Genomic DNA, 56,604 nt, shown 5'->3' with positions numbered 1-56,604 from the left:
TGGTCTGTGGCAACAATGCCGCTGGCCAGCATGATCCGGCCAATGGCCTCTATTGGGGATTCCGGCTCGGCGATCTGGAAGTCCTGAAGACAGCCAAGAACAATACCTCCGACATTGGTCCGGGCAACTTCCAGTTGCTGGACTTCGGCTCAGGCGGCAGTACGGTGCGGGAGTCGCTGGCAGGAGGCGGGACAGTTTGCCCGAACATCGGCGAGAACGTCGCAACAAAGCCGGGCAACACGGTGGGGCCCTCGGTGCAAGGTCTCAATACCCGGTTCGGCGATTACCAGGGGGCCGGCCTTTCCGAGAGCAGCTATCCGCCGGATCTGGTGGTGGACTACAACCAACTCGGAAACGGCAAGGGCGCCCTGGAGCCGAACCTGGATACCGACGTAGTGAATTACCTGGGCAGTGGAGGTGGCCAGGTGAGCAGCGATGCCAACGGCAACCTTACCAGCACCGGTGGAGCTTCCCTGTTCGATTACAACGACTGGCGGACTCGCACGGCGTCCTGTGTCGATAATCCCTCGGCTTCGGGGTGCCGCAGCAACGGAGTGTTCGAACGCCGCATGCTGAAGATCGTCATTGGCAGATGCTCTGGTACCGATGGCGGTACTGCGTCGGTACCGGTGCTGGGTTTCGGCTGCTTCTTCGTACTGCAGCCGATGGATCAGCAAGGCGGCAGCGCCTGGCTGCTCGGCCAGTTCGTTCGCGAATGCGAGGGCGACGACCTGCCCGGCCCAACCCCCGCCACCGAATTCGGCCCGCAGATCATCCAGCTGTACAAAACCTATATTGACGACAGCCGCACGCCGAGCACCGACTCGTAGGGGGCCGCCATGGGACATCATGCCTACAACGGGAAGTGCGGCCAGAACGGTGCAGCGATGGTGGAGTTCGCCATCGCCTTGCCGCTGCTGCTGTTGCTGCTGTTCGCCGTTGCCGAGTTCGGTCGCATGCTGTTGCAGTACAACAGCCTGCTGCAGGCCAATCGCGATGCTGTGCGCTATGTCGCCGCCAACGCCTACAACCACACCCTGGGGCGGGTCGATGTCACTGCTGCCCTGCGCACAGAGACCCAGAACCTGGTGGTCTACGGCTCGCCTGTGGTGCGCACGGGGATGCAGCCGCTGGTACCGGGGCTGAGTACCGCCAACGTACAGGTCACCGCCGTGGCCGGCACCACCGACCACGTTCAGGTGAGCATCAGCTACACCTTCCAACCCGTGATCGGCAACGGATTGCCAGCTCTTGTCGGGCGCGCAATCAGGCTGGATTTCCCGCTGGTGGCCACCACTGTAATGAGGGCGCTGTGATGAACATCGGGCGGATGCGCGGGACCTACACGGTTGAGTTCGCCCTTGTCGGGCTGCTGCTGTTTTTCGTGTTGTTTTCAGTATTGGAAATGGGGCGGCTGTTTTTCACCATCAATGCCCTGAACGAAACCGTGCGACGCGGGGCCCGTCTGGCCGCGGTATGCGATATCAGCGATCCGGTAGTTCTGCGTCGCGCCATCTTCAATGCGGCAACCGATAGCGGCGCCAGCAGTCTGATCAATGACCTGGAGGTGGCTGACCTCAGCCTTGTCTACCTGGACCAGAACGGTGCCATTGTCGCCAGTCCCAATGATCTCGCCGGCGCCAATGGCTTCCGCGCCATCCGCTATGTCGAGTTGCGCCTGCAGAGCTTCACCTTCGACTTCCTGATCCCCGGATTCGGCGGAAGCTTTACGCTCCCGGTGTTCAGGTCGACCATGCCGCGCGAAAGCCTTGGCCGTCATGCCGAGGTCGGCGTCGCTCCGGGGATAACGCCATGCTGAAGACCAGAGAAACCACACCTGCCCAGGGCAATGGGACATCGGGCCAGCGCTTGCTCATCAGTAGCCGCGACGCTGCTGCATTGCGCCACTTGCAGGGTTACTGCCAACGCCTCACCGGATTGTTGGTCAGCACCCGGCTGGTCACCAACGGTCACACCGATCCGCTCTATGGTCTGGAACAGAAACCTGACCTTTTGCTGCTGCGGGTCAGCCACCTGTGGCGTGAGGAACTGGCGGCGCTGCTCCAGCGTCCGGCCCATGAGCGTCCACCCTTGCTGGTCTGCGGTCCGCTGGAGGAGCGTGAGGGCATACGTCTGGCGATGCAGGCGGGCGCCCGCGACTTTCTCCCTGAGCCTGTCACCGAGGAAGACCTGCGTGCAGCCCTTGGCCGTCTGGTTCAAGAGTCCAGTGCGAGTGCCACGGGCGGCGGCCAGGTGGTGGCGGTGATCAACGCCAAGGGCGGCTCCGGTGCCACACTGCTGGCTTGCAACCTGGCACAGCAACTCAGTAGTCGCGGCGCGGGCACCTTGCTGCTTGACCTCGACCTGCAATTCGGCAGCGCCGCGCATTACCTGGATGTTCACCCCGGCCACAGCCACATGGACGTGCTACAGCAGGTCGAGGAGCTGGACGGCATGGCATTGCGCGGTTTCTGTAGTCACTTCAGCCCGACCTTACACGTTCTTGGCGGCCGCTCCGACGAGCTCTGCCTGACGCAGGACGTGCATTTGGAGCAGCTGGAGGCATTGCTGCGCCTGTCCCGCAACACCTACGACTGGGTGGTAGTGGACTTGCCACGGCAGATCGATCACCTCACGGGTGTCACTTTGGAGCAGGCCGACCGGGTGCTGATCGTGGTGCAGCAGAGCCTCAGTCATCTCAAGGATGCCACCCGCCTGGTGCGCATCCTGCGAGACGACCTTGGTCTGCAGGGCAATCGTCTGCAGGTGGTAGTCAACCGCTACAACAAGGCTTCACCGGTGACGCTCAAAGACATTGCTGAAACCTTGCGTTGTTCGGACGTACAGAAGCTGCCCAACGATTACGCGGTGGTCAGCGAAAGCCAGAACACCGGTGTGCCGCTGGCGATGCATTCACCGCGGGCGCCGGTGACATTGGCGCTGCGAGCCTTGTGCGAAGACCTGGCAGGCGCAGAGGGTGCCAGCCAGGGGCTGTTGAAACGTACCTTCGGCCGACTGTTTGGGGGGTAGATCATGTTCAGCGATTTCCGCAACAGGCTGCGCCAGCCCGCAGCCAAAAAGTCCAGCGCCAACCAGCCCCAGGGAGGCGAGGAGGACGAACAGGGCACCAACCTGATGGCCTGGGAGGTCTGTGCGCCGGACCAGCCCTATGAAACTCGCACTCACCTGAGTTCAGTGGAAGCCGACTGGCGTGAACGCATCTACCAGCAGTTGCTCAAGGTCATGGATCTTTCACTACTGGACGCTCTGGAGCCAGCCGAGGCAGCGCGACAGATCCGTGAAATTTGCTCGCGCCTGCTGGACGAGCACCAGGCACCGGTGAGTTCGGGCTGCCGTCAATTGATCATCAAGCAGATCACCGATGAAGTGCTCGGCCTTGGGCCCCTGGAGCCATTGCTGGCGGATCACAGCGTGTCCGACATCCTGGTGAATGGCCACGGCGCGGTGTACGTCGAGCGCCACGGCAAGCTGCAACGCACTGACGTGCATTTTCGTGACGACCAGCATCTGCTGAATATCATCGATCGCATCGTCTCCAGTCTGGGGCGGCGTATCGACGAATCGTCGCCTTTGGTGGATGCACGCCTGAAGGACGGCTCGCGGGTCAACGCCATCATCCCGCCGCTGGCCATCGACGGGCCGAGCTTGTCGATCCGCCGCTTCGCTGTGGATCTGCTGAACACTGAAAGCCTCGTCCAGATGGGCACGCTGACGCCGGCCATCGCGCTGGTACTGAAAGCCATCGTGCGCGGTCGGCTCAACGTGCTGGTTTCCGGCGGTACCGGCACCGGTAAGACCACCATGCTCAACGTACTGTCCAGCTTCATCCCGCAAAACGAACGCATCGTTACGATCGAAGACTCGGCTGAGTTGCAACTGCAGCAGCCGCACGTGGTACGCCTGGAGACGAGACCGGCGAACATCGAAGGGCGCGGAGAAGTGAGCCAGCGTGAACTGGTGCGTAACAGCCTGCGCATGCGTCCGGACCGAATCGTCATCGGCGAAGTCCGCGGCGCTGAGGCTATGGACATGCTGACGGCGATGAATACCGGGCACGACGGTTCGCTCACAACGATCCACGCCAACACGGCGCGTGACGCCCTTGGTCGTATCGAGAACATGGTGTCCATGACTGGCGCCACCTTTCCAATAAAGGCGCTGCGACAGCAAATCGCCTCGGCGATTGACGTCGTCATCCAACTGGAGCGCCAGGAAGACGGCAAGCGCCGGTTGGTCAGCGTGCAGGAAATCAATGGCATGGAGGGCGAGATCATCACCATGACCGAGATATTCGGTTTCGACCGTCGAGGCATCGGTGAGCATGGCGAGGTGCTCGGTGACTTTCGCCCCAGCGGCATGGTGCCGAATTTCCGCGATGTGCTGGCCAAGCGGGGCATCGAGTTGCCGCTGAACCTATTCCGCCCGGAATGGATGGAGGTATAGGACCATGCACCAGATACCTGCCGAGTTCATTCTTGCCTTCCTTGGAATGGTTTTCGTCGCCGCGTTCCTGCTCAGCCAGGGACTAGTGGTGCCGGTCTTTGGCGAAGCGAGCAAAGTACGTCGTCGGATACGTGCACGCCTCGACATTCTTGAGCACGCGAGTAACGTGCCGAACATGCAGACGGTGCTTCGCCAGAAGTACCTCAAGCGTCTTTCGCCCATGGAGGCGAAGTTGGAGCAAATGCCGCTGATGGAGCGGCTGGCACAGATGATTGAGCAGTCCGGGCATGAATACCCGGCCTACCGGGTAGCGTGGATTTGCCTGAGCGTCGCGCTGGCCGTGGGCGCTGGCGCCTGGTTTCTATTCAAGCTCTGGTGGCTCGCGTCGGTTTTTGGCGCGCTGGCGTTCTGTCTGCCGCTGCTGAAGATCGCCAGGGATCGCAACTCCCGCTTCGCAGCCTTCGAAGACGGCCTGCCCGATGCGCTCGATGCCATGTGCCGCGCGCTGCGTGCGGGGCACCCGTTCAATGAAACCCTGCGTTTGGTGGCGGAAGAGCACAAGGGCCCGGTGGCCGAGGAGTTTGGCCTGACCTTCGCCGACATGAACTACGGCAATGATGTGCGCCGGGCCATGCTGGGCCTGCTGGAGAGAATGCCGAGCATGACAGTGATGATGCTGGTGACCTCCGTGCTGATCCACCGCGAGTCCGGCGGCAATCTTACCGAGGTGCTAGAGCGCTTGAGCCGCCTGATTAGGGGGCGCTTCCGTTTCCAGCGCAAGGTCAAGACGTTGTCGGCGGAGGGGCGGATCTCAGCGTGGGTGCTGGTGGCAGTACCCTTTGTACTGGCGGCGGGGATCATGCTCACAACGCCGCAGTACATGCCGGTTCTGCTTAATGACCCCTTGGGACAGAAGATGATCATTTATGCCTTCGTCGCCATGATCGTGGGCATTTTCTGGATTCGCCGGATCATCCGGATCCAGGTCTGATGGGGCTGTCGGCGAGGAGGCGTAAACCATGGACTACCTACTCGGATTGATCAATGGCTTGGTGGGCAACCCTCAAGTGGCGCGACTGGTATTCCTGGCTGCAGTGGCACTCAGTGCGACGTTAGCCATGGTCACTTTTGGCATTCTCTTGATAGGCCTGCAAAGCCCGCTGCATCGGCGACTTGCGCTAATCAAGCGCGGTCATGGCGGAGTCGCTGCGGGGCAGCGTCCGGTGAGCAACTTGCAACTGATGCTGGAACAGGTCGGACGTCATCTAGGCACGGGTGAGGAGCGTAAGGCCTCCGCAACCCGCCAGTTGCTGACCCATGCCGGCTATCGGTCGGCATCGGCTGTGCAGGTTTACTGGGCCGTGCGCTTACTCTTGCCATTATTGATGTTGGCGCTGGCTGTCATAGCGATGCCGATGCTGCCCAAGCTCTCGTTAAGCCTTGTATTACTGGTGGTGGTTTCCGCAGCGGCATTGGGCTGGCTGGCGCCGGCGATTGTGGTGGAGAATCGCAAGGACGCTCGTATAGGCCGGTTGCGCGCTGCCTTTCCCGATGCCCTGGACCTGATGGTGGTTTGCGTGGAATCGGGCCTGGCGCTGCCCCAGGCCATTGAGCGGGTGGCCGATGAGATGGCAGTGAGTCAATCGGAGCTGGCCGAAGAATTGGCGCTGGTCAACGCCGAGATTCGTGCAGGTATTCCGAGTGCCCAGGCACTTAAGCACCTGGCTGATCGTACTGGGTTGGATGATGTTCACGGTCTGGTGAGTCTGTTGTCGCAGAGCATCCGTTTCGGTACGAGTGTGGCCGATACCCTGCGTATCTACGCCGACGAGTTTCGCGACCGGCGTACCCAGGCAGCCGAGGAGCGGGCCGCCAAAATCGGGACCAAATTGGTCTTCCCGCTAATCTTCTGTTTGTGGCCTAGTTTCTTCCTGGTGGCCATAGGCCCCGCAGTGATTGGGGTTCTCAGAGCCTTCGGGATGCAATGACATGAACAGAACCAGTCTGCTGCTGGCCGTGCTGGCCGTACTCTCGGGATGCCAGAACATGGGGCCGGAGAAGGTCAGTGGAATCCAGTCCGTCTACCGGGGCGACAACTCCGTGCTCTACCAGGTGCAGAACCAGGTGGATTCGCCGGACGTTGCCATGCGCATGGCAGCCCGGTCTTACCAAGCCGGTGACCTGGATCAGGCACTGTTCCAGTACTTGCGCGCCTTCGAGCTGGACCCGAGCCGCTACGAGGCGCTGGTTTGGGTCGGGCGCATCCATAGGGAGCGGGGCAATGGCCAGTTGGCCGAGATGGCGTTCGCCGATGTACTGGAGAAGGACCCGAACAATGCCGGCGCGCTGGCGGAAACCGGGCTGTTGCAGCTGTCTGCTCGTCATCACGAGGAAGCCCAGGAGCTCCTTCTGCGTGCTGTAGCGCAGGACCAGGAACGCCAGGGCAGCAATGGCAAGGTGGGTCTTTCGGACGTGGCCAAGCTCAAGGTCGACAGCAAATCACCGGTGCGTGTTTACAACGGCCTGGGGGTGCTGGCCGATCTGCGCGAGGACTTCGCCGTGGCGGAAGGTTTCTACCGCCTGGCCATGCGCATCGAGCCGCGCTCACCCATGGTGCAGAACAGCCTTGGCTACTCCTACTACCTGGCCGGGCATTGGGATCAGGCCGAGCGGGCCTACAAGCAGGGCATCAGCTACGAGCCGGCCTACCATCCGTTATGGCGCAACTATGGTTTGTTGCTGGCGAGGGCGGGGCGTTACGAGGAAGCGATATCGGCCTTCGAGCAAGTGGAGAAGCGTGCCGAGGCGAGCAACGACGTCGGCTACATCTGTCTGGTCGAGGGCAAGCTGGATGAGGCGGAGCAGTTCTTCCGCAGCGCTATCGATCAGTCGCCGGCGCACTACGAAACGGCTTGGGACAATCTCAACAGGGTCCAGCAGGTTCGCCGCCTGCGCGGGATGAGTGGCGGCACATCGGTAGGGGAGCCGGTGGCAGTGATTCCGGGAGCGGAGGTGCGTCCGGTCGCGTTGCCATAGACCGGAACAAGATGGAAAGGGGCAGGCCTTGGGCCTGCCCCTTTTGCATTACTTGTTGACCGCGTCGGTCAGGGCTTTGGCCGGAACGAACTTGACCACTTTCTTCGCAGCGATCTCGATGGTCTTGCCGGTCTGCGGGTTGCGGCCGGTACGGGCGGGACGGTCGCCTACCTTCAGCTTGCCGATCCCCGGCAGGGTGATCTCATCGCTGTTCTCCAGGGAATCGCTGACGATCTCGCTGAGCTGTTCCAGCATGGCGCGTACGGCGGCCTTGGTGGTGTCGGTGGCTTCTGCGATGTCAGAGATCAGCTGGTCTTTGGTGAGTGCCATGGTGTTGCTCCATTCAATAAGTGTCTGGCTTGTGGCCTTGCCGGTCGCGCCGGCCCTGATGAGACCAGCGGAGCGACTGGAAGTGCGGCATGGGGTGTAGATGCGAACCGCGACCGCTGGGGAAGCTAGCACAAAAGAATTGCCGAGCCTGTGCGTAAACCCCGTCTTTGCGTCGATTTGACGCAACCTGTCGTCGGTCATGGCAGCCGACGACAGGACGTCACCGGATGTACAGAGCCGGCGTCTACGCATCTCGAAGTCCGCAGCAGCGCTTGTGGGCCCTGAATTCCCTTGAACGACTACGCTTGGCCTAGAGATGCCAAGCGCTAAGGAGAGCCGCCATGCTACGTGCCTTCGCCGATCTGGGTTTCCGTTGGAAAGTCGCTTTGCCTATCCTGGTGCTGGCGCTGCTCATGGTGCTGGTGGGCGGCCTCGGTATGCAGGGAATCGGCCAGGCTGCCGACTCCAGCAAGCAACTGACCAACCGTTACCTGCCTGCCATCAGCCTGCTGCTCAACGCCGACCGTGACCTCTACCAGGCTTTCATCGCCGAGCGCAGCCTGCTGGATGAAGCCGCCGGCGAGCACGTACAGGCACTCAAGGCCGCCCATGCGGAGAATCTGCAACAGGCTTACGACCGGGTGCACAAGTACGCAGCGATGGATGCGGACGTCGAGGCCCAGCAACTGGTGGCGCAATTCGACCGGGGTTTTTCCCAGTGGAAAGCGACCTCTCAGCAGGTGGTCAACCTGTCGGCCCAGGACCCGGCTGCGGCCAGCGCCCTCAGTTTTGGTGACAGTGAGCGCCAGTTCGAGGCCATGCGCGATGCCATCGACAAGCTTGGCGAACTGGAGGACAACGCCGCCAATGCCGAAGGGCAGACGGCCATCGCGCTGGGGGATGCCCGTACCTGGCAACAGGGGCTGGCTATCGCCATCGGCCTAGCCCTGTGCGTGGTGCTGGTCGTCGGCTTCCCGGTATTGGTGACCCGGCCGCTGCACCACCTGCTGGAGCGCATTGAGCAGATCGCCGACGGCGACGGTGACCTGCGGGTGCGACTGGATGTGTTGTCGAGGGACGAACTGGGCAAGCTCAGCCATGCCTTCAACCGTTTCCTCGACAAGCTTCAACCGCTGATCCGTGAGGTGAGCCGGGTAACCGGAGAAGTCGCCGATTCCGCGCGCAGTCTTGCCGGGCTCGCGGCGGCCAACGACCGCCTGATCAGCAGCGAGCATGCTGCCGTGGATCAGGTCAGCACCGCCGCCACCGAAATGAGCGCGGCTGTTCACGAAGTGGCGCGCAATGCCCAGAACGCGGCGGACGCGGCGCGATTCGCCGAGGAACAGTCCCGCGAAGGGGCGCAAGTGGTTGGCGCGACTGTCGCCGTCATCCGCCAGTTGGCCGTGGACGTGGAAAACGCCTCTACCACCATCGGCACCCTGGAGCAGGAAACCGCCAACATCGGTGCCGTGCTCGCGGTGATCAAGGGCATCGCCGACCAGACCAACCTGCTTGCGCTGAACGCCGCCATCGAAGCCGCGCGGGCCGGCGAGCAGGGCAGGGGATTCGCCGTGGTCGCGGACGAGGTACGCGCCCTGGCGGCCCGGACCCAGGATTCCACCAAGGACATCCAGCTGATGATCGAGCGTCTGCAGACGGGCGTGCAGGAAGCGGTCAAGGCCATGCGCACGGGCAGCCTGAAAGCGCGGGACAGCGTGGAGCGCGCGGCGGGTGTCGACCAGGCCCTGACCGACACGGGCGACTCGGTGCAGCGGATCAACGACATGGCGGCGCAGATCGCCACCGCCTGCGAAGAACAGAGCAGCGTTACCGAGGAAATCGCGCGCAATATCAGCGATATTCGCGATCTCTCCAACGAGGCGGCGCAGACGTCGGAACAGAGCACCCAGGCCAGCCAGCACCTTTCCCAGCTTTCCAGCGGCTTGGCCCAGTTGGTGGGGCGCTTCCGGGTCTGATTCGCAAGTGCTTGTAAGGAAACCGGTTTTACCGGTTGTAAGTTGGCGAAGAGCCGGTACAATGGCGCGGCTCGCCGATCTGGCGAGCTGCGTGATGGTGGCCCTGCCGGTCCCCCCGCAACGATCAGCCGTGAACCCGGTCAGGCCCGGAAGGGAGCAGCCGCAGCGGTGAAATCGTGTGCCGGGGTGTGGCTGGTGGGGTCACCTCCAATTCCTAAGTCTTTAATTCTAAAAGACTTTTATCGCCAAAAATCGAAGTGTGGAACAGCGTCGTGGTACACCTGATTGGTGCGCCGCGCGAAGCATCGTATCCGTTCGCCCTACATTCGGTTTAATCCCCTGGCTTTTATCCCCCCTCCGGCGGACATCTGACGTAGTGCCGTTCCTCATGACAGCATCGGCGTCTGTCGAATACCCGGCTGACCTAAACTCATGTATGGCCTGCTCGAATGGGGGGCAGTCGATATGAGCATTTCAAGAACGTTCGTGGCGCTACTTGCGGTTTTGCTTTACTCGGGAGCGACATACGGCTTGGGCTGCAACCACACATTCGATCTTGAAATGAGGACACGCATGTGTGCCTTGGAGCTTGAGAACGAGTGGAGGGCAAAGCTAAAGCCCGATGATTCGTGTGCGAGGCTGATGGCTGAAGCCAGAAGGTTTGTCTCCAACTTTGAACGAGGGGAAATACAGATCAATGAGGGTTGTACGGCAGAGGCGTTGATGAAGGCCGCGGAGAACGCGACTGCGACGATCGCCAAGGCTCGAGAAAAGGGCTGGACAACGCTTGAGGGCTATTTGAATTACTAGGGCGGGAATCATTTTTCAGTGGCGCATTCTCACTGGTAGTGCGCCAGAATCTCATCGATCTCCCCTGATTCCTTCATCTGCACCAGCGTGCGCAGGATGCGTTGCGCCGGAACTGCGGGGTCGTTTCGGATCAGGCAGCCCACGGGTTCTTCTTCCAGGATGCCGACGCTCACCAACTGGTCTGTGTCCGGAAGGTCGCGATTGAACCTGCTCAGGGCCAACTCATTGCTCACCGCGTATTTGTAGCGGCCGGCCAGCAGCTTCTGCAGGACCAGTTCCTGGTTGCGTGCTTCGTCGCGCAGCAGGGAGCCGCGATCGAACAGGGCTTGCAGGCGTGGATAGGTATAGCCCAGCACGGTGCCGACACTTTCGCCCGAGATGGCGTCAGGGCTGGCCAGGGGTTCGCTTCCCTGGCGCGAGACGATCAGGTCGCGCTGATAAAGGAGGGGCACGCTCCACAGGAATTCGGTGCTGTTGGTGATCCACTTCGGGCTGACGTAGCAGCGTACGTCGATTTCTCCCTGTTTCACGGCCAGCTCCACGCGGTTGCGCGGGAGGACCTGGATCTGTACGGGGATGTCGAGGTGTTGCGCCAGGCGGTTGATCAGGTCGTGAAGGATGCCGCCGATCAGATGGTTGTTCTTGAACTCTGCCAGCGGCATGGCCCAGCTATCCACCGCCGAGAAGCGCAGGACGGCCGGCGCAGCGGTGCCGAGGGAGCTCCAGCAGAGCAATAGGGCGAGGACAAATGAGCGCATCAGGCTCCCTCGTCTGGATGGACGGTGGCCCACAATGCCTGTTGTCGGGCGGATTGAACAGGGCGCCGTTCGCATCGGATGCAATTTGCGCATCGCTCCGCTAGCATTAGCTCCTTCTGCTCTCCAGACGCGATGGTTTTCAATGAGTTATCAGGTCCTTGCACGCAAATGGCGTCCGCGCTCGTTCCGCGAAATGGTCGGCCAGACCCATGTGCTGAAGGCTTTGATCAACGCCCTGGACAACCAGCGCCTGCACCACGCTTACCTGTTTACCGGCACTCGTGGCGTGGGCAAGACCACCATCGCGCGCATCCTGGCCAAATGCCTGAACTGCGAGACCGGCATCAGCTCCACCCCCTGCGGCCAGTGTTCGGTGTGCCGGGAGATCGATGAGGGGCGTTTCGTCGACCTGATCGAAGTGGACGCCGCCAGCCGCACGAAGGTGGAAGACACCCGCGAACTGCTCGATAACGTGCAGTACGCGCCCAGCCGCGGTCGTTACAAGGTCTACCTGATCGACGAAGTGCACATGCTCTCCACGCACTCGTTCAACGCCCTGCTGAAGACCCTTGAAGAGCCGCCACCCCACGTCAAGTTCCTGCTGGCCACCACTGATCCGCAGAAGCTGCCCGTCACCATTCTTTCGCGCTGCCTGCAGTTCTCCCTGAAGAACATGCCGCCGGAGCGTGTGGTCGAGCATCTGACCCACGTGCTCGGAGCCGAAAACGTGCCCTTCGAGGCCGATGCGCTCTGGTTGCTGGGCCGTGCCGCCGATGGTTCGATGCGTGATGCCATGAGCCTCACCGACCAGGCCATCGCCTTCGGGGAAGGCAAAGTGCTGGCCGCCGATGTACGCGCCATGCTCGGCACCCTCGATCATGGCCAGGTCTACGGCGTGCTCCACGCGCTGCTGCAGGGTGACGCCCGCGCGCTGCTGGAGGCCGTACGCCACTTGGCCGAGCAAGGGCCGGACTGGAACGGCGTGCTCTCCGAAATGCTCAATGTGTTGCACCGCGTGGCGATTGCCCAGGTGCTGCCGGACGCCGTCGACAACGGTCAGGGTGATCGCGACCGCGTACTGGCTCTGGCACAGGCCCTGCCAGGTGAAGATGTCCAGTTCTACTACCAGATGGGGCTGATCGGTCGACGCGACCTGCCGTTGGCCCCGGACCCCCGCAGCGGCTTCGAGATGGTGCTGCTGCGCATGTTGGCGTTCCGCCCGGCAGATGCCGATGGTGCGCCGCGGGTCCAGCTAAAGGACCCGGGGATCAGCCAGGCCACGGTTGATCCCCAGAAGAACCCAGTGGCCGGAGCCGCCTCGTCGGCTTCGGTTGCCATTGCTGCGCCGCAACCTGCTCCCATACAGGTACCCACCCCGATGGTTGCGCCTGCACCCGTAGTCATCCAGCCTGTCGCGGCTCCGGCTCCGGCTCCGGCTCCGGCTCCGGCTCCGGCTCCGGCTCCGGTCGTTGAAGCGCCTGCGCCCGTTCCGGTGGTCGAAGTGCCAGCGGTGGCCGCAGTCGAGGAAGTCGCCGCTCCCGTACCTGTGGTCGAGGCCACTCCCGAACCGGTTGCAGAACTCGTGGCGGAAGAGCCTGTTGCCGTGGTCGAAACACCCGCTGAGGTAGTCGACCTGCCTTGGGATGAGCCTTCGGTTCCGGTTGCCGCTGCACCAGCAATCGAGCCCCCGGCTGCTCCCGAACCGGAGCCTGTGGTCGAGTCCGTGCCGGTTGTTGAGGAGCCCGTGGTCCAGCCAGCGGCCGAGCCGCAAGTTGCCGAAGCCACAGACGACTCCGACGACGAGCCGCCGCCCAGCGACTACGACGACTATTACGAGGGCGATGCCGACAGCATTGCCTATATGGACGACATCGGACCGGCAGATGAGCCCGCCGCTGTCGCCGAGGTCCTGCCGGCCGCGCAACCTGCCACCGGGCTGGCTGCCGAATGGCTGGACCTGTTCCCGCGCCTCGGGCTCTCGGGCATGACCGGCAACATCGGCGCCAACTGCACCCTGGTGGCGGTGGAGGACGATGTCTGGCGCCTGCACCTGGACCCGGCACAGAGCGCGCTGTTCAATGCGAACCAGCAGCGCCGCCTGAACGATGCGCTGAACCAGTACCACGGCCGATCTCTGAAACTCGAAGTTGAAGTGCGTCGTCCTGAGCAGGAAACCCCTGCGCAGGCTGCCGCACGCAAGCGCGCCGCTCGTCAGCGGCAGGCCGAAGAGGCCATTGCCAGCGATCCGCTGGTGCTGAAAATGATCGAACTGTTCGGCGCCCAAGTGCGCGCCGACACCATTGAACCCCTTGACCGCTGAGGACAATCATCATGATGAAGGGTGGCATGGCAGGCCTGATGAAACAGGCCCAACAGATGCAGGAAAAGATGCAGAAGATGCAGGAAGAGCTGGCCAATGCCGAGGTTACCGGCCAGTCCGGCGCCGGCCTGGTGACAGTGGTGATGACCGGTCGTCATGACGTCAAACGCGTCTCCCTGGATGACAGCCTGATGCAGGAAGACAAGGAAATCCTGGAAGACCTGATCGCGGCTGCGGTAAACGACGCCGTGCGCAAGATCGAGCAGAACAACCAGGAAAAAATGGCCGGCATGACCGCCGGGATGCAGCTTCCGCCCGGTTTCAAAATGCCTTTCTAAACAGGGCATCAGGCGAGTCACTGTGCTGGTGCAGTGGCTCCGCCGGTTATTCCTGACTTCGCGAGGGTAGGTTCAGCCCATCGAGCGAATCATTTGTGGGCTGAAGCCCACTCTACCGATCCCTACACAGTCCTTTCGCCTCGAGACGCCCATGAGCTTCAGCCCGCTGATCCGCCAATTGATCGATGCTCTGCGCATTCTGCCCGGTGTGGGCCAGAAGACTGCGCAACGCATGGCGCTGCAGATGCTGGAGCGTGATCGCAGTGGCGGCCTGCGCCTGGCGCAGGCGCTGACGGCGGCCATGGAGGGCGTTGGACATTGCACGCAATGTCGCACCTTGAGCGAGGAAGCGCTTTGCCCGCAGTGTGCTGATCCGCGCCGCGACGATTCCCTGCTTTGCGTGGTGGAAGGTCCGCTGGATGTATTCGCTGTGGAGCAGACCGGCTATCGCGGTCGCTTCTTCGTGCTCAAGGGGCATCTGTCACCGCTGGATGGCCTGGGACCGGAGGCCATTGGCATCCCGGAACTGCTGGCGCGAATCGAAGCCGGCCAGTTCGCCGAGGTGATCCTCGCCACCAACCCCACGGTGGAGGGCGAGGCCACTGCCCATTACATCGCCCAGCTGCTGGCGCCCAAATCCATTACGGTTTCCCGCATCGCCCATGGCGTACCGCTGGGCGGCGAGCTTGAGCTGGTGGACGGCGGCACCCTGGCCCACGCGCTCGCGGGGCGCCGTCCTATCGGACTTTGAGTAAGGGTTGCGCGGCTGATACGGCCGCGTCGATGGCACAAGTCTCGCCTTGAAAACCAAGCAAGCGCTCGGTAAGTTCGTTCGATCTTACCGGGGAGTCTTGCCATGTCTGCCTACCAGGAATACTTCGACGAATCCCATCAACTGATCCGGGATTCGGTACGCCGCTTCGTCGAGCGGGAAATCCTGCCCCATATCGCCGAGTGGGAAGAGGCCGAGGAGTTTCCCCGTGAGCTCTACCTCAAGGCGGGCGCTGCCGGCATCCTCGGTATCGGTTATCCGGAATCGTTTGGCGGTAGCCACGAAGGCGACGTGTTCGCCAAGGTGGCGGCCAGCGAAGAGTTGATGCGTTGTGGCTCCGGCGGGCTGGTGGCCGGGCTGGGCTCCCTGGATATCGGCCTGCCGCCGCTCATCAAATGGGGGCGTGCCGAGCTGCGCGAGCGCGTCGTGCCGCAGGTCCTGGCTGGCGAGAAGATCATCGCGCTGGCAATCACCGAGCCGTCCGGCGGCTCGGATGTGGCCAATCTCAAGACCCGAGCCGTCCGCGATGGCGATTTTTATCGCGTCTCCGGAAGCAAGACCTTCATCACCAGCGGTGTGCGTGCCGACTACTACACGGTGGCGGTTCGCACCGGCGGCGAAGGTTTCGGCGGTGTGAGCCTGTTGCTGGTGGAGAAGGACACGCCGGGTTTCACCGTCGGCCGCAAGCTGAAGAAGATGGGCTGGTGGGCATCCGACACGGCCGAACTGTTCTTCGATGAATGCAGGGTGCCTGCAGAGAACCTGATCGGCATGGAAAACATGGGCTTCGCCTGCATCATGGCCAACTTCCAGAGCGAGCGCCTGGCGCTGGCCATCATGGCCAACATGACCGCGCAGCTGGCCCTGGAGGAGTCGCTGAACTGGTCCCGCGAGCGTGAAGCCTTCGGCAAGCCCATCGGCCGTTTCCAGGTGCTTCGCCACCGGATGGCGGAAATGGCTACGCAGCTGGAGGTGTCCCGCGAATTCACCTATCGCCAGGCGGCGAAGATGGCGGCGGGCAAGAGCGTGATCAAGGAGATCTCCATGGCGAAGAACTTCGCCACCGACATCGCCGACCGCCTCACCTATGACGCCGTGCAGATACTCGGAGGCATGGGGTACATGCGCGAGAGCCTGGTGGAGCGTCTTTATCGTGACAACCGTATCCTCTCCATAGGTGGCGGTACGCGGGAGATCATGAACGAGATCATCGCCAAGCAGATGGGCCTCTGAATCGGGCCGGAACTTCCGAACGGGAGTTCCGGTTTTCTTTGGCTGATATATATTATGGTCGACATTCAATCTGTTCATGTGATCCAGGAGACCCGAGATGAGCGATCTGTCCCGCGAAGAGAAACTTCAAGTCTGGCTGGCCGCAGAGGCCGAAATCCGTGCCCGTCTGAAGCCCGGCACCATGAGCATTGCGGAGGTGGCGACGCTCAGCCCTCTGGAGTTCTTTGATGGCATCGGCCGTGGCGACCTGCCGGCACCGCCCATTGGTGAGTTGATGGGCTTCGTCCCCATCGAATGGTCGAAGGAGCGTTTCGTCTTCCAGGGTGTGCCGCAGATGCAGCACTACAACCCGATTGGGTCGGTCCATGGGGGATATGCAGCAACGCTGCTGGATTCGTGCATGGGTTGCGCCATCCACACCAATCTGGAGAAAGGACAGGGCTACACCACCACCGACCTGCGCATCAGCTACATTCGCGCTCTGACCACCAAGACTGGCCCGGTGCGGGCTGAGGGACGGATCATCCATGTCGGCCGCTCCACCGCGCTGGCGGAAGGGCGCATCTACGATGTGGATGGCAAGCTCTACGCGACCGGCTCCACCACCTGCCTGATCCTGGGTGGCAAGTGAGTTCGAGGGAGCGTTTGTAGGAGCGATTTCAATCGCGAAGCAGGACGGAGTCCTGCCCGATGGAATTTCAGGACGCGTCGAGCCGACCCATCGCGAATGAATTCGCTCCCACAGGGCAAGGTTTCCTGGAGTATTCGATCAGGCAAAAAGAAGGGGGCACGCTTGTGGCGTGCCCCCTTTTGCCATCAGTGAATGACAGCCAACCGTTGAAGAGAGATGGGCGAAGTCGCCCGGTAAGGCGGTCCGCCTGGAGGCCAGGCCTCCGGTGTAGCGACCGTCGCTCGCCTTGTGGGCGAACGACGGGTGAGGCGATGTCACGTGTCAGCCGATGGTCATCAGGCTGGCGTTGCCGCCAGCGGCGGCGGTGTTGACGCTGATGGCGCGCTCGATCAGCAGGCGCTCCAGCGGGACCGAGGTCTCGCTGCGGGACAGGCCCTGGACGCCGATGATCGGCCCTTTGCGCGAAGCGACCTGTTTGCAAACTGCGCCCAGCTGGTCGGAGTCGCCGTGGTGCAGAACCGCATCGAACTCCACTTCGGCCTGGTTCCAGTCGGCTACCAGTTGGATACGAGCCTGCACAGCCTTCGGCAGAGCGCCGCGCAGCTTGCTGGTCAGATCGCTGGTGGCCCAGAGTGCGCTGCTGCCAACGGCCAGTGTCGCGGCCAGCTGGGTCAGCAGGTCGGCTTCATCGTCAGCCAGGCAAAGCACCGCCTCGCGCGGCAGCAGCACATAGGTGTTGCGCTCGCCGGTCGGGCCGGGGAGCACGCGGCTCAGGCCGCTCTGGGACTGCTCGGCGAAGCTGTCGCAGGCATTGGCGAGGCCATCCTTGCCGTTCTTGGCGGACCAGGCCTTGAGGGCTTCCAGCGGCTTGCCCTGGTTTTCCTGCAGGGCCTTGCGCTGCTGCGAATCGGCGACATTCTGGCCATCCAGGCGCTGGAAGGTGCGGCTCACGCCATCGGCCGGGCGGGTGGCGAGCAGGCGGTACATGTACAGCGGACCGCCGGCTTTCGGGCCGGTGCCGGACAGGCCTTCACCACCGAACGGCTGCACACCGACCACGGCGCCAACCATGTTGCGGTTGACGTAGAGGTTGCCGGCGTGGGCCTTGTCCACCACCTTGGCGATGGTTTCGTCGATGCGGGTGTGGACGCCGAGGGTCAGGCCGTAGCCGGTGGCGTTGATCTGATCGAGCAGCGCGTCCATGTCCTCGCGCTTGTAGCGCAGCAGGTGCAGGACCGGGCCGAAGATTTCGCGTTCCAGGTCGGCGAGGCTGTCCAGTTCGATCAGCGTCGGCATCACGAAGGTGCCACGCTGCATCACATCACCCTCGGTGCGGGCGATCTGGAACACGCTGCGGCCTTTGCTGCGCATGGCCTGGATGTGCTTGTCGATGTTGGCCTTGGCTTCGGCGTCGATCACTGGGCCGATATCCACATTCAGGTGCTCGGGGTTGCCGATGCGGCATTCGCCCATGGCGCCCTTGAGCATTTCCACCACGCGGTCAGCCACGTCTTCCTGCACGCAGAGTACGCGCAGGGCGGAGCAGCGCTGGCCGGCGCTGTCGAAGGCGGAGGCGATGACGTCGGTCACCACCTGCTCGGCGAGGGCGGAGGAGTCCACGATCATCGCGTTCTGGCCGCCGGTTTCGGCGATCAGCGGAATCGGGCGACCCTGGGCGTCCAGGCGACCGGCAACGTTGCGGGCGAGAATGCCGGCGACTTCGGTGGAGCCGGTGAACATCACGCCTTTCACGCGCTCATCGCCCACCAGGGCAGCACCTACGGTGTGGCCGAGGCCCGGCAGCAGCTGTACCACGCCTTCCGGAATGCCGGCCTGGAGCATGATGCGTACGGCCTGGGCGGCGATCAGCGGAGTCTGTTCGGCGGGCTTGGCCAGCACGGTATTGCCGGCGGCGAGCGCGGCGGCTACCTGGCCAGCGAAGATCGCCAGGGGGAAGTTCCACGGGCTGATGCACACCACCGGGCCCAGTGGGCGGTGGGTGTCGTTGGCGAAGTCGTGACGGGCCTGGGCGGCGTAGTAGCGCAGGAAGTCGACGGCTTCGCGCACTTCGGCGATGGCGTTGGCGAAGGTCTTGCCGGCTTCACGGACGAGGATGCCCATCAGCGGCTGCATTTCGCTTTCCATCAGGTCGGCGGCGCGATCCAGGGCGGCAGCGCGCTCGACCGGCGGAGTGGACTGCCAGATCGGTGCGGCGGTGATGGAGGCCAGCACGGCATTGCCGACGTCAGCGGTCGTGGCGTTCTGCACGTGGCCTACCACATCGCGGTGATCCGCCGGGTTCAGCACGGGCTCAGCCACGCCTTCGCTGGTCGGGCAGCCGAGCATGGGCTGGGCACGCCAGTCAGCGTGGCCGGAGCTCAGCAGGGCGCTGGACAGCGAGGCCAGGCGGTGTTCGTTGGCCATGTCGATGCCGCTGGAGTTGACGCGGGCTTCGCCGTACAGGGCCTTGGGTTGCGGAATGCGCGGATGCGGCAGGCCCAGGGAGCCTTCGACGCTGGCCATGGATTCGGCGCTGGTCACCGGGTCTTCCACCAGGTCCTTGATGGAGATGCTGTGGTCGGCGATGCGGTTGACGAAGCTGGTGTTGGCGCCGTTTTCCAGCAGGCGACGGACCAGGTAGGCCAGCAGCGTTTCATGGGTGCCGACCGGTGCGTAGATACGGCACGGGCGGTTCAGCTTGCCGTCGGCGACCTTGCCTACCACTTGCTCGTACAGGGGTTCGCCCATGCCGTGCAGGCACTGGAACTCGTACTGGCCCGGGTAGTAGTTCTGGCCAGCGATCTGGTAGATGGCCGACAGCGTGTGGGCGTTGTGGGTGGCGAACTGCGGGTAGATCGCGTCCGGAACGCCCAGCAGCTTGCGAGCGCAAGCGATGTAGGAAATGTCGGTGTAGACCTTGCGGCTGTAAACCGGGAAGCCTTCCAGGCCGTCCACTTGGGCGCGCTTGATTTCGCTGTCCCAGTAGGCGCCTTTCACCAGGCGGATCATCAGACGGTGCTGGCTGCGGCGCGCGAGGTCGATCACGTAGTCGATCACGTACGGGCAGCGCTTCTGGTAAGCCTGGATGACGAAACCGACGCCGTTCCAGCCCTTCAGGGACGGCTCGAAGCAGAGGCGCTCGAGCATGTCGAGGGAGATTTCCAGGCGGTCGGCTTCTTCAGCATCGATGTTCAGGCCGATGTCGTACTGCTTGGCCAGCAAGGTCAGGGACAGCAGGCGCGGGTAGAGCTCGCCCATCATGCGCTCGTACTGGGCGCGGCTGTAGCGCGGGTGCAGGGCCGACAGCTTGATGGAGATGCCCGGGCCTTCATAGATGCCGCGGCCGTGGGAGGCCTTGCCGATGGCATGGATGGCCTGCTCGTAGGAGGCGTAGTAGCGCTGGGCGTCTTCTTCGGTCAGCGCGGCTTCGCCGAGCATGTCGTAGGAGTAGCGGAAGCCCTTGGCTTCGAAGTTGGTGGCATTGGCCAGCGCTTCGGCGATGGTTTCGCCGGTGACGAACTGCTCGCCCATCAGGCGCATCGCCATGTCCACGCCCTTGCGGATCACAGGCTCGCCGCTCTTGCCGATGATGCGGTTCAGCGAGGACGAGAGGCCGGCTTCGTTGTGGGTGGACACCAGCTTGCCGGTGATCAGCAGGCCCCAGGAAGCGGCGTTGACGAACATCGACGGGCTCTGGCCCAGGTGCTGTTGCCAGTTGCCAGTGCTGATCTTGTCGCGGATCAGGGCGTCACGGGTGCCTTTGTCCGGGATACGCAGCAGGGCTTCGGCCAGGCACATCAGTGCCACGCCTTCCTGGGAGGACAGGGAGAACTCCTGCAGCAGGCCCTGGACGATGCCGGCACGGCCGCCGGCGCTCTTCTGGTTGCGTAGTTTTTCGGCGATGCCATAGGCCAGCTTGTAGGCAGCGTCGGCCATTTCGGCGGGCAGGCGCGCCTGCTCCAGCAGCATGGGCACGGCTTCCTGCTCGGGGCGGCGGTAGGCGGCGGTGATGGCCGCGCGCAGCACGGATTGCGGCAGGATGCTTTCGGCGAATTCGAGGAACGGCTGGTGAGTGGCCTCGGGCAGGGCTTCGAGGGCGTCGTGGTCACCTTCGGCCAGGCGCTGGGCGATGCCCTGGAGTTCCGGCAGGGTCATGCCGCTTTCCAGTGCCTCGAGGTAGCTGAAGATCGCTTGCTTGATCAGCCAATGCGGGGTGCGCTCGATCTTGCGCGCAGCTTCCTTGAGACGATCGCGGGTCGCTTCGTCCAGTTTCACGCCAAGGGTGGTGCTCGTAGCCATTTCTTATCCTCTTCTTAGCCGTGGTCGACGGCATTTAGCGGCGCAAAGAGTAGCGATGTCCTACAAGGGGTGCAACCGGGTGCAACCAAAGGTCGTGGCCTGGCGACATTCTCCAGATGAAAGGTCGCCTCCAGGCTCGAAAAAGTTGCACCTGAAAACTGTGGAGGCACAGGCAATCCGGGGATTCAGCGGCACATGAGCGGTGGAAAAGGGGGAAGGTGCAACCCAGGTGAGCCGGTTTCGGCCCTGCCTGGAAAGCATAGGCTGCCCTCGGTGGATGCCGAGGGCAGCGACGGATGGCGAGGCGTTAGGCCTTGGCCGCTTGTGCAGCCTCTACCTGGGCGAGGAGGGTGGTGCGGGCGCTTTCGAGGATGCAGTCTGAAAGTTCCTCGCTGGCCACGCTGCGGGCCAGGGTCAAAGCGCCCACCAGGGTGGAAAGCATGGTCAGGGCCTGCTCGGAGCTGCCGACTTCCTTCTCCACCAATACCAGCAGATTGTTCAGCACGCTGTCGGTGATGGGGCTGGCGTTGCCGCGCTGGCCCAGTTCCGCCGCCATGGTCGGCAGCGGGCAACCTTGTTCGGGATGGGCACGGTGCTGCGGAGAGAGGTAGCGCTCGAAGAAAGTCCTCAGCGGCTGGTCCTTGGCGAAGGCCTTGACCCACTGGGCGTTGGCGTCGTTAGCCGCTGCCTGCAGGGCTTCTTCCACCAATGCGTCCTTGGACTTGAAGTGTGCATAAAAGCCGCCATGGGTCAGGCCGAGGGCCTTCATCAGCGGTTGCAGCCCAGTGGCGTCGATACCTTCGGCACGGAAACGGCGGGACGCTTCGGCGACGATGCGCTTGTGGGTTTCGGCTTTGTGATCTTCGGGGTAGCGCATGTCGGTCGCCTCGTTCGCAACGTTGATATGGCGATTGTAATTCATATCCCCAGTTGTGCGAGGCGCAATCGACCGGCGCGCACGAGGACGTCGTGGAATGTCCAGTTCGCCGGTACAGGTGGTGATCGGTCAGCCGGAAACCACGGCTTGCTCGGTTTTCACCGCATTGATGAAGGCCTGCATGGCGGAGGACTTGATGCGGTGCCGTCGGGTAATCAGGCCGAACGGCGGAAGGCGCGGCTCGAAAGCGATGGGGAGGACCGCCAGCAGGTGACGGCCGGGGTAATCCTCCACCACCGAGCGCGGGGTGACACCGATCATGTCGGTCTGCTGCAGCAGTGACAGGAGCGTCATGATGGAGGTGGTTTCCACGATGCTGCTGGGGATGTCCACCCGCGCATTGTGGAAAGCCTGGTTGACGATGGCGCGCATCGGGCTGGGGTGCTGCTGCAGCACCCAGGTCATGCCTTGCAGCTCAGTCCAGGTCAGATTCCCGGCGGTGGCAACGGGGTTCTGCGCGCCGGCGATCACGCAGAGTTCTTCCTCGCCCAGGCTGTCGAACAGCAGGTCGTCGGCGCGGGCACCGGTAGGAATACGGCCGAGTACCACGTCCAGTTGATCCTGCTGCAGCGCCTGCACCAGCACGTCGCTGGTGTCCACCTGGATGCTCATGGAGAGTCGCGGGTGGCTCTTCTTCAGAGTGGCGATGGTGCGGGTCAACAGGCCAGAGGCCAGCGCCGGAATGGCGCCCACCGTGACCCGGCCGAGGTTGCCTGACTCCAGCGCCGCCAGTTCTTCGCGCATGCCGGAGAGCTCGGCGAATACCATGCGCGCGTAGTAGATCACCGTCTCGCCGAAGGGCGTGGCGCGCATACCGCGGGGCAGGCGCTCGAACAGTTCCACCCCGAGCAGGCCTTCGGCCTCATGCAGCATCTTGGTGGCGGCGGGCTGAGTCATGCCGATCTCATCGGCGGCGCGGCGCAACGAGCCGAATTCCTGCAGGGCCAGCATCAGGCGCAATTGCCGCAGGCGCAGGCGGCTGTGGATGAGAGCGGCTTCGGGGATGCGCGACATGGAGGGGACTCGGCAGTCAGGGAGCGGCAAGCCTGACAAGAATTGCCAGGCATTGCCAAGGGGAGGAAGGAAGTGGGGCACAGGACAGAAGCCTTGTAGGAGCTAGCTTGCTAGCGAAATGGGGCTATTCGCTGGCAAGCCAGCTCCTACGGGTAATGCAGTTACTTGCAACACTCAGTTCAGAGCATTGCGTTTTCCTTCCGCGCTTTCGAATTGCGGAGACTGCATAGCGCCTTGGCGCCTCGCGCCAGCAGCGGCCAGAACAGCATCAGCAGCGCGGCAGTGGTCAGGCTGCCCACCAGCGGGTTGGACCAGAAGATCGACAGCTCGCCGTTGGAGAACAGCATCGACTGGCGGAACGCATCTTCGGCCTTGTCCCCCAGTACGGCGGCCAGGACCAACGGGGCGATCGGGTAGCCGAGCTTCTTGAACAGGTAGCCCAGCGCGCCGAAGAACAGCATCAGCCCCACATCGAACATGGAGTTGTGCACCGAGTAGGCGCCGATGGCACAGACCATCACGATGATCGGGGCGATGATCGAGAAGGGGATGCGCAGGATCGACGCGAACAGCGGCACGGTGGCCAGCACCACGATCAGGCTGACGACGTTGCCCAGGTACATGCTCGCGATCAGCCCCCAGACGAAGTCGTGCTGCTCGACGAACAGCGTCGGCCCCGGATGCAGGCCCCAGATCATCAGGCCGCCGAGCATTACTGCTGCCGTGGCCGAGCCGGGAATGCCCAGGGTCAGCATCGGCAGCAGGGCGCTGGTGCCAGCGGAATGGTCGGCGGTTTCCGGGGCGATGACCCCTTCGATCTCGCCCTTGCCGAAGTTCTCGCGATTCTTCGAGAAACGCCGCGCCAGGCTGTAGCTCATGAAGGATGCCGCGGTGGGACCGCCGGGCGTGATGCCCATCCAGCAACCCACCAGCGCGCTGCGCAGCCAGCTCACCCAGTAGCGTGGCAGCTTCGCCCAGGTGCGGAAGATCACCATTGGCGTGATGCGCGCGCGTTCGCCACGGAACACCAGTCCTTCTTCCACCGTGCAGAGGATTTCGCCGATGCCGAACAGGCCGATCACTGCCACCTCGAAGCTGATGCCCGAGAGCAGCCAGTTCTGGTCGAAGGTCAGGCGCAGGTCACCGGACACCGTATCCATGCCGACAGCGGCCATGGCGAAGCCGATCATCATCGCCACTACCGTCTTCAGGGGCGGGTTCTTGCTCATGCCGATGAAAGTGCAGAACGCCAGCAGGTAGACGGCGAAGAACTCCGGCGAGCTGAAGCGCATGGCGAAATCGGCGATGCGGGTGGAGAGGAAGGTCAACAGCAGCACGCCGACCAGCGCGCCCAGCAGGGCCGAGGTGAAGGCGGCGGTCAGGGCTTCGGCGGCCTTGCCCTGGCGGGCCATCGGATAGCCGTCGAAGGTGGTCGCCACCGATGACGGCTCGCCAGGGATGTTGAACAGGATCGAGGTGATCGAGCCACCGAACAGCGCCCCCCAGTACATGCAGGAGAGCAGGATGATGGCCGACACCGGCTCCATGGTGAAGGTCAGTGGCAGCAGCAGCGCGACGCCATTGGGTGCGCCTAGGCCCGGCAGGACGCCGACCAGGATGCCCAGCAGCACCCCGACCACCATCAGGCCGATATGGCCGGGGGTGAGGATCAGGTTCATGCCGTGCATGAGTGATTCGATTTCGCTCATTTCAACAGCCCTCCCAGCATGGCCAGGGGACCGGCTTGCAGCGGCACCTTGAACCAGAGCGCGAAGATCAGGTAGCTGGCCAGTGCCGCGCCGCAGGAAACGGCGCAAATGGTGAGCCAGCCATAGGGCTTGCCGCGCTGGCGGTCACGCCACATGAACCAGGCGATGAACAGAGCCGAAGCCAGGTACATACCGGTGAAGGGCATGGCGGCCACATACAGCGCGATGGGCACGAACACCGCCAGCACCTGGCGGAATGCTCCCCGGCTGACGAAAGCCTCGCCCAATGCACGCCAGTGCAGCGCTGTCAGCAGCAGGTTGGCGAGGCTGGCGACGGTCAGCAGCAGACCTATATAGAAGGGGAAGTAGCCCGGTTCCGGGCCGGCATCGCCCCAACCGATGCCGCTTGCGTAGCTTCCGTGCATCACCACGCCGCCCAGGGCGGCCGTGAACAGCGCGAGACCGGATTCCACCCAGCGGGTGCCGACCAGCGCAGACGAGTCATGCTTAGAGGACATCTTTTCACCCCACTGACGGGCGCCGCACGTGGCGGCACCCGTGCTGGATCACTTGCGCAGCCAGCCGGCCTGCTGGAAGACCGGGGTTACCCGGGCGGTGTCCTTTTCGATGTAGGCGGTCAGTTCGTCGCCGGCGAGGAAGGTCGGCACCAGCGCGTTACGCTCGACGTACGCCTTGAACTCCGGGGTCTGGCTGACCTTGCGCAGCAGCTCGACATAGAACGCGCGCTGCTCGGGGGTAACGTCGCCGGCCATGAACACCGTGCGCGGGAAGCGGTACTGGTCGACGCCCAGGCCCTGTTCCTTGCAGGTGGGCACATCGGCCCAGCTCTGCTCGCCGGCGACCTTCTCGGTGTAGGCCATGCGTTGCTGGCTGAACACGCAGAGCGGCTGGATCTGGTTGCCGCGCCACTGGCTCAGGCTTTCGGCCGGATTGTTGACGTTGGAGGAGATGTGCTTGCCAGCCAGTTGCGTGGCTGCCTCGCTGCCGCTCTTGAAGGGGATATAGGTGAGCTTGCTGCCAGTGGTCTGGTTGAGCAGCAGGGTCAGGGTCTGGTCCACATCCTTGGACTGGCTGCCGCCCATGCGCAGCTTCGCCGGGTCGGCCTTGACCTGCTCGTAGTAGCCCTTGGCGTCTTTCCAGGGAGCGCCCTGATAGGTCCAGAGGATGAAATCGTCCTCGGCCAGGGCGGCAACTGGAGTAAGGTCGGTCCATTGGTAACCGAGCTTGGCGACCAGTGGCAGCAGGTAGACGTTGTTGGTCCCGATCACCAGGCGCTCGGCATCCCCCTTGGACAGCTTCATGTCCAGGAAGGCCTCGGCACCATTGCCGCCGCCCTTGTTCAGCACCACGGTGTTCACGTCCATCAGCTTGTGCTGGCTGATGATCGACTGGATCAGCCGACCCAACTGGTCGGTACCGCCACCGGGGCCGCCGGCGACGATGATCTCGACATTCTTCTCGGGTTGCCAGGCATCGGCGAGGGCGGGGAGGGCGCTGGCGCAGAGCAGGGTGCATCCGGCGAGCAGGCGAGCGATTTGACGAACGGGAGCGGTTCGCATGGTGGACCTCTTCTTGTGCTTGTTATGGGTGGGCCGAGTGTGTGAAGCGGGTGCTATTCCGTCTACTCAATAAATCGCATACAGCGATAGCCTGGAGTTATCGCTACTGGCGCGACTGCCCCAGGCTGGCATATCAGGCTTTCGTGAACCCTTCGCCCGCGCGGAATCAGAGACCGATATCCCCAGGGAATACGTCTATGAGGAAGTTTGATTAGACGGTTATTGCTCGCGGTTGGAATAGTTCACCCATGCCGGCAGCGCCCAGGGCGAGTCGGGAAACCTGACAAGAACGATAAATACGAGGTCAGAGCCATGGCTCATTCGAGCGCCGTACACCGCCTGCACCCTTCACCTGCCTCCACTGATGATGCCGCCCGCCCCACCCGCGTTCGCTGGCGCATCTTCGCCATCATCTTCGCCCTCACCGTGATCAACCTGATCGATCGGGTTTCCCTGTCCATCGCCATGCCCACCATCGGCAAGGAATTCGGCCTGTCGCCCAGCATGCAGGGCCTGATCCTCAGCAGCTTCTTCTGGGCCTACGCGTTGCTGCAGATTCCCGGTGGCTGGTTGATCGACCGTTATGGTCCGCGCCGGGTGATCGGCTGGTCGACCGGGCTCTGGGGCCTCTTCCAGACCCTGGCCGCCTTCGCCAGCGGCGGGCTGTCGCTGCTCTTCGCGCGCGTCGCCCTGGGGGCCGCCGAAGCACCTTTATTCCCCTCCGGCGGCAAGCTCAATTCCCTCTGGCTGGCGCCTAGCGAACGCAGTCGGGGCGCGGTCCTGATGGATTGCGGCGGGCCGCTGGGCGTTGCCCTCGGAGGCCTGATCATCGCCTACCTGATTGCGGTACTCGGCTCCTGGCGCATCGCCTTCTTCGTTGCCGGCATCGCCACCCTGGGCATGGCCTGGCTGGCCTGGCACTACCTGCGCGACGATCCCGAGTTGCATCCCGACGTCAACGCCGAAGAACTAGCGCGTATCAATGCCGGCCGCGCCACTTCCGCAGCCCAGGCCGCCCGTGAGCAGGTGAAGGGCCTCGGCATCGCCGCCCGCTCCCTCACCGGCATGCTCCTGGGGCGTGCCAGCTGGGCCATGGTGTTCTTCGGCCTGCTGACCTGGGGACCCAGCTACCTGGCCCAGGCGCGTGGCTTCGATATCAAGGGCATCGGCGCTGCCACCTTCATCATCTTCCTCTGCGGCGCGGCCGGTTCGCTGTGCGGCGGCTTCCTCTGCGACACCCTGATCCGCAAGGGTGTGCGCCGGGGGCTGGCGGCGAAGGGACTGCTGACGGTTTCCGGTCTGGTCGCGCTGGGCGCCTTCATGCTCCTGCCCACCCTGCACGATGCCTACGCGGCTGTAGCGCTGCTCTGCCTGACCGCCTTCTTCCTGATGTGGGGCAGCCTCTACTGGAGCTTCCCCGCATTGCTGGCGGCACCCGCGCGGGTCGGCCTGATCGGCGGGGTAATGAACCTCGCCGGTAGCCTCGGCGGCATCTTCGTACCGATCGTGGTAGGCGTGATCCTTCAGTACTTCGGCGGCTATGCCGGCGTGCTCGGATTCTTCGCCGCCTGCTCGGCGCTGTTCGTCGCCGGCACGCTGCTCATCGGCCTGGACAACAACGAGGTGAACCATGGCTGAGGCGCAGCTTTACGACGGGCCTATCACCGATGCCCATCATCACTTCTGGGACCCGCAGCTGAACGACCACCCCTGGCTGGCGGCAGACGCGAATATTCCGTTCCGTTACGGCGACTACAGCGCCATCAAGCGTCGCTATTTCCCGGAGGATTACCTGGCCGACGCCGGTGAGCACCGGGTGGTGGCCACCGTCTACGTGGAAACCGAGTGGGACCCGACGGACCCGGTCGGCGAAACCCGCTTCATCCACCAGGTCGCCGAACGTTACGGAGCGCCCAATGCGGTCGTCGCCCAGGCCTGGCTGGACGCGCCTGATGTTGCCGAAGTGCTGGCCGGCCAGGCCGCCTTCGAGCGCGTGCGCAGCGTCCGCCATAAACCGGGCGGGCCGGCGCATCCGGATGAGGTGGGACAGTCGCGCAGCCTGATGAGCGACGAACGCTGGCGCCGTGGCTTTGCCGAACTGTCCCGCCATGGCCTGCATTTCGACCTGCAAACACCCTGGTGGAACCTTCATGAGGCTGAAGCACTTGCGCGGGACTTTCCCGAAACGCTGCTGATCCTCAACCATACCGGCTTGCCGTCCGATCGCAGCGAACCGGGCCTTGCTGCTTGGCATGGCGCTATGTCGCGCTTCGCTGAACTGCCCAACGTGGTGGTGAAGATTTCCGGCATCGGCCAGGCCGGCAAACGCTGGCGCGCCGAGGACAACGCCTGGATTGTGCGGGAAACCATCGCCATGTTCGGCGCCGAGCGGGCGATGTTCGCCAGCAACTTCCCGGTGGATGGACTCTGCGGGTCCTTCGACGACATCTACGGCGGTTTCAAGTGCATCGTCGCCGACCTGCCACTCGCCGTGCAGGAGCAACTCTTCTGCGGCAACGCGCAATGCATCTACCGAACCCATCCCTCGGCGTTCCACCTGCCGCAGGGCACTTCTGACATGAGGACAACCGCATGAGCAACGCCCGCCTTCCCCGCATCGCCATGGTCCTGGGCGACCCCGCCGGCATCGGGCCGGAGCTGATCGCCCGGCTGCTGGCTGAGCCCGAGGTACGCCGGCAGGCCCATGTGCTGCTGATCGCCGACGAGGCGGAAATGCGCAAGGGAATGCAGATCGCCGGTTGCGAGTTTCCCTACCGGGCGGTCGCTTCCCTGGAGAATCTGGAATTCACCGATGAGGTGCCGCTGTTCTACGACTATCGCGGTCAGGCCGAGGGGCCGTTCCCGCGCAGCGAAGCCAGCGTCGTCGGCGGGCGCTACAGCCTGGACACGCTGGAAGTGGCCTTGCGCCTGACTGCCGATAAGGTCACCGATGCCATACTCTTCGGTCCGCTGAACAAGACCTCCCTGCACATGGCCGGCATGGCCCACAGCGACGAGCTGCACTGGTTCGCCGAGTACCTCGACTTCCAGGGGCCGTTCTGCGAGTTCAACGTGCTGGACAACCTCTGGACTTCGCGCGTGACTTCCCACGTCGCCCTGGCCGATGTGCCCGGCCTGATCAGGCACGACAGGGTGGTGGAAGCCATCCGCCTGATCGACACCGCCCTCAAGCGCAGCGGGCTGGAAAAGCCGCGTATCGGTGTCTGCGGCCTCAACCCGCACAACGGCGACAACGGCAGCTTCGGCCGCGAGGAGCTGGACATCATCGGTCCGGCGGTGCGCACGGCCCGGGAACAGGGGATCGATGCGGACGGGCCTTACCCGGCGGACACCATCTTCCTCAAGGTGCAGGGCGATACGCGGGCGTTCGACGCGGTGGTGACCATGTACCACGACCAGGGACAGATCGCGATCAAGCTCATGGGCTTCTCTCGCGGCGTGACGGTCCAGGGCGGCCTGCCTATCCCCATCACTACACCGGCCCACGGCACCGCCTTCGACATCGCGGGGCAGGGCAGGGCCAACCTCGGTGCCACGCGCCAAGCTTTCGAAATCGCCTGCCGCATGGGTCGTAACCGGGCCTGAGCCCCACCCACTTCCTTGCCAATACAACCGTGCCACCCACCGGGTGAGCGCGGTTTTTTGCGTCGCCTGCCAATCGATTGATCGATAACCACCTGTGTGCTGCCCGGTGATTAGGTATTGCCTGTGGTTATCACTGAATGAACACAAGTGATTATTCGCCGCCCCTCTCGCTGGCTAGAGTCGGCCTCAACGAAAGCACCTCGCGACTCGTTGCAAGACCTACAAGAAGCCCGCCCTGTCTCCTCGCAAGGCGATTACCGGCAATAGAAGGACCTCACAATGACAACCACGACTTTCCTGCCCGAGGCACTTGCCTCCGCCATTTCCAGAAGCCGCCTGCGGCTGCTGCCATTCCTCATCCTGATGTACGTACTGGCCTTCATCGACCGGGCCAACGTGGGTTATGCGCGCACCTTCCTGCAGGCCGATACCGGCCTCAGCGATGCCGCCTTTGCCTTCGGCGCGAGCATCTTCTTCATCGGTTACGCCTGCTTCGAAGTACCGAGCAACCTGATGCTTCACCGCCTCGGCGCGCGCGTCTGGCTGTGCCGGATCATGGTCACCTGGGGCCTCGTCTCGGCCGCCATGATGTTCGCTGACAGCGCCACTGCCTTCTACGTGCTGCGCTTCATGCTGGGCGTGGCGGAAGCCGGCTTCTTCCCCGGCATCATCCTGTACCTCACCTACTGGTTCCCGGCGCAGAGCCGTGGCCAGGCGTTGGGAATGTTCTACTTCGGCCTGCCGCTGGCGCTGGTGCTGGGTGGGCCGCTGTCGGGCTGGCTGCTGGAGTTCCACGGCATCTTCGGCATGACCAACTGGCAATGGTTGTTCGTGGTCGAGGGCCTGATGGCGTCGGTGGTGGGGATAGCCGCCTACTTCTACCTGGTGGACCGCCCCCGTGATGCCCGTTGGCTGAGTGCGGAGGAGAAGTCCGCGCTGGAGGACAAGCTGGCCGAAGAGGATGCCCAGAAGCGCGGCCACAGCCCCCATGGCTTCCTCAGCGCGCTGCGCAGTGGCCAGGTGCTGAAGTTCTGCCTGGTCTACTTCACCGTACAGATGAGCGTGTACGGCGTGGTCTTCTACCTCCCCACCCGCATCGCCGGCTTCCTCGACGGCCAGGTGGGCCTCAGTGTCGGGCTGCTGACCGCCATTCCCTGGGCCTGCGCGCTGGTGGTGACCCGACTGGTCACCCGCCATGCAGACCGCACCGGGCAACACCGCAACCTTGCCGCCCTGATGCTCGCGATGGCGGCCGCAGGTATCGCCGCATCGGCGCTCAGCCCGAACCTGACCTTCGCGGTGATCGCCTTCTGCTTTGCGGCCTCCGGATTCGTTTCGGTTCAGCCGTTGTTCTGGACGATTCCCACCAGCTACCTGAGCGGTGCGGCGGCGGCCAGCGGCATCGCCCTGATCAACTCCCTGGGCAACCTCGGTGGCTTCGTCGCGCCGAATCTCAAGACCCTGATGGAAACCCTCTTCGGTGACCCACGCGCGGGCATGTTCGCCCTCGCGGTGGTCGCTGTGATCGGCGCCCTGCTGATCCTCCGCCTGAACACCCGGAAAACCGCGACCGAGGAGGCCCTGGAGCCTGCCCGCGCGAACTGACTGCAGCCATAGGAGCCATGCACATGAAGATCAAATCCGTCCGTACCCGCGTTTTCGAATGGAAGGGCAAGGTGGTGCCGCCGCAAGCGCACTTCTGCACCAATGCCACCGACATCCTCTATGAGCGTGGCGATGCCATGGGCTCGTTCCGCTTCCATGGCTGGCTAGTGGTGGAAATCGAAACCGACACCGGCATCGTGGGTATCGGCAACTGCGCCCTGGCGCCGCGGGTGGCCAAGGAAATCATCGACCTCTACCTGGCGCCCATCGCCATCGGCGAAGACCCCTTCGACTACGAATACATCTGGCAGAAGATGTACCGCCGCAGTCACGCCTGGGGCCGCAAGGGCATCGGCATGGCCGCTATCTCGGCGGTGGACCTGGCGATCTGGGACATCATGGGCAAGGCGGTGAACAAGCCGGTGTTCAAGCTGCTGGGCGGGCGCACCAAGGAAAAGATCTGGACCTACGCCTCGAAGCTCTACGCCAACGACAACCTCGACCTGTTTCTGGAAGAAGCCCAGGGCTATCTGAACCAGGGCTTCACCGCGCTGAAGATGCGCTTCGGCTACGGGCCCAAGGACGGCCCGGCGGGTATGCGCAAGAACATCGAGCAGGTCCGTGCGCTGCGTGAACTGGCGGGCCCGGACGTGGACATCATGCTCGAGTGCTACATGGGCTGGACCCTGGAATACGCCCGCCGCATGCTGCCGAAACTGGCCGAGTTCGAACCGCGCTGGCTGGAAGAGCCGGTGATTGCCGACGACATCGAAGGCTATGTGGAGCTGAAGAAGATGGGGATCATGCCCATCTCCGGTGGCGAGCACGAGTTCACTTCCTACGGCTTCAAGGACCTGCTGGAGCGCCGCGCAGTGGACGTGATCCAGTACGACACCAACCGTGTCGGCGGCATCACGGCGGCGCGCAAGATCAACGCCATGGCCGAAGCCTGGTCGGTGCCGGTGATTCCCCACGCCGGGCAGATGCACAACTACCACCTGACCATGGCCAGCACCGCCTCGCCCATGGCCGAGTTCTTCCCGGTATTCGACGTCGAGGTGGGTAACGAACTCTTCTACTACGTGTTCAAGGGCGAGCCGCAGCCAGTGAACGGCTACATCCAGCTGGACGACAACCTGCCGGGACTGGGTCTGGAGATTTCCGAGGAATACCTGAAGGACTTCAACATCATCGAGTAACGGGCACTCCAGCCCACAGGGCAGCCCGGGCCAGGTGTGTCGGCGGCCCGAGCACCCGATTGGCCCCGGCGTATGCCGGGGCTTCTTTTTCAGGCCGACGCCAGCGTGGAATGAGGCACTGGGGCTGTGGGGGCGAATTCATTCGCTATGAGCAGCGCAGCTGCCCCAACGCCCCAAGGGCAGGCCTGCGGCCTGCTCAGCGACTGAAGTCGCCCCCACAAAATGCTGGAGCGCGGAAACGTCTGTTGTAGGAGCGACTTCAGTCGCGAAAGGCAGCGCAGCTGGCCCTGCTATTCGCGGCCGGGCGTGGCGGACCGCATCGCGAATGAATTCGCTCCCACAGAGAGCTGGCCGAGGTTGGCTCTTTCCCGCCCGGCACCGCACGCCGACCGGCTCTTGAGTCATGCAGGCTTAGCCGATATCTTGAGTCGCCTAATCATTAGTCTGCTACCAAGCCCTTCCCCGGCAGACGACCCGGACCCCTGATGAGCTCCCAAAGTCCCTTGTCGCAACGCATCGACCAGCCGCTGAAAGGTATCGTGCTGGTCTGCCTGGCAACTTTCCTGTTTTCCAGCCACGACGCGATTTCCAAGTACCTGTCGGCCTTCTACCCCATCGTGATGGTGGTCTGGGTGCGCTACCTGGTGCACACGCTGCTGATGGCGGGCTTCCTGCTGCCGCGTGAAGGCACCCGCATACTCCGCACCAAGCGCCCGATGCTGCAGATCGCACGCGCGCTCTGCCTGATCGGGGTGAGCCTGCTGTTCACGACCGGCCTGCGCTATATCCCGCTGGCCGAGGCGACCTCGGTAATCTTCCTCGCGCCGCTACTGGTCACCCTGCTTTCGGTCCCTTTGCTGCGCGAGCGGGTCTCCCGCGCGCAATGGGGGGCGGTGTTGGTGGGGTTCGCCGGGGTGCTCCTGATCGTGCGCCCGGGCGGTTCGCTGTTCACACCGGCCGTTCTGTTTCCGTTGGCTGCGGCCGTGTGCTTTGCCTTCTACCAATTGCTGACGCGCATTCTCACGCGCACCGACAGTTCGGCCACCAGTAACTTCATCACCGGCCTGACCAACACCCTGATCATGAGTGCCCTGGTGCCGTTCTTCTGGCATCTGCCGGACAACCTCGGCCACAGCCTGCTGATGCTGGCGCTGGGGACCTGCGGCATGGGCGGGCACATGCTGCTGACCCAGGCGTTCCGCCACGCGTCGCCGCCGCTTCTGGCGCCCTTCGGTTATGGGCAGATCGTCTTCGCTGGCCTGCTCGGGTTACTGCTGTTCAACCACGCGCCGGACCAGGTCGGCCTGCTTGGCATCGCGATCATCGTGGGCAGCGGCCTGTTCATGGCGTACGCGCAGAAGCGTTAAGCGCTTTCTGCCTGACGCGAGTCGACGTAATCCTTCAGCCACCGCAGTACCTGCACCGGCTCCCAGCGGCTCGGGTCGAACAGGGCATAGGCCTGGCCCTGGTACCCCACCACATCCAGTTGCCGGTGATAGCCGGCACGCTGGAACAGGGCCTCGATCTCGGCCAGGCAGGTGTTGAAGTGCAGGCGGCCGAAGGGCGTCTTGCCATCGGTCACCAGGCCTTCCAGGCGTAGCTCTTCCACCGCTTCGCGGATTTCTTCCGGGGCCATGCGGCTCACGGTGTACTTCAACTGGCGCACATCCAGCATCGGGTCTTCCTCGGATTCAGTGCAGTCGCCGGCTGGCGGACAAAGGCTGCACCTGGCCACGGGGCGGGAAGGGCAGCGGCAGCTGATAGGGCAGCGGTACGTTTGATGGAACAGGTTGCTCGGGCATCGGCAAGCGGATCGGTGCTGATACAGGCATAGGACTTTTCCTGAATTACTGTATATTTATACAGATATCAGTTGCCGCCGTCTGATGGCAACCAAACCAAAGGAAAAATCTGTTGTCAGTCATTTCCCCTGACGCAGTACCCCGAGAACAAGAAAACTGATGATTCGCTCTATCCTGCTGTTTTGCCTGCTGTTTTCCGCCACCACCGAAGCCGCCGCACCACGCACGTTCAACGAAGCGAAGAAGGTCGCCTGGAAGCTCTATGCCACTCACCCGGTGGAGTTCTATTGCGGCTGCCGTTACCAGGGCAATCGCGTCGACCTGAAAAGCTGCGGCTACGTGCCGAGGAAGGCGCCGCAACGGGCCAAACGCATCGAGTGGGAGCACATCGTGCCGGCCTGGGTGATCGGCCATCAGCGTCAGTGCTGGCAGCAGGGCGGGCGCAAGAACTGCGCGGAGAACGATCCGACCTACCAGCGTGCCGAGGCCGACCTGCATAACCTGGTACCGAGCATCGGCGAGGTGAACGGCGATCGCAGCAACTACAGCTTCGCCTGGCTACCGCAGAAGCCGAGCCAATACGGCGCTTGCCCGATGGTGGTGGACTTCAAGGCACGCAAGGCGATGCCGCGCCAGCAGATCCGCGGGATGATCGCGCGTACCTACTTCTACATGAGCGACCGCTACGGCCTGCGCATCTCCAGCCAGGACCGCAAGCTCTACAACGCCTGGAACCGCCAGTACCCGGTGGAAGCCTGGGAGCGCAACCGCAACCAGCGCGTGGCCTGCGTGATGGGTTACGGCAATCCGTTCGTGGGGAAGGTGGATATGGGTGTTTGCCGGCGGTAGTGGCAGCGTTTTTCGCGAATGAATTCGCTTGTATGGCCTGGGGTGAAACCTGTCGGGGGCGGAGCCTTGTAGGGTGGGCTTCAGCCCACGCTGAACCGCAATGGTGGGCCGAAGCCCACCCTACGGGGAATCGATGGCCCACCAACTTGGCAGTAAACGCTGCACCTCCGGCCGCGCGAAGCGGTCGTCGATCAGGTGCACCACGCCCCTGTCGTCGGTCGTGCGGATGACCCGGCCGGCCGCCTGCACCACTTTCTGCAAGCCGGGATAGAGGTAGGCGTAGTCGTAGCCGGCGCCGAACTGTGCGGCCATGCGCAGCTTCAACTGCTCGTTGATGGGGTTCAGTTGTGGCAGGCCAAGGGTGGCGACGAAGGCGCCGATCAGTCGCTCGCCGGGTAGGTCGATGCCTTCACCGAATGTGCCGCCGAGCACGGCGAAGCCGATGCCCTGACCGCCCGCTTCGAAGCGCTGGATGAATGCCTGGCGCTCGGCTTCGTCCATCTGCCGCGCCTGCAGCCAGACGGGCACTTGTGGATGCTCGCGGGCGAAGAGGCTGGCGACCTGCTGCAAATAGTCATAGCTGCTGAAGAAGGCCAGGTAGTTGCCGGGACGTTCCGCAAACTGTCGGGCCATCAGCCCTGCGATGGGGGTGAGCGATGCGTTGCGGTGCTGGTAACGCGTGGAGACGTCGGTGGCTATCCGGACCTGGAGCTGTTCGGCGCTGAAGGGGGAGTCCACTTCCAGCCAGGGTGTATTGGCGGCCAGTCCCAGCAGGTCGCTGTAATAGCGGCGCGGGTTGAGGGTGGCTGAGAACAGCACGGTGGAATGGCTGGCGGCGAATCGGGGACCGATGAAGGGGGCGGGCACCAGATTGCGCAGGCACAGGCGTGACAGGCTGCTTCCACTTTTGCCGAGGCGCTTGCTGAGGTCGAACAGCGAATGGCTGTCGAACTGCTCGGCCATGCGACCGAATTGCATGGCTTCGAAGTAGAACTCCTGCAGGGCGGCATCCATGGCGGTGGGGTTGTCGGTGAGGTAGTCGGTAATCGCGGTTACCGCACCCTGGAGGGCATTGAGCAGTTTGGTCGGAGGAGCGTCATAGGCGCGGTAGTCCTCGGCCTGCTCCTTGTTCAGTTCGCTCCAGGCGCGGCCGACCCGTTCCAGGGATTTCTTCAGCACGGCCGGGGCGTTCTTGCGCAGCGCCTTGAGGCTGAGCTGGTCGAGCTCGGCCGAATACATCTTGCGCGCCCGTTCCACGAGGTTGTGGGCTTCGTCCACCAGCACCGCAACGCGCCACTGGTTGACGTTGCTCAGCCCGTGGAGCAGGGCGCTCGCGTCGAAGTAGTAGTTGTAATCGCCTACCACCACATCGCTCCAGCGAGCCATCTCCTGGGCCAGGTAGTAGGGGCAGACCTGATGGGCGAGTGCAATTTCACGAGTGGTTTCGCGGTCCAGCCAGCGGCGTTCCGTTGCTGCCTTGCGGGCGGCCGGCAAACGGTCGTAGAAGCCGCGGGCGAGGGGACAGGATTCGCCGTGACAGGCATTTTCCGGGTGCTCGCAGGCCTTGTCGCGAGCGACCAGCTCAAGCACCCGCACGGGCGTGACATCGATCTGCTGCAGGGCATCGAGGGCCAGTTGGCGGCCGGGTGTTTTCGCGGCGAGGAAGAAGACCTTGTCCAGCGCCTGGCGCGGAACTGCCTTGAGCAGGGGAAACAGGGTGCCGAGGGTCTTGCCGATGCCGGTGGGCGCCTGAGCCATCAGGCAGCAACCGGTGCTGGCGGCCTTGTACACGGCTTCGGCAAGCTGGCGCTGGCCCTGGCGGAACGCGGCATGGGGAAAGGCGAGGATTTCGAGGGCGGTGTTGCGCGCTGTTGTGTGGGCGAGCTCCTGTTCGGCCCAGGCGATGAAGCGTTGGCACTGGGTTTCGAAAAACAGGCGTAGGTCTTCGGCCTTGTGGCGCTCGGTGAACAGGGTTTCTCTCTGGCTGCCAATGTCGAAATAGACCAGCGCCAGCTCGACCTCCGGAAGCGACTGCTGCTGGCAGAGCAGCCAGCCGTAGACCTTCACCTGGGCCCAGTGCAGATGTCGGTGGTTTTCCGGCATGCGCTGGAGATCACCGCGATAGGTCTTCACTTCCTCCAGACGGTTCAGCACCGGGTCGTAGCCGTCGGCGCGACCGCGCACACGCAGTGGGCCGAATTCGCCAACCAGCGCGACTTCTGTCTGGTAGCCCTCGCTCCGACGGCTGGCCACCAGCGCGTGGCCCGCGATGCCTTCCTGGGCAGTGGGCGCCGGGGTGAAGCGCAGGTCGAGGTCGCCCGTCTTGGCGGTGAACTCGCAGAGCGCGCGCACGGCAACGCTGTAGTTCATGTCAGGCGTCCGCCCACTGCACGTAGCAGACTTCCACGGGAATCCCGTGCTGGGCGCAGAACTCCAGCCAGCGCAGCTGGTTGTCCTGCAGTCGGTCTCCGGGACCCTTCACCTCGATCAGGCGGTAGCGGCGTTCGGCCGGCCAGAACTGGATCAGGTCCGGCAGGCCAGCGCGGTTGGACTTGATGTCGGCGAGGATGCGCTGGAAACAGGCCTTGAGCTGTGCCGCCGGCAGGCAGGCCAGGGCCTGGTCGAGCAGGGTTTCGTCCAGGTTGCCCCAGTAGACGAAGGGCGACAGCAGCCCCTGCTTGGCGGCGAAGGTCCGGCGAATGCTGGCCTGGTAGGCGTCGCTATCCAGTTGTGCCAGGCAGGCATCGAACAGCTCTGCCCGGCGTGCATGGAAATCAGGACTGAGCAGGTCCGACGGCCCATTGTGGAACGGGTGGAAGAAGGCGCCGGGTAGCGCGGCGAAGATGGCGTCCCAGCACAGCAAGCCGAACAGCGAGTTGAGCAGGGTGTTCTCCACGTAGTGCACGGGCGCGCCGTCTTCGTGGAAATGAAGCAGCACGGCATGCTCCACCGATAGCGGTTCCGGGGGTTGCGGCAGCAGCAGGTCGATACGCTGCACCGTGGCGCTGCCGGCTGGCGGCTCCTTGGGCAGGCCGAGTTTGCGTCGCAGGCGCGGCAGGATGCGGGTCAGGTGTTGCTGCTCTTCCTCGCTCTCGGGCGCTGCGTTGGCGAGTTGCGCAAGACCGAAGGCATCGTCATGGGCCTCCAGGCGTTCGAATACACGGATGCGGCGCACCCGCGCCCCTGGGTAATCGCAGAGGCTGTACAGGCCAAGCGCCGCTTCAAGCAGCTCGCAGCGCTCGCAATGCTGGCCGATCTGGAACAACAGCTTGCGTCGACGCGCATCCAGCCAAGGGTTGGCGTGGGTTTCGAGTGGAAGTTCGGGCAGCAGTTGTTCGAGTGCCTCACCCGCCTCGAAGCGCTCCCTCCAACGGTGAAGGCGCAGGTAGTAGTCGAGGTCGGCACGTTCGCGGAAGCCCCTGGCCGAGGCATCGATCTCCACCTTTTCGTACTGATAGATGCCGAGGTCGGCGAGTACGAATTCGGACCAGTCCTGATAGAGGTTGCCGAAGAACATCAGTCGCAGGCGGTCGCAGATGTCCATCAGGCCGAGGGCATAGACGCAATCACTGCTGGCCGGAAACCAGTCCGCGAAGGTGCGGCGTCCATCGTGTTCGGCAAGCAGGTTCTCCAGGCGCTCCGCCTTGCGTCCCGGCGCCTTGCCGAAGCAGGCATCCACTTCGCCGAGGGTGAGCAGGCCAAAGAGTTGAGCCAGGTCCAGCTCCGCTGCTGCATCCACCCAGCCGAGTGCCAGCAGCGGAAGGGCCGCCTCGCAGGTATCGCCGATCTCCGCGTAGTTCAGCTTGCTCGCTCGAAACAGCGTGCCCTTGCGCATCACCATGCGAACAAGGAGTGCCTGGGAGGCCTGGGGCAGGGCACGGAAATCTTCGATGAACGCCACTTCCTCGCCGTCCAGCAGGTCGTGATAACGCTCGCTGATCCAGTCCAGCAGCGTGTGGAAGTTGTGCAGGTAATAGAAGGGATCGTCGAGGGCGGCAGGCATGGCGGGGAGAGGCAGACCGGTCTTTTACTGTGGATATATACAGATATCAGGCGCGGCGGGGGCGCGGCAAATGCATTTCGATCAGTGGGGCTGCGGTCGGCGCGACGCTATTTATTTTGTCGCGCCTGAATCTAAAAAACCTATATCCAAAGCCTTCTGGCGCGCGGCGCACAGCGCTTTTCGCGCTGGTAGCTTTTTCCTAGCCAGCGACTACAAAAATCATAATTTCGCGAATTCCTCGCTCTGAACAGAATGCGGCCAACACCCTTTACCGATAGCCGCATCAGCAAAACAAGAATGATCAGAGTCAGAGGAGGCAAGCGATGACCGACCTGAACCAGACCGCGTTTCAGAAGTACGCGGAGAAGGCCGTTGAAACAATAGAGATCGATACGCTGGTTGTGGGTGCCGGTCAGGCCGGCGTGGCCATGAGTGAGCACCTGACCAAGCTCGGCGTACCGCACCTGGTGCTGGAGCGCAATCGCATTGCCGAAGCCTGGCGTACAGGACGCTGGGACTCGCTGGTGGCCAACGGGCCGGCCTGGCATGACCGTTTCCCGGGGCTGGAGTTTGACCTCGATCCCGACGCCTTTGCTTCCAAGGAGCAGGTGGCGGCCTATTTCGAAGCCTACGCCAAGCAGTTCGATGCCCCCATCCGCACCGGCGTGGAAGTGAAGTCCGTGGTGCGCAATGCAGACCGTCCAGGATTCACCGTCGAAACCTCCGAAGGTGTGATCCAGGCAAATCGTGTGGTCGCCGCTACCGGTCCTTTCCAGCGCCCGATCATCCCACCGATTGCGCCCAGCAACGCAAGCGTCACGCAGATTCACTCCGCCCAGTACCGCAATCCTCAGCAACTGCCGGAAGGCGGGGTGCTGGTGGTAGGGGCCGGCTCGTCCGGGGTGCAGATTGCCGATGAACTGCAGCGCGCCGGCAAGCAGGTCTACCTGTCGGTCGGTCCGCACGATCGTCCGCCGCGCGCCTACCGCAATCGCGACTTCTGCTGGTGGCTTGGCGTACTCGGTCTGTGGGATGCGGAAGCTGCCCAACCGGGCAAGGAACACGTGACCATTGCTGTGAGCGGTGCTCGTGGTGGTCATACGGTCGACTTCCGCGCACTGGCCCATCAAGGTGTGACGCTCGTCGGCCTCACCAAGTCGTTCGAAGGCGACGCGGTGACCTTCCAGGCGGACCTTGCGGAAAACATCGCTCGCGGCGACGAGAACTATCTGTCGCTGCTGGATGCAGCGGACGCGTACATCGAGCGCAACGGCCTCGATCTGCCGGAGGAGCCCGAAGCCCGCGCGACCTACTCGGACCCGGAATGCGTGAGCAGCCCGATACTCGAACTGGACCTGGCAAAGGCCGGTGTTACCTCGATCATCTGGGCGACTGGCTACGCGGTCGATTACAGCTGGCTGAAGGTCAATGCCTTCGACGCCAAGGGCAAGCCGCAGCACCAGCGCGGTGTGTCGGCTGAGCCGGGTATCTATTTCCTCGGTTTGCCGTGGCTGTCCCGCCGGGGCTCCACCTTTATCTGGGGTGTCTGGCACGACGCCAAGCACATCGCCGACCACATCGCCACCCAGCACAAGTACCTCGCCTACCGCGATGCCTCGCAGCGCCGGGCGAAAGACTGAGAGGCAGCGTTTACATGCAGGCGACTGCTGTCATTCGTGTGCTCAAACAATCAGATTTCAGGAAGTGATTCGATGCCTACCCATACTCGCATCCGCATGTTCAACACCAAGGACACCTATCCGAACCAGTCGCTGGACAACGACCTGTGCCAGGCCGTGCGTGCCGGCAACACCGTCTATGTGCGCGGCCAGGTCGGGACCGATTTCGAGGGACGGCTGATTGGCCTCGGCGACCCACGCGCCCAGACCGAGCAAGCCATGAAGAACGTCAAGCAACTGCTGGAAGAGGCGGGCAGCGATCTGTCCCACATCGTCAAGACCACCACTTACCTGATCGACCCCCGCTATCGCGAGCCGGTCTACCAGGAAGTGGGCAAGTGGCTAAAGGGCGTGTTTCCGATCTCCACCGGGCTGGTGGTTTCCGCCCTGGGCCAGCCGCAGTGGCTGATGGAAATCGATGTGATCGCAGTGATTCCGGACGACTGGCAGTCGGCACAGGCATAAGGAGCAGGAGCATGACGTTCTCTATCATTGGCCGCTGCCCGGAGACCGGGCAGCTCGGCATCGCCATCAGCTCTTCGAGTATCGCCGTCGGCGCGCGTTGCCCGTGGGTGCGGGCGGGCGTGGGTGCGGTGGCGACCCAGAACGTCACCCTGCCGGCCCTGGGGCCGCAGATTCTTGACCTGCTCGACGGGCAACAGCTGGAGCCCGCGGCGGCCCTGGATCGGGCTCTCAGTACCAACGGCTGGAGCCAGTATCGGCAGGTCACAGTGATCGATAGCCATGGTCGCACCGCGCTCTTCAGCGGCAGCGAGGCGCTGGGCGTGCACAACGCGGTTGCCGGCGAGCAGTGCGTCGCAGCAGGGAACCTGTTGTCTGGCACCCATGTCATCGAAGCCATGGTGAAGGCGTTCGAGGCTGCTCCCGGTCTTCTGGCCGAGCGCCTGCTGGCAGCCATGCATGCCGCGATGGCGGCAGGTGGCGAAGCGGGTCCGGTTCACTCGGCAGCGCTCAAGGTGGTAGGTGACCTCATCTGGCCAATCGTCGACCTGCGGGTCGACTGGGCGGAGGAGGACCCTATCGGCCAGCTGGACGCGCTCTGGCAGGCCTATCGGCCGCAGATGCAAGACTACGTCACCCGTGCGCTGAACCCGACGGCGGCCCCGAGTTACGGGGTTCCGGGCGATGAGTGAGGCCTCCAGTCGCGATCTGCTCGAACGGCTGGTCGGTTTCGCCACCGTCAGCCGGGACTCCAACCTGGAGCTGATCACGTTCATCCGGGATTACCTCTCCGGGCTCGGGGTCGAGAGTGAGCTGTTCTATAACCCGGAACGCACCAAGGCCAACCTGTTCGCCACCATCGGTCCTCGCGACCGGGGTGGCGTCGTGCTGTCTGGCCATACCGACGTGGTGCCCGTGGACGGGCAGGCCTGGACGGTCGAACCATTCAGGCTGACCGAAAGGGAAGGGCGGCTGTACGGGCGCGGTACGGCGGATATGAAAGGCTTCATTGCTTCCGTACTGGCTGCTGTCCCGGCCTTTCAGGAGCGGCCACTGACGCTGCCGGTGCATCTGGCCTTCTCCTATGACGAGGAGGTCGGCTGCCTGGGGGTGCGTCCCATGCTGGCGGAGTTGGAAAAACGGCCGCATAAGCCGCGCCTGTGCCTGATTGGCGAACCCACGGAGTTGAAGCCGGTGCTGGGCCATAAGGGGAAGCTGGCCATGCGCTGTGAGGTCCAGGGCGCCGCCTGTCATTCCGCCTACGCGCCTTATGGCGTGAATGCCATCGAGTACGCGGCACGGTTAATCGGCAAGCTGGGCGAGATCGGTGCGGAACTGGCACGGCCAGAGCATCACGATGAACGTTTCGATCCGCCGTTCTCCACGGTGCAGACCGGCACCATCAAGGGCGGTCGTGCGCTGAACATCGTCCCGGCGGAATGCGAGTTCGACTTTGAGGTGCGCGCATTGCCGGGCTTCGATGCGCAGCAGGTGGCGGATGAGCTGCAGGCCTTTGCCGAGGACGAACTGGTGCCGCGGATGCGCAGGGTGCAGGCGGATACTGGTATCAATCTCAAGCCGTTGAGCGCCTATCCGGGACTGGCCACTCCGCCCGACGGTGAAGCGGCACGCCTGTTGGCGCTCCTCTCTGGCTCGACGGAGTTTGGCACCGTGGCCTTCGGGACCGAGGGTGGTTTATTTGATCAGGCGGGCATCCCCACGGTCGTCTGCGGCCCGGGCAGCATGGATCAGGGCCACAAGCCCGACGAATTCGTCAGTCTTGAACAGCTGACGGATTGCGACCTCATGCTGCGCCGTCTGGCGCTTTATCTACAGGGCGAGGAGCGTCTGCTGTAGACTGCCGCACCCCTTTAGGTATGGCTGGGGTGTGTGATTGACGGGCGTCAACCCCATTGCTACCATTCCAGCCCTTATGTTGGCTCGATTCCTCCGTCCGGAGGTTGAAAAAGCCAATGTCAACCCCGAGTTTTGCGCAGCTTCCGGTTTCCGCTGGGAGTTGCGCCACCGGGACGGTGTGGGATACCAGCTTCGATCCCCATCGCCTCTATTGATGACTTGACCGCATTGGCTGGAGTGCGGAATAGGGCCTTTCCTGGCCTTTGACTACAGGTATGAACATGAGCGAAAGCTTTGCAGAACTTTTTGAAGAAAGCCTGAAATCCCTCGACATGCAGCCGGGTGCAATCATCACCGGCATCGTGGTCGACATCGATGGTGACTGGGTCACCGTCCATGCTGGCCTGAAATCCGAGGGCGTCATCCCGGTCGAGCAGTTCTATAACGAACAAGGCGAGCTGACCATCAAGGTGGGTGACGAGGTCCACGTAGCGCTCGACGCGGTGGAAGACGGCTTCGGTGAGACCAAGCTGTCCCGCGAGAAAGCCAAGCGTGCCGAATCCTGGCTGGTTCTGGAAGCTGCTTTCAACGCCGAAGAAGTGGTCAAGGGCGTTATCAACGGCAAGGTCAAGGGCGGTTTCACCGTCGACGTCAGCGGCATCCGCGCGTTCCTGCCGGGCTCCCTCGTGGACGTGCGCCCTGTGCGCGACACCACCCACCTGGAAGGCAAGGAACTCGAGTTCAAGGTCATCAAGCTGGATCAGAAGCGCAACAACGTTGTCGTTTCCCGTCGCAGCGTCCTGGAAGCCGAGAACAGCGCCGAGCGCGAAGCTCTGCTGGAATCCCTGCAGGAAGGCCAGCAAGTCAAAGGTATCGTCAAGAACCTCACCGACTACGGTGCGTTCGTTGACCTGGGCGGCGTAGACGGCCTGCTGCACATCACCGACATGGCTTGGAAGCGCATCAAGCACCCGTCCGAGATCGTCAACGTTGGTGACGAGATCGACGTGAAGGTCCTGAAGTTCGACCGCGAGCGCAACCGCGTTTCCCTGGGTCTGAAGCAACTGGGCGAAGACCCATGGGTTGCCATCAAGGCTCGTTACCCGGAAGGCACTCGCGTGACCGCCCGTGTAACCAACCTCACCGACTACGGCTGCTTCGCCGAGCTGGAAGAGGGCGTGGAAGGCCTGGTACACGTTTCCGAAATGGACTGGACCAACAAGAACATCCACCCGTCGAAAGTCGTTCAGGTTGGCGACGAAGTGGAAGTTCAGGTTCTGGACATCGACGAAGAGCGTCGTCGTATCTCCCTGGGCATCAAGCAGTGCAAGTCCAACCCGTGGGAAGACTTCTCCAGCCGCTTCAACAAGGGCGACAAGATCTCCGGCACCATCAAGTCGATCACCGATTTCGGTATCTTCATCGGCCTGGAAGGTGGTATCGACGGTCTGGTTCACCTGTCCGACATCTCCTGGAACGAAGTTGGCGAAGAAGCCGTACGCCGCTTCAAGAAGGGCGACGAGCTGGAAACCGTCATCCTCTCCGTTGATCCGGAGCGTGAGCGCATCTCCCTGGGCATCAAGCAACTGGAAGACGATCCGTTCTCCAGCTACGCCTCCATGCACGAGAAGGGCAGCATCGTTCGCGGCACCGTGAAAGAAGTTGACGCCAAGGGCGCTGTAATCAGCCTCGGCGGCGAGATCGAAGGTGTTCTGAAGGCTTCCGAAATCAGCCGTGACCGCGTTGAAGACGCTCGCAACGTGCTGAAGGAAGGCGAAGAAGTCGAAGCCAAGATCATCAGCATCGACCGTAAGAGCCGTGTAATCAGCCTCTCCATCAAGTCCAAGGACGTTGATGACGAGAAGGACGCCATGAAGGAACTGCGCAAGCAGGAAGTCGAGTCCACCGGCCCGACCACCATTGGTGACCTGATCCGTGCTCAGATGGAGAACCAGGGCTAATCACCCTGCTCCATCAGCAAAAAGGGCGGCCTAGGCCGCCCTTTTTGTTGCCCGCGATTTGCCATCCCGCGTTAAGGCTGTTCAAAGCCCTTCCAGCGTGCTAAAACTCATAGAGCTGATCTAGCCGCTTGAATTAGAAGGGAAAACCATGACCAAGTCGGAGTTGATCGAACGAATCGTTACCCACCAGGGGCAGCTGTCGTCCAAGGACGTAGAGCTCGCCATCAAGACCATGCTTGAACAGATGTCCCAGGCGCTGGCTACGGGGGATCGGATCGAGATTCGTGGGTTTGGCAGTTTTTCCCTGCATTTTCGTGCGCCGCGCGTCGGACGTAACCCGAAAACCGGGGAGTCTGTGCGTCTTGACGGTAAATTTGTCCCGCATTTCAAGCCGGGCAAGGAGTTGCGCGATCGAGTTAATGAGTAACTCGGTCCATTGAGAGGGCGATAACTCCCCCTCGTTAGAATGGGCGCATTCGCGTTTGGAGTTCCCGATTGCGCTTGTTGTGCGGTTCCTTGCACTGAAATCAGGCTTCTCTCGATATCCCAGTGCTTAATGCAGATACGTACCGATGGCAGCACGTTGTGGTGGGCGGCGTGCTCAACAGGTAGCGGATCCTTGCAGGCAAGGTCGCAGTAGGGTCTCGGCGAAAAGCCCCGTATTGATCTGTGCAGGGGTGTTCGCTGTTGTAGAGGTCGATGACTACGTCCGTGTGCGCCAACTCCTACGCGAGACCGTCAACAGTTACACCCCTGAAGAGGAAATTGTTGGCTGGATCCATCAGTAGCGACGAATTGAGCCTTCTAACTCCAGGCATTAGTTTGTGTCGGGCGGTTTCTGGATGTACCGCCTTCCCCTTACTGATGACAAGGAGTGTTCACGATGTTACGTGTGCGTATCGCCTCGCTGTTTCTCGTTCTCTGTTCTCTTTTCCTCGGCTATAGCCAGGTTGCCGTCGCAGCCAAGGCCGCGCCGGCGGCGGCAGTTGAAAGCTCTGCGACCCAGGCGAGCAAGCTGAATATCAACTCCGCGGACGAGTCGGCGCTGCGGGAACATATGATTGGGATCGGCGCAGCGAAGGCCAAGGCAATCGTGCAGTATCGCGAGGAAAATGGTCCGTTCTCTTCGGTAGACGATCTGCTGGAGGTCAAGGGAATTGGTGTCAAGACTCTGGAGAAAAGTCGAGACAGACTGACCGTCGAGTAGTGTACGAGCAAATCAAGAGCCGGCCTTCGAGGTCGGCTTTTTATTGGGTGCTACGTCAGAATGGCGGCGTTGCGATTTGGAGATTGGGGTGAAAGCCTGGCGCGCTGAAGTGCGATCTCGAGGGGGCGAAAAGGGGAGTGTTCTTCGCCCAAAAGAAAAAGCCCCCGGCATGTGCCGAGGGCTTTTAATTTGGCTCCGCGACCTGGACTCGAACCAGGGACCCAATGATTAACAGTCATTTGCTCTACCGACTGAGCTATCGCGGATCGGATGCGCGTATCTTACTGATTAGAAAGGAGAAGTCAAGCATTTGCTTGAGCTTCTCCTTTTCCGCGTCAGAGTACCTGGGTAATCGCGCGGGTGATGCTTTCCAGGTTGCTTTTGTTCAGCGCGGCTACGCAGATGCGGCCGGTGCTGACGGCGTAGATGCCGAACTCGTTTTTCAGGCGTTCAACTTGCTCGGCGGTCAGGCCGGAGTAGGAGAACATGCCGCGCTGACGCGCCACGAAGCTGAAGTCGCGCTTGGCGCCCTGGGCAGCGAGTTGCTCGACCATGGCCAGACGCATGCTGTGGATGCGGGTGCGCATTTCGCCCAGCTCGCCTTCCCACATGGCGCGCAGTTCCGGGCTGTTGAGTACGGAGGCAACTACGGTGGCGCCATGGGTGGGCGGGTTGGAGTAGTTGGTGCGGATCACGCGCTTGACTTGCGACAGGACGCGGCCAGCCTCTTCCTTCGAGTTGGTTACCACGGACAGGGCACCGACGCGCTCGCCGTACAGCGAGAAGGACTTGGAGAAAGAGCTGGAGACGAAGAACTGCAGGCCGGATTCGGCGAACAGGCGTACCGCGAACGCGTCTTCATCGATACCGGCGCCGAAGCCCTGGTAGGCGATGTCGAGGAACGGTACATGCTCGCGTTCGCGCAGGACTTCCAGGACGGCTTTCCAGTCTTCCAGCTCGAGGTCCACGCCGGTCGGGTTGTGGCAGCAGGCGTGCAGTACCACGACGGACCGAGCGGGCAGGGCCTTGAGGTCTTCCAGCAAGCCGGCACGATTCACGCCATTGGTGGCTGCATCGTAGTAGCGGTAGTTCTGCACCGGGAAACCGGCGGCTTCGAACAGGGCGCGATGGTTTTCCCAGCTCGGGTCGCTGATGGCGACAACGGCATTGGGCAGCAGGCGCTTGAGGAAATCGGCGCCGGTTTTCAGCGCGCCGGTACCGCCCACGGCCTGGGTGGTGACAACGCGGCCTTGGGCCAGCAGTTCGGAATCAGCGCCAAACAGCAGCTTTTGCACGGCCTGGTCGTAGGACGCGATACCCTCGATTGGCAGATAGCCGCGCGGGGCGTGCGCTTCGATGCGGGCCTTTTCCGCTTCAGCTACAGCGCGCAGGAGCGGGATACGGCCTTGCTCGTTGTAGTAGACGCCCACGCCCAGGTTGATCTTGTCGGCACGGGTATCGGCGTTGAACGCTTCGTTGAGACCCAGGATAGGATCACGCGGAGCCATTTCGACGGCAGAAAACAGACTCATGATGCGGCAGCTCGGAGGAGGAAGATGAGGATGGGATGCAACCCCGAACGATGTGCGCTAGGGGTTGCGCAATCGGGCCGGTATTATAGCGGCCCAGACAGTTTGCGGCGACATCGCGCGCAAGCTTTCCGCCAGGTATGACGCCCGTTCTGCCCAGGTGTCACATCCAATGTCGAGGTCAGCATGTCGGAGTTCCAGCTTGTAACCCGTTTCAAGCCCGCCGGCGACCAGCCGGAGGCCATTCGACAGATGGTGGAAGGGCTTGAAGCCGGCCTTTCGCACCAGACACTGCTGGGGGTTACCGGGTCGGGGAAGACCTTCAGCATCGCCAATGTCATTTCCCAGGTGCAGCGTCCGACGCTGGTGCTGGCGCCCAACAAGACATTGGCTGCGCAGCTGTATGGCGAGTTCCGCACCTTCTTCCCGAACAACTCCGTCGAGTACTTCGTTTCTTACTACGACTATTACCAGCCGGAAGCTTACGTTCCGTCCTCCGATACCTATATCGAGAAAGATGCCTCGATCAACGACCATATCGAGCAGATGCGCCTGTCTGCGACCAAGGCATTGCTGGAGCGGCCAGACGCCATCATCGTCGCCACCGTTTCTTCCATTTACGGCCTGGGTGATCCGGCGTCCTACCTGAAGATGGTGCTGCACATCGACCGCGGTGACCGTCTCGACCAACGGACCTTGCTGCGCCGTCTGGCAGAGTTGCAATACACCCGCAATGACATGGACTTTGCCCGCGCAACCTTCCGTGTTCGCGGCGATGTCATCGATATTTTCCCGGCGGAATCCGACCTGGAGGCGATCCGTGTCGAACTGTTCGACGATGAGGTGGAAAGCCTCGCGGCGTTCGATCCTCTGACAGGTGAGGTAATCCGCAAACTGCCGCGCTTCACCTTCTATCCGAAAAGCCACTACGTGACGCCGCGCGAGGTGCTGCTCGAAGCGGTGGACAAGATCAAGGAAGAGCTCAAGGAGCGCCTCGAGCAGTTGCGCTCAGCCAACAAGCTGGTGGAGGCGCAACGGCTGGAGCAGCGTACCCGCTTCGATCTGGAAATGATTCTCGAGCTGGGCTATTGCAACGGCATCGAGAACTACTCCCGCTATCTCTCCGGTCGTGCTCCGGGCGAGGCGCCGCCGACGCTCTATGACTACCTGCCTGCGAACTCGCTGCTGGTGATCGATGAGTCCCACGTCACGGTTCCCCAGGTAGGTGCGATGTTCAAGGGCGACCGTTCGCGCAAGGAAACCCTCGTGGAGTACGGTTTCCGCCTGCCGTCGGCGCTGGACAACCGCCCGCTGCGCTTCGATGAGTGGGAGGCGATCAGTCCGCAGACCATCTTCGTGTCCGCAACCCCGGGCCCCTACGAAGGCGAACATGCCGGCCGGGTGGTCGAGCAGGTGGTGCGACCGACGGGCCTGGTGGACCCGCAGGTGGAAGTGCGTCCGGCCACTACCCAGGTGGACGACCTGCTTTCCGAGATCCGCAAGCGTGTAGCCGTCGAAGAGCGGGTGCTGGTCACTACGCTGACCAAGCGCATGGCGGAGGACCTCACCGACTACCTGGCTGACCATGACGTCAAGGTGCGTTACCTGCACTCGGATATCGATACCGTGGAGCGGGTGGAAATCATCCGCGACCTGCGTGTCGGCGCTTTCGACGTGTTGGTGGGGATCAACCTGCTGCGCGAAGGCCTGGATATGCCGGAGGTTTCGCTGGTAGCCATCCTGGATGCCGACAAGGAAGGCTTCCTGCGATCCGAGCGTTCGCTCATCCAGACCATCGGACGCGCGGCGCGCAACCTGAACGGCAGGGCGATTCTGTACGCCGACAACGTCACCGGTTCCATGCAGCGTGCGCTGGATGAGACTGATCGACGCCGGAGCAAGCAGGTGGCGTTCAACGAAGCCCACGGCATTGTGCCGAGGGGCGTGAAGAAGGACATTCAGGACATCCTCGAAGGTGCGACCGTACCGGGCTCGCGCAGTAACAAGCGCAAGGCCATGGCCAAGGCGGCCGAGGAGAGCGCCCGCTACGAGGCGGAACTGCGTTCGCCGAGCGAGATCACCAAGCGCATTCGCCAGATGGAAGAGAAGATGTTCCAGTTGGCTCGCGACCTGGAGTTCGAGGCTGCGGCGCAATTGCGCGACGAAATCCAGAAGTTGCGGGAGCGGCTGCTCCAGCTCTGAATGAACAAGGGCGCCATCTGGCGCCCTTGTTCATTGGCTTCAGCGTCTACCGAAGATGATCATCACAACGCCTGCCAGAGTGGCCAGGCAAGCAAGCAGGGCGGCGGCTTCGAGTCGTTCTCCGAGGATCACGAAGCCGAGCAGGAGGGCCACTACCGGATTGACGAAGGCGAAGGTCGAAACCAGGCTCGGTTTCACTTCCCTCAGCAGCCAGAAGTAAGCGGGATAAACCCCCAGGCTGACCGGCACCACCAGATAGGCCATCCAGAGCCAGGCATCCAGGCTCACGCTGGACAGGTCCACGCCGCTCCAGTCCCCACGCCACAGACCGAAGATCGCGAGAATCAGCGTGCCCGTCAGCATCTGCAGGCTCAGCCCCATCCAGCTGGAACGGAAGGGTGCGCGCTGGCGCAACATCCACGCGCCGACCGCCCAGAGGAGTGTGGCCATTACTACCAGTCCGCCGGCGAACCATTGATCGAAGCCGGCGTCCCCGCCCAGGCCCTTGCCCATCAGCATCACAATGCCGCCGCTGGCGAGCGCCAGGCCGCACAGGACCCAGAGTGGCGGGCGACGGTCGAGCAGCCACTCCAGCGCGACGCTCCAGAGGGGAAGGGTGGTATAGAGCATCGCCAGCATGCCGGTGGGCAGGAACTGGTTGGCGTAGATCAGCGCCCCCTGGCCAACGGCAATCAACAAGATCCCTCCGACCAGTGCGCTGCCGAAGTCGCTGCATTGAACCTGCGCCTTGCCGGTCGCCAGCACCCAGCCAAGGGCCAGGGTGCCCGCGAATAGGAAGCGCAAGGTGGCGATGACAAAGGGCGGCAGTTCACGCAGGAGGAAATGATTGGCCAGGTAAGTGGTGCCCCAGCCGACGTAAATCATGGCGAAGGCACCGATCAGAAGAAGGGTGCGGCGGGTTGAAGCGTGGGAAGACATGTACAGCCTGAAACGAAGCGCGCCGGATGCCCGGCGCGGGATTAGTGGGCGGCGGCGCTGGCGCCGCCGGTAGCGCCGACGGGCAGGGCGCGGGTGAGCAGCACGGCGAGCATGCTGACGCCGAGGGCGATGCCGATGAAATGGAAGGCGTCATTGTAGGCCATGATGCTGGCCTGCTGGTGTGCGATTTCGCTGAGCTTGCCGAGGGCTGCTTGCTCGCTGCCGAGCTTCTCCGTCAGCAGTGCCACGCGCTCGGCGACCTGTGGATTGCTGGGCACCAGGGACTCGCGCAGGTAGTCGAAGTAGACCTTGGCGCGGGCGTCCAGCAAGGTGGCAAGAAGGGCAATGCCGATGGCGCCGCCCAGGTTTCGCAGGATGTTGAAAAGGCTGGAAGCAGAGCCGGCGTCCTGCGGCTGGATGTAGGCGGTAGCGATCAGTGACACGGTCACCATCACCAGTGGCTGGCCGAGGGCGCGAATGATCTGGATCTGGTTGAACTGTGGCCCCGCGAAGTCCGGGTTGAGTACGCCAGAGGCGAAGCTGGCGTAACCAAACAGGCCGAAACCCAGGGCGCAGAGGAACTTGGGTGGAATGACTTTCATCAACTTGGGGACGAGCGGAATCAGGAACAGCTGAGGGACGCCCATCCACATGATCACTTCGCCGATTTGCAGCGCGTTGTAACCCTGGATCTGCGCCAGATATAGCGGCAACACATAAATCGAACCGTATAGGCCCATGCCGAGGCCGACACTGGAAATGCTCGACAGGCCAAAGTTGCGGTTTTTCAGGATTCCCAGGTTGATCAGTGGGTTGGGGCGCGAGACCTGGAGGATGACGAAAAGGACCAGGCTCACCAGCGCAATGCTGCCCAGGCCGACGATCAGGTCAGACTCCAGCCAGTCCTTGCGGTGGCCTTCTTCGAGAAACACCTGCAGGCAGCCGAGGCCGACGCCGAGGGTCACGATGCCGGCATAGTCGGTGCGCTTCAGCAGCTCCCAGTGCGGTGCCTTCTTTTCCAGGCCATAGAGCAGGCCGGCAATCATCAGCAGGCCCGGCGGCACGTTGATATAGAAGATATATTCCCAGCCGAAGTTTTCCGTCAGCCAGCCACCCAGGGTCGGGCCGATGGAGGGGGCGAAGGTCGCGGTGATGGCGAACAGCGCCATGCCCTTGGCGCGGTGGTGCTCCGGGAGCTTGATCAGCGTGAGGGTGAATGCCAGCGGTATCAGTGCGCCGCCTGTGAAGCCCTGCAAGGCGCGGAAGGCAATCATGCTTTCCAGGCTCCAGGCCAGCGAGCAGAGCAGCGATGAAATCAGGAAACCTACGGATACCCAGACCGCGAGGCGTCGTGCCGAGAGCAGCTGCACCAGCCAGGCGGTAAGCGGGATCATGATGATTTCCGCCACCAGGTAGGAGGTGGAAATCCATGAGCCTTCTTCCAGGGTGGCGGAAAGTGCGCCCTGGATGTCTTTGAGTGAGGAGTTGGTGATCTGGATGTCCAGCACTGCCATGAAGGCGCCAAGCATGGCGCTCATCACGGCTATCCAATCACGTCGACTCGGTTCGCCAGTGGGGCGAACCAGTGCATCACCCGCCATGGTTCTCGGCCTTCAGGCGCACTTTGACCATAACGGACATGCCAGGCCGGATGCGGCCTTTGAGCGGGTTGTCGGACGCGAAAGTCAGCTTCACCGGAATGCGTTGGACCACCTTGGTGAAGTTGCCCGTGGCGTTGTCTGGCGGCAGCAGGCTGAACTGGGCGCCTGAGGCCGCGAAGAGGCTGTCCACGCGGGCCTCGATGGGGGTGTCGGGGAAGCTGTCGAAGATCAGTTCTGCGGTCTGGCCCGGCAGCATGCGCTCGATCTGGGTTTCCTTGAAGTTCGCCTGGACCCAGATGTCTTCGTCTGGCACCAGGGACATCAGGTGCGCGCCCACCTGGACGTATTGGCCATTGCGCGCGGCGCGCTGGCCGACGCGGCCGTCGATGGGCGAGCGGATTTCGGTACGGCTGAGGTTCAGCTCGGCCTGGGCGACCTCGGCGCGTGCGGTGGCGATCTGCGCCTCCAGGCGCTTGATCTCGGCGTTCAGCGCATCTACTTGCTGGCGCTGTGCCTTGAGGTCGGCCTCTGCCTTGGCGACCTGCGAACGAGCGACGCGGGAGTCGGCGGACAGGGTAGTGACGCGTTCCTCGGAGACGTAGCCGGGCTTGCGCAGGGTCTGTGCGCGGGACAGATCGATCTGGGTGCGGCCCAGGGTGGCCTGGGTGGCGGCAACATCAGCCTGGCTCGCGGCGATCAGGCTGGACTGCTGAACCAGTTTGCTCTGCGCCTGGGCCAACTCGGCTTCGCGCGTATCGAGCTGGGCGCGCGCCCGCTCCAGGGCGAGCTTGAAGTCGTCGGCGTCGAGACGCACCAGGACATCGCCTTTCTTCACTTGCTGGTTGTCGCTGACCAGCACTTCATTGATGCGCGCACCCAGCTGGCTGGATACGCGAGTGATTTCACCCTGCACGTATGCGTTGTCGGTGGATTCGAGGAATCGGCCGATCAGCAGCCAGTGGCCGAAGAGGCCGACGGCGACCAAGGCCACCAGGGCGATGAAGGTGAGCAGGCGGCGTTGCAGTTTGGCAGGCATGGGAAAACGTGGCTCGAAGTCTTTGCAGAATGTTGCGAATCTAGCAGTGTTCCGTGCTCGCAAATAGCCGGTACAATTCAGAAACTTTGTTGCTTATAAGGAACAATAATGGGGCTGGATGATGCGCTTATCTTCACTCGCGTAGTCGAGTGCCACAGCTTCACCCAGGCCGCGCAAAGCCTGGGCATGCAGAAATCGACCGTCAGTCGCCGCATTGCGCTCCTGGAAGAGCGTCTCGGGGTGCGTCTGCTCAATCGCACGACCCGTAAGCTGCGTCTGACCGAAGTAGGGCTGGCCTATTACGAAAGATGCCGGCAGATCATGCTGGACTTCGCCGAAGCCGAGCAGGCGGTCATGCAATTGCAGCAGGAGCCCTCCGGCCTGCTGCGCGTGACGGCGCCCATCGAATTCGGGCAGTTGTTCCTCGGCAAGGTGCTGGGCAGCTTTATGCGCCAGTACCCGCAGATCACGGCTGAAGTTGAAATCACCTCGCGCAATGTCGATCCGCTGGAAGAGGGTGTGGACATCGCGATCATGATCGGCCAACCGCAGGACTCGACCCTGATCGCTCGCAAGTTGTTCGAGAGCGGACGGCGCCTTTGCGCGAGCCCGGCCTACCTCGCTGCCCACGGCACGCCGCGGACGGTGGAGGCCCTCGCTGGCCATCGTGCCGTCCTGCTGCCCCAGGACTCCCAGCGCTACTGGATGCTGCAGGGGGAAAGCGTGCCCTGCCAGCGCGTCCTCTATTGCAACAACATCACCTTTGCCCGCGAGGCCGTGCTGGCGGGGGCTGGCATCGCTGGGCTGCCGTTGATGTTCACCGAATCGGCCGTGCAGCGCGGCGAACTGATCGAGTTGCTGCCTGAAGCGCGATTGCCCAGCGGCGAAATCTATGCGGTCTATCCCTCGCGGCGCTTCCAGGCGATGAAGGTCAAGGCATTTCTCGACTTCCTGATGCGCAGCCTGCCGGTGCAAGAAGGACACTTGCTGGAGCCGATGGCGACCAGCCTGATAAGATCGCGCCTTTGATCCACCTTGAGTTTCGAGACCACTCCATGACCACCGTCCGTACCCGTATCGCGCCGTCGCCTACCGGCGACCCGCACGTGGGCACCGCCTACATCGCCCTGTTCAATCTGTGTTTCGCGCGCCAGCACGGCGGTCAGTTCATCCTGCGTATCGAGGACACCGACCAGCTGCGTTCCACGCGTGAATCCGAACAGCAGATCTTCGACGCCCTGCGTTGGCTTGGCATCGAGTGGGACGAAGGCCCGGACGTTGGCGGTCCGCACGGTCCTTACCGCCAGAGCGAGCGCGGCGAGATCTACAAGAAGTACTCCCAGGAGCTGGTGGACAAGGGGCATGCCTTCCCGTGCTTCTGCACCTCGGAGCGCCTGGACAAGCTGCGCGCTGAGCAGACCGAGCGCAAGGAAACCCCGCGTTACGACGGCCACTGCATGCATCTGGCCAAGGATGAGGCGGACAAGCGCATCGCCGCTGGTGAGCCCCATGTCGTGCGCATGAAGGTGCCGAGCGAAGGCGTCTGCGTGGTTCCTGACATGCTCCGTGGCGATGTCGAAATCCCGTGGGACCGCATGGATATGCAGGTCCTGATGAAGACCGACGGCCTGCCGACCTACTTCCTCGCCAACGTCGTGGATGACCACCTGATGGGCATCACCCATGTCCTGCGTGGTGAAGAATGGCTGCCTTCGGCGCCCAAGCTGATCAAGCTCTACGAGTACTTCGGTTGGGAGCAGCCCAAGCTCTGCTACATGCCGCTGCTGCGCAATCCGGACAAGAGCAAGCTCTCCAAGCGCAAGAACCCCACCTCCATCACCTTCTACGAGCGCATGGGCTTCCTGCCTGAAGCGATGCTCAACTACCTGGGTCGCATGGGCTGGTCGATGCCGGACGAGCGCGAGAAGTTCTCCCTGGCGGAGATGGTCGAGCACTTCGATCTGTCGCGTATTTCGCTGGGCGGTCCGATCTTCGATCTGGAAAAACTCTCCTGGCTGAACGGCCAGTGGATCCGGGAACTGCCGGTGGAGCGTTTCGCCGCCGAGATTCAGAAGTGGGCACTCAACCCCGAGTACCTCATGCGCATCGCGCCCCACGTGCAGGGCAGGGTGGAGACTTTCAGCCAGATTGCGCCGTTGGCCGGTTTCTTCTTCTCCGGCGCGGTGCCGCTGGATGCCAAGCTGTTCGAGCACAAGAAGCTGAGCCCGGACCAGGTGCGCCAGGTCATGCAGCTGGTGCTGTGGAAGCTGGAATCCTTGCGTCAGTGGGAAAAGGACCGCATCACCGGCTGCATTCAGGCTGTTGCCGAGAGCCTGGAGCTCAAGCTGCGCGATGTGATGCCGCTGATGTTCCCAGCCATCACCGGGCAGGCCAGTTCGGTTTCGGTGCTGGATGCCATGGAAATCCTGGGGGCTGATCTCAGTCGCTTCCGTCTGCGTCAGGCCATCGAGCTTCTCGGCGGCGTGTCGAAGAAAGAAACCAAGGAGTGGGAGAAGCTGCTCGCGGCCATCGCCTGATGGCCCTTCGGTCGGTTCAGGGAAGGTCCTGTGCCGACCGAGGTCGGGTAAGTGTTTGTTCTTCCAGATAAAAAAGTTCGGTTTGTAGAAAAAATATTGTTGACAGCAGGAGGGGGCGCCCCTAATATGCGCCCCGTCCTCGCGACGGGGCTATAGCTCAGCTGGGAGAGCGCTTGCATGGCATGCAAGAGGTCGACGGTTCGATCCCGTCTAGCTCCACCACTCTTTCAAGGGTGGGTCGCGAAAAGGCATGAAGGTTTCGTCCCCTTCGTCTAGTGGCCTAGGACACCGCCCTTTCACGGCGGTAACAGGGGTTCGAGTCC

48 protein-coding genes, 2 tRNA genes and 1 other RNA gene (1 of these 51 only partly in view) are annotated in these 56,604 nt (G+C 62.8%); 35 read left to right on the top strand and 16 right to left on the bottom strand.

From position 1 onward, the window contains the following. The 8 genes in view from E8E95_RS04380 to E8E95_RS04345 are tightly spaced (at most 28 nt apart) and all read left to right on the top strand, a layout consistent with a single transcriptional unit that may run on beyond the window. On the top strand, positions 1-830 hold the 3' portion of the coding sequence (locus tag E8E95_RS04380; protein ID WP_280348406.1) for a Tad domain-containing protein. 490 nt of this gene lie to the left of the window's left edge; 830 of the gene's 1,320 nt are visible here — the last part of the coding sequence; its start codon lies off the left edge, out of view; it ends in the stop codon at positions 828-830. Between the two features lie 9 nt (positions 831-839). Further along, a complete protein-coding gene (locus tag E8E95_RS04375; RefSeq protein WP_280348404.1) occupies positions 840-1,316 on the top strand; it encodes a pilus assembly protein in 477 nt (158 codons plus the stop codon). Next, the gene (locus E8E95_RS04370; RefSeq protein ID WP_280348402.1) at positions 1,316-1,819 is read left to right on the top strand and encodes a TadE/TadG family type IV pilus assembly protein; all 504 of its coding nucleotides are present in this window, start codon (positions 1,316-1,318) and stop codon (positions 1,817-1,819) included. The genes E8E95_RS04375 and E8E95_RS04370 overlap by 1 nt, the downstream gene beginning before the upstream one ends. After that, positions 1,813-3,030 (top strand): AAA family ATPase, encoded by a 1,218-nt coding sequence (locus E8E95_RS04365; protein ID WP_280348400.1) that lies wholly within the window; start codon positions 1,813-1,815, stop codon positions 3,028-3,030. The genes E8E95_RS04370 and E8E95_RS04365 overlap by 7 nt, the downstream gene beginning before the upstream one ends. Before the next feature lie 3 nt (positions 3,031-3,033). Continuing rightward, positions 3,034-4,464 carry a CpaF family protein gene (locus E8E95_RS04360; protein ID WP_280348398.1) on the top strand — a complete coding sequence of 477 codons (1,431 nt, stop codon included), beginning with the start codon at positions 3,034-3,036 and terminating at the stop codon, positions 4,462-4,464. Positions 4,465-4,468: 4 nt separating this feature from the next. Beyond that, positions 4,469-5,455, top strand: a complete 987-nt coding sequence (locus E8E95_RS04355; RefSeq protein WP_280348396.1) for a type II secretion system F family protein — start codon at positions 4,469-4,471, stop codon at positions 5,453-5,455. A gap of 28 nt (positions 5,456-5,483) precedes the next feature. Further along, positions 5,484-6,452, top strand: coding sequence for a type II secretion system F family protein (locus tag E8E95_RS04350; RefSeq protein ID WP_280348394.1), 969 nt, complete (start codon positions 5,484-5,486; stop codon positions 6,450-6,452). Position 6,453: 1 nt separating this feature from the next. Continuing rightward, complete coding sequence (locus E8E95_RS04345) at positions 6,454-7,500, top strand: tetratricopeptide repeat protein (protein ID WP_280348392.1); 1,047 nt, start codon at positions 6,454-6,456, stop codon at positions 7,498-7,500. Positions 7,501-7,548: 48 nt separating this feature from the next. Here E8E95_RS04345 and E8E95_RS04340 read toward each other — a convergent pair whose 3' ends face one another. Next, a complete protein-coding gene (locus E8E95_RS04340; RefSeq protein ID WP_280348390.1) occupies positions 7,549-8,031 on the bottom strand; it encodes an HU family DNA-binding protein in 483 nt (160 codons plus the stop codon). A 140-nt stretch (positions 8,032-8,171) separates the two neighbouring features. Between E8E95_RS04340 and E8E95_RS04335 the strand changes: the two genes are divergently transcribed. The 3 genes from E8E95_RS04335 (at position 8,172) to E8E95_RS04325 (ending at position 10,616) form a co-directional block, all read left to right on the top strand. After that, complete coding sequence (locus E8E95_RS04335) at positions 8,172-9,806, top strand: methyl-accepting chemotaxis protein (RefSeq protein WP_280348389.1); 1,635 nt, start codon at positions 8,172-8,174, stop codon at positions 9,804-9,806. Positions 9,807-9,910: 104 nt separating this feature from the next. Then, positions 9,911-10,007: signal recognition particle sRNA small type (gene ffs, locus E8E95_RS04330), an RNA gene on the top strand. A 231-nt stretch (positions 10,008-10,238) separates the two neighbouring features. Continuing rightward, positions 10,239-10,616, top strand: a complete 378-nt coding sequence (locus E8E95_RS04325; protein ID WP_280348387.1) for a hypothetical protein — start codon at positions 10,239-10,241, stop codon at positions 10,614-10,616. A 29-nt stretch (positions 10,617-10,645) separates the two neighbouring features. On the opposite strand, the gene E8E95_RS04320 is transcribed toward E8E95_RS04325, so the two are convergent. Beyond that, entirely contained in the window at positions 10,646-11,374 is a 729-nt protein-coding gene (locus E8E95_RS04320; RefSeq protein WP_280348385.1) for a transporter substrate-binding domain-containing protein, read from the bottom strand. 142 nt (positions 11,375-11,516) lie between these two features. Here E8E95_RS04320 and dnaX point away from each other — a divergent pair, with 142 nt between their 5' ends. The 5 genes from dnaX to E8E95_RS04295 all read left to right on the top strand — a co-directional run bounded on the left by dnaX (position 11,517) and on the right by E8E95_RS04295 (position 16,668). Further along, entirely contained in the window at positions 11,517-13,694 is a 2,178-nt protein-coding gene (gene dnaX / locus E8E95_RS04315; RefSeq protein ID WP_280348383.1) for a DNA polymerase III subunit gamma/tau, read from the top strand. Between the two features lie 11 nt (positions 13,695-13,705). After that, positions 13,706-14,032 (top strand): YbaB/EbfC family nucleoid-associated protein, encoded by a 327-nt coding sequence (locus tag E8E95_RS04310; RefSeq protein WP_077525260.1) that lies wholly within the window; start codon positions 13,706-13,708, stop codon positions 14,030-14,032. A gap of 151 nt (positions 14,033-14,183) precedes the next feature. Continuing rightward, positions 14,184-14,783, top strand: coding sequence for a recombination mediator RecR (recR, locus tag E8E95_RS04305; protein WP_179057822.1), 600 nt, complete (start codon positions 14,184-14,186; stop codon positions 14,781-14,783). A 105-nt stretch (positions 14,784-14,888) separates the two neighbouring features. After that, on the top strand, positions 14,889-16,037 hold the full coding sequence (locus E8E95_RS04300; RefSeq protein ID WP_280348378.1) for an acyl-CoA dehydrogenase family protein: 1,149 nt from the start codon (positions 14,889-14,891) through the stop codon (positions 16,035-16,037). 97 nt (positions 16,038-16,134) lie between these two features. Beyond that, positions 16,135-16,668, top strand: coding sequence for a PaaI family thioesterase (locus E8E95_RS04295; RefSeq protein WP_280348376.1), 534 nt, complete (start codon positions 16,135-16,137; stop codon positions 16,666-16,668). 321 nt (positions 16,669-16,989) lie between these two features. Here the strand turns inward: E8E95_RS04295 and putA are convergent, their stop codons facing one another. The 6 genes from putA to E8E95_RS04265 all read right to left on the bottom strand — a co-directional run bounded on the left by putA (position 16,990) and on the right by E8E95_RS04265 (position 26,207). After that, positions 16,990-20,967 carry a trifunctional transcriptional regulator/proline dehydrogenase/L-glutamate gamma-semialdehyde dehydrogenase gene (gene putA, locus E8E95_RS04290; RefSeq protein WP_280348374.1) on the bottom strand — a complete coding sequence of 1,326 codons (3,978 nt, stop codon included), beginning with the start codon at positions 20,965-20,967 and terminating at the stop codon, positions 16,990-16,992. A gap of 307 nt (positions 20,968-21,274) precedes the next feature. Continuing rightward, positions 21,275-21,844, bottom strand: coding sequence for a TetR/AcrR family transcriptional regulator (locus E8E95_RS04285; RefSeq protein ID WP_280348372.1), 570 nt, complete (start codon positions 21,842-21,844; stop codon positions 21,275-21,277). 129 nt (positions 21,845-21,973) lie between these two features. After that, positions 21,974-22,918, bottom strand: a complete 945-nt coding sequence (locus E8E95_RS04280; RefSeq protein ID WP_280348370.1) for a LysR family transcriptional regulator — start codon at positions 22,916-22,918, stop codon at positions 21,974-21,976. A 179-nt stretch (positions 22,919-23,097) separates the two neighbouring features. Further along, positions 23,098-24,627, bottom strand: coding sequence for a tripartite tricarboxylate transporter permease (locus E8E95_RS04275; RefSeq protein ID WP_280348369.1), 1,530 nt, complete (start codon positions 24,625-24,627; stop codon positions 23,098-23,100). Continuing rightward, positions 24,624-25,145 carry a tripartite tricarboxylate transporter TctB family protein gene (locus E8E95_RS04270; protein ID WP_280348367.1) on the bottom strand — a complete coding sequence of 174 codons (522 nt, stop codon included), beginning with the start codon at positions 25,143-25,145 and terminating at the stop codon, positions 24,624-24,626. The genes E8E95_RS04275 and E8E95_RS04270 overlap by 4 nt, the downstream gene beginning before the upstream one ends. A 48-nt stretch (positions 25,146-25,193) precedes the next feature. Continuing rightward, positions 25,194-26,207 (bottom strand): tripartite tricarboxylate transporter substrate binding protein, encoded by a 1,014-nt coding sequence (locus E8E95_RS04265; protein WP_179057830.1) that lies wholly within the window; start codon positions 26,205-26,207, stop codon positions 25,194-25,196. A gap of 312 nt (positions 26,208-26,519) precedes the next feature. Between E8E95_RS04265 and E8E95_RS04260 the strand changes: the two genes are divergently transcribed. The 6 genes from E8E95_RS04260 (at position 26,520) to E8E95_RS04235 (ending at position 33,984) form a co-directional block, all read left to right on the top strand. Beyond that, positions 26,520-27,845 carry an MFS transporter gene (locus E8E95_RS04260; RefSeq protein ID WP_280348364.1) on the top strand — a complete coding sequence of 442 codons (1,326 nt, stop codon included), beginning with the start codon at positions 26,520-26,522 and terminating at the stop codon, positions 27,843-27,845. Further along, positions 27,838-28,803 carry an amidohydrolase gene (locus E8E95_RS04255; RefSeq protein ID WP_280348362.1) on the top strand — a complete coding sequence of 322 codons (966 nt, stop codon included), beginning with the start codon at positions 27,838-27,840 and terminating at the stop codon, positions 28,801-28,803. Before E8E95_RS04260 ends, E8E95_RS04255 begins: the two co-directional genes overlap by 8 nt. Continuing rightward, positions 28,800-29,813 (top strand): 4-hydroxythreonine-4-phosphate dehydrogenase PdxA, encoded by a 1,014-nt coding sequence (locus tag E8E95_RS04250; RefSeq protein WP_280348360.1) that lies wholly within the window; start codon positions 28,800-28,802, stop codon positions 29,811-29,813. Before E8E95_RS04255 ends, E8E95_RS04250 begins: the two co-directional genes overlap by 4 nt. A 279-nt stretch (positions 29,814-30,092) precedes the next feature. Then, positions 30,093-31,418 (top strand): MFS transporter, encoded by a 1,326-nt coding sequence (locus tag E8E95_RS04245; RefSeq protein ID WP_280348358.1) that lies wholly within the window; start codon positions 30,093-30,095, stop codon positions 31,416-31,418. Positions 31,419-31,441: 23 nt separating this feature from the next. Continuing rightward, a complete protein-coding gene (locus tag E8E95_RS04240) occupies positions 31,442-32,617 on the top strand; it encodes an L-lyxonate dehydratase (RefSeq protein ID WP_179057835.1) in 1,176 nt (391 codons plus the stop codon). 485 nt (positions 32,618-33,102) lie between these two features. Then, positions 33,103-33,984 (top strand): DMT family transporter, encoded by an 882-nt coding sequence (locus E8E95_RS04235; RefSeq protein ID WP_280348355.1) that lies wholly within the window; start codon positions 33,103-33,105, stop codon positions 33,982-33,984. On the opposite strand, the gene E8E95_RS04230 is transcribed toward E8E95_RS04235, so the two are convergent. Next, positions 33,981-34,292, bottom strand: a complete 312-nt coding sequence (locus tag E8E95_RS04230; RefSeq protein WP_077525266.1) for a transcriptional regulator — start codon at positions 34,290-34,292, stop codon at positions 33,981-33,983. The two genes, E8E95_RS04235 and E8E95_RS04230, sit on opposite strands and share 4 nt — an antisense overlap. A gap of 283 nt (positions 34,293-34,575) precedes the next feature. On the opposite strand from E8E95_RS04230, the gene E8E95_RS04225 reads away from it, so the two are divergent. Next, positions 34,576-35,268, top strand: coding sequence for an endonuclease I family protein (locus E8E95_RS04225; RefSeq protein WP_280348519.1), 693 nt, complete (start codon positions 34,576-34,578; stop codon positions 35,266-35,268). A gap of 120 nt (positions 35,269-35,388) precedes the next feature. On the opposite strand, the gene E8E95_RS04220 is transcribed toward E8E95_RS04225, so the two are convergent. Continuing rightward, a complete protein-coding gene (locus E8E95_RS04220; protein ID WP_280348353.1) occupies positions 35,389-37,638 on the bottom strand; it encodes an ATP-dependent DNA helicase in 2,250 nt (749 codons plus the stop codon). Between the two features lies 1 nt (position 37,639). After that, positions 37,640-39,271 (bottom strand): VRR-NUC domain-containing protein, encoded by a 1,632-nt coding sequence (locus tag E8E95_RS04215; RefSeq protein ID WP_280348351.1) that lies wholly within the window; start codon positions 39,269-39,271, stop codon positions 37,640-37,642. A gap of 70 nt (positions 39,272-39,341) precedes the next feature. Here E8E95_RS04215 and E8E95_RS04210 point away from each other — a divergent pair, with 70 nt between their 5' ends. The 8 genes from E8E95_RS04210 (at position 39,342) to E8E95_RS04175 (ending at position 46,437) form a co-directional block, all read left to right on the top strand. Continuing rightward, on the top strand, positions 39,342-39,518 hold the full coding sequence (locus tag E8E95_RS04210) for a hypothetical protein (protein WP_179057840.1): 177 nt from the start codon (positions 39,342-39,344) through the stop codon (positions 39,516-39,518). 76 nt (positions 39,519-39,594) lie between these two features. Next, complete coding sequence (locus E8E95_RS04205) at positions 39,595-40,911, top strand: NAD(P)/FAD-dependent oxidoreductase (protein ID WP_280348348.1); 1,317 nt, start codon at positions 39,595-39,597, stop codon at positions 40,909-40,911. 72 nt (positions 40,912-40,983) lie between these two features. Then, positions 40,984-41,415 (top strand): RidA family protein, encoded by a 432-nt coding sequence (locus tag E8E95_RS04200; protein ID WP_280348346.1) that lies wholly within the window; start codon positions 40,984-40,986, stop codon positions 41,413-41,415. An 11-nt stretch (positions 41,416-41,426) separates the two neighbouring features. Then, a complete protein-coding gene (locus E8E95_RS04195) occupies positions 41,427-42,104 on the top strand; it encodes a DUF1028 domain-containing protein (protein ID WP_280348345.1) in 678 nt (225 codons plus the stop codon). Continuing rightward, positions 42,097-43,269, top strand: coding sequence for an acetylornithine deacetylase (gene argE / locus E8E95_RS04190; RefSeq protein WP_280348343.1), 1,173 nt, complete (start codon positions 42,097-42,099; stop codon positions 43,267-43,269). The genes E8E95_RS04195 and argE overlap by 8 nt, the downstream gene beginning before the upstream one ends. Before the next feature lie 281 nt (positions 43,270-43,550). Further along, the gene (gene rpsA, locus E8E95_RS04185) at positions 43,551-45,230 is read left to right on the top strand and encodes a 30S ribosomal protein S1 (RefSeq protein ID WP_077525291.1); all 1,680 of its coding nucleotides are present in this window, start codon (positions 43,551-43,553) and stop codon (positions 45,228-45,230) included. A 148-nt stretch (positions 45,231-45,378) separates the two neighbouring features. Further along, positions 45,379-45,657, top strand: coding sequence for an integration host factor subunit beta (gene ihfB, locus E8E95_RS04180; RefSeq protein WP_077525274.1), 279 nt, complete (start codon positions 45,379-45,381; stop codon positions 45,655-45,657). Between the two features lie 456 nt (positions 45,658-46,113). Further along, complete coding sequence (locus E8E95_RS04175) at positions 46,114-46,437, top strand: ComEA family DNA-binding protein (protein ID WP_280348339.1); 324 nt, start codon at positions 46,114-46,116, stop codon at positions 46,435-46,437. A gap of 190 nt (positions 46,438-46,627) precedes the next feature. Here E8E95_RS04175 and E8E95_RS04170 read toward each other — a convergent pair. After that, a tRNA-Asn gene (locus tag E8E95_RS04170) sits at positions 46,628-46,703 on the bottom strand. A 69-nt stretch (positions 46,704-46,772) separates the two neighbouring features. Then, positions 46,773-47,969 carry an amino acid aminotransferase gene (locus E8E95_RS04165; RefSeq protein WP_280348337.1) on the bottom strand — a complete coding sequence of 399 codons (1,197 nt, stop codon included), beginning with the start codon at positions 47,967-47,969 and terminating at the stop codon, positions 46,773-46,775. 183 nt (positions 47,970-48,152) lie between these two features. On the opposite strand from E8E95_RS04165, the gene uvrB reads away from it, so the two are divergent. Then, complete coding sequence (uvrB, locus tag E8E95_RS04160; protein ID WP_280348335.1) at positions 48,153-50,168, top strand: excinuclease ABC subunit UvrB; 2,016 nt, start codon at positions 48,153-48,155, stop codon at positions 50,166-50,168. 39 nt (positions 50,169-50,207) lie between these two features. Here the strand turns inward: uvrB and E8E95_RS04155 are convergent, their stop codons facing one another. From E8E95_RS04155 to E8E95_RS04145, 3 genes are read right to left on the bottom strand one after another with little or no spacing between them, the layout of a single operon-like run. Then, the gene (locus E8E95_RS04155; RefSeq protein WP_280348334.1) at positions 50,208-51,107 is read right to left on the bottom strand and encodes an EamA family transporter; all 900 of its coding nucleotides are present in this window, start codon (positions 51,105-51,107) and stop codon (positions 50,208-50,210) included. A gap of 41 nt (positions 51,108-51,148) precedes the next feature. Then, positions 51,149-52,648: an MDR family MFS transporter gene (locus tag E8E95_RS04150; RefSeq protein WP_280348517.1), complete on the bottom strand. Its 1,500-nt coding sequence runs from the start codon at positions 52,646-52,648 to the stop codon at positions 51,149-51,151. A gap of 49 nt (positions 52,649-52,697) precedes the next feature. Continuing rightward, complete coding sequence (locus E8E95_RS04145) at positions 52,698-53,744, bottom strand: HlyD family secretion protein (RefSeq protein WP_280348332.1); 1,047 nt, start codon at positions 53,742-53,744, stop codon at positions 52,698-52,700. Between the two features lie 108 nt (positions 53,745-53,852). Between E8E95_RS04145 and E8E95_RS04140 the strand changes: the two genes are divergently transcribed. The 3 genes from E8E95_RS04140 (at position 53,853) to E8E95_RS04130 (ending at position 56,503) form a co-directional block, all read left to right on the top strand. Next, the gene (locus tag E8E95_RS04140; RefSeq protein ID WP_280348331.1) at positions 53,853-54,773 is read left to right on the top strand and encodes a LysR family transcriptional regulator; all 921 of its coding nucleotides are present in this window, start codon (positions 53,853-53,855) and stop codon (positions 54,771-54,773) included. A gap of 26 nt (positions 54,774-54,799) precedes the next feature. Further along, positions 54,800-56,281 carry a glutamate--tRNA ligase gene (gltX, locus tag E8E95_RS04135; RefSeq protein WP_280348329.1) on the top strand — a complete coding sequence of 494 codons (1,482 nt, stop codon included), beginning with the start codon at positions 54,800-54,802 and terminating at the stop codon, positions 56,279-56,281. A gap of 146 nt (positions 56,282-56,427) precedes the next feature. Further along, positions 56,428-56,503 (top strand) — tRNA-Ala (locus E8E95_RS04130). Positions 56,504-56,604 lie beyond the last annotated feature (101 nt).

Origin of the sequence: Pseudomonas sp. BN414 (assembly GCF_029871275.1) — a bacterium.
In the GTDB taxonomy this organism is placed as follows: domain Bacteria; phylum Pseudomonadota; class Gammaproteobacteria; order Pseudomonadales; family Pseudomonadaceae; genus Metapseudomonas; species Metapseudomonas resinovorans_C.
This window is presented reverse-complemented; position numbering and strand designations above follow the sequence as displayed.

Excerpts from the sequence above, each read along its gene's own strand:
- E8E95_RS04375 (WP_280348404.1), top strand. The coding sequence starts at position 840 with ATGGGACATCATGCCTACAACGGGAAGTGCGGCCAGAACGGTGCAGCG.
- E8E95_RS04370 (WP_280348402.1), top strand. The coding sequence starts at position 1,316 with ATGAACATCGGGCGGATGCGCGGGACCTACACGGTTGAGTTCGCCCTT.
- E8E95_RS04365 (WP_280348400.1), top strand. The coding sequence starts at position 1,813 with ATGCTGAAGACCAGAGAAACCACACCTGCCCAGGGCAATGGGACATCG.
- E8E95_RS04360 (WP_280348398.1), top strand. The coding sequence starts at position 3,034 with ATGTTCAGCGATTTCCGCAACAGGCTGCGCCAGCCCGCAGCCAAAAAG.
- E8E95_RS04355 (WP_280348396.1), top strand. The coding sequence starts at position 4,469 with ATGCACCAGATACCTGCCGAGTTCATTCTTGCCTTCCTTGGAATGGTT.
- E8E95_RS04350 (WP_280348394.1), top strand. The coding sequence starts at position 5,484 with ATGGACTACCTACTCGGATTGATCAATGGCTTGGTGGGCAACCCTCAA.
- E8E95_RS04345 (WP_280348392.1), top strand. The coding sequence starts at position 6,454 with ATGAACAGAACCAGTCTGCTGCTGGCCGTGCTGGCCGTACTCTCGGGA.
- E8E95_RS04340 (WP_280348390.1), bottom strand. The coding sequence starts at position 8,031 with ATGACCGACGACAGGTTGCGTCAAATCGACGCAAAGACGGGGTTTACG.
- E8E95_RS04335 (WP_280348389.1), top strand. The coding sequence starts at position 8,172 with ATGCTACGTGCCTTCGCCGATCTGGGTTTCCGTTGGAAAGTCGCTTTG.
- E8E95_RS04325 (WP_280348387.1), top strand. The coding sequence starts at position 10,239 with ATGTATGGCCTGCTCGAATGGGGGGCAGTCGATATGAGCATTTCAAGA.
- E8E95_RS04320 (WP_280348385.1), bottom strand. The coding sequence starts at position 11,374 with ATGCGCTCATTTGTCCTCGCCCTATTGCTCTGCTGGAGCTCCCTCGGC.
- dnaX (WP_280348383.1), top strand. The coding sequence starts at position 11,517 with ATGAGTTATCAGGTCCTTGCACGCAAATGGCGTCCGCGCTCGTTCCGC.
- E8E95_RS04310 (WP_077525260.1), top strand. The coding sequence starts at position 13,706 with ATGATGAAGGGTGGCATGGCAGGCCTGATGAAACAGGCCCAACAGATG.
- recR (WP_179057822.1), top strand. The coding sequence starts at position 14,184 with ATGAGCTTCAGCCCGCTGATCCGCCAATTGATCGATGCTCTGCGCATT.
- E8E95_RS04300 (WP_280348378.1), top strand. The coding sequence starts at position 14,889 with ATGTCTGCCTACCAGGAATACTTCGACGAATCCCATCAACTGATCCGG.
- E8E95_RS04295 (WP_280348376.1), top strand. The coding sequence starts at position 16,135 with ATGAGCGATCTGTCCCGCGAAGAGAAACTTCAAGTCTGGCTGGCCGCA.
- putA (WP_280348374.1), bottom strand. The coding sequence starts at position 20,967 with ATGGCTACGAGCACCACCCTTGGCGTGAAACTGGACGAAGCGACCCGC.
- E8E95_RS04285 (WP_280348372.1), bottom strand. The coding sequence starts at position 21,844 with ATGCGCTACCCCGAAGATCACAAAGCCGAAACCCACAAGCGCATCGTC.
- E8E95_RS04280 (WP_280348370.1), bottom strand. The coding sequence starts at position 22,918 with ATGTCGCGCATCCCCGAAGCCGCTCTCATCCACAGCCGCCTGCGCCTG.
- E8E95_RS04275 (WP_280348369.1), bottom strand. The coding sequence starts at position 24,627 with ATGAGCGAAATCGAATCACTCATGCACGGCATGAACCTGATCCTCACC.
- E8E95_RS04270 (WP_280348367.1), bottom strand. The coding sequence starts at position 25,145 with ATGTCCTCTAAGCATGACTCGTCTGCGCTGGTCGGCACCCGCTGGGTG.
- E8E95_RS04265 (WP_179057830.1), bottom strand. The coding sequence starts at position 26,207 with ATGCGAACCGCTCCCGTTCGTCAAATCGCTCGCCTGCTCGCCGGATGC.
- E8E95_RS04260 (WP_280348364.1), top strand. The coding sequence starts at position 26,520 with ATGGCTCATTCGAGCGCCGTACACCGCCTGCACCCTTCACCTGCCTCC.
- E8E95_RS04255 (WP_280348362.1), top strand. The coding sequence starts at position 27,838 with ATGGCTGAGGCGCAGCTTTACGACGGGCCTATCACCGATGCCCATCAT.
- E8E95_RS04250 (WP_280348360.1), top strand. The coding sequence starts at position 28,800 with ATGAGCAACGCCCGCCTTCCCCGCATCGCCATGGTCCTGGGCGACCCC.
- E8E95_RS04245 (WP_280348358.1), top strand. The coding sequence starts at position 30,093 with ATGACAACCACGACTTTCCTGCCCGAGGCACTTGCCTCCGCCATTTCC.
- E8E95_RS04240 (WP_179057835.1), top strand. The coding sequence starts at position 31,442 with ATGAAGATCAAATCCGTCCGTACCCGCGTTTTCGAATGGAAGGGCAAG.
- E8E95_RS04235 (WP_280348355.1), top strand. The coding sequence starts at position 33,103 with ATGAGCTCCCAAAGTCCCTTGTCGCAACGCATCGACCAGCCGCTGAAA.
- E8E95_RS04230 (WP_077525266.1), bottom strand. The coding sequence starts at position 34,292 with ATGCTGGATGTGCGCCAGTTGAAGTACACCGTGAGCCGCATGGCCCCG.
- E8E95_RS04220 (WP_280348353.1), bottom strand. The coding sequence starts at position 37,638 with ATGAACTACAGCGTTGCCGTGCGCGCGCTCTGCGAGTTCACCGCCAAG.
- E8E95_RS04215 (WP_280348351.1), bottom strand. The coding sequence starts at position 39,271 with ATGCCTGCCGCCCTCGACGATCCCTTCTATTACCTGCACAACTTCCAC.
- E8E95_RS04210 (WP_179057840.1), top strand. The coding sequence starts at position 39,342 with ATGCATTTCGATCAGTGGGGCTGCGGTCGGCGCGACGCTATTTATTTT.
- E8E95_RS04205 (WP_280348348.1), top strand. The coding sequence starts at position 39,595 with ATGACCGACCTGAACCAGACCGCGTTTCAGAAGTACGCGGAGAAGGCC.
- E8E95_RS04200 (WP_280348346.1), top strand. The coding sequence starts at position 40,984 with ATGCCTACCCATACTCGCATCCGCATGTTCAACACCAAGGACACCTAT.
- E8E95_RS04195 (WP_280348345.1), top strand. The coding sequence starts at position 41,427 with ATGACGTTCTCTATCATTGGCCGCTGCCCGGAGACCGGGCAGCTCGGC.
- argE (WP_280348343.1), top strand. The coding sequence starts at position 42,097 with ATGAGTGAGGCCTCCAGTCGCGATCTGCTCGAACGGCTGGTCGGTTTC.
- rpsA (WP_077525291.1), top strand. The coding sequence starts at position 43,551 with ATGAGCGAAAGCTTTGCAGAACTTTTTGAAGAAAGCCTGAAATCCCTC.
- ihfB (WP_077525274.1), top strand. The coding sequence starts at position 45,379 with ATGACCAAGTCGGAGTTGATCGAACGAATCGTTACCCACCAGGGGCAG.
- E8E95_RS04175 (WP_280348339.1), top strand. The coding sequence starts at position 46,114 with ATGTTACGTGTGCGTATCGCCTCGCTGTTTCTCGTTCTCTGTTCTCTT.
- E8E95_RS04165 (WP_280348337.1), bottom strand. The coding sequence starts at position 47,969 with ATGAGTCTGTTTTCTGCCGTCGAAATGGCTCCGCGTGATCCTATCCTG.
- uvrB (WP_280348335.1), top strand. The coding sequence starts at position 48,153 with ATGTCGGAGTTCCAGCTTGTAACCCGTTTCAAGCCCGCCGGCGACCAG.
- E8E95_RS04155 (WP_280348334.1), bottom strand. The coding sequence starts at position 51,107 with ATGTCTTCCCACGCTTCAACCCGCCGCACCCTTCTTCTGATCGGTGCC.
- E8E95_RS04145 (WP_280348332.1), bottom strand. The coding sequence starts at position 53,744 with ATGCCTGCCAAACTGCAACGCCGCCTGCTCACCTTCATCGCCCTGGTG.
- E8E95_RS04140 (WP_280348331.1), top strand. The coding sequence starts at position 53,853 with ATGGGGCTGGATGATGCGCTTATCTTCACTCGCGTAGTCGAGTGCCAC.
- gltX (WP_280348329.1), top strand. The coding sequence starts at position 54,800 with ATGACCACCGTCCGTACCCGTATCGCGCCGTCGCCTACCGGCGACCCG.